We start from the raw sequence: 57671 nt of genomic DNA, 5'->3' as shown, positions 1-57671 counted from the left end.
GTCCGGCTTTTTAGTGTCTTCAGCCGAAACCTGAGCCACCATATCTTTGACTTTGCTCTGCAGTTCATCAGAAAATTCAGCCGTCATTAATTCGCTGATAAATACTTTTGGCAATTCAGGGTCTTCATGCTCAAAATGTTTTGCACGCAGTTTTTTCGCTTCAAAGTGGTAGTTACCACCCTCTTTGTAACCTAAGTCCAGAAAATGTTGTGCCAGTACTTCCAGACCAACAGGACTGATATCAAAAGTCCGAAAAGCAACATGATCATTAACGATCGGATGCCCTTCGCCTAAAATTTGATGCACCTTTTTTGCTGAAGGTGTACGCGATAAATAATCTTGCCACAAGTTTTCAAATAACACTTCTACCTGTTGCGACATATAAAAAATTACCTCTTAAATATTCGGTTAAAGGGGATGATCAACCCGCGCCGTTGCGAGCTGCTTTTAATGATTCTGCGACTAAAAACGCTAATTCTAGCACTTGATCGGCATTCAGTCGTGGATCGCATTGAGTCCGGTAACGACTGGACAAATCTGCTTCACTTATACGGTAGGCACCGCCGGTACATTCTGTAACATCTTCACCGGTCATTTCCAGATGGATGCCCCCTGGGTAAGTGCCTTCAGCTTGATGAATCGCAAAGAAATGTCTTAATTCTTTATGTATGGCGTCAAAATTCCGGGTTTTCAAGCCATTATCAGCCTTAATCGTATTGCCATGCATGGGGTCACTTGACCAGACCACGTTACGACCTTCCTGTTTTACACGGCGCACTAACTCGGGCAATTTATTAGCCAGATTATCGGCGCCCATACGAGTAATTAATGTTAAACGTCCGGGTTCGTTGTCAGGGTTCAATGCGTCAATTAACTGAATGAGCTCATCCCCTGGCATGGTTGGGCCCACTTTTACTCCAACTGGGTTATGAATGCCGCGCATAAACTCGACATGAGCTTGATCTAACTTACGAGTACGTTCACCAATCCAGACCATATGCGCTGAGCAGTCATACGGCAAACCGGTTAATGTGTCAGTGCGGGTTAAAGCTTGTTCATAAGGCAATAACAATGCCTCATGCGAGGTGAATAGCGAAGTCTCGTGAATGGCCGCGTTATTCTCTGAGTTAATGCCCAATACTTCCATAAAGCGCAGCGCCGACTGAATTTCTTCAGCTATTTTCTGGTAACGCTCTTTTAACGGATTAGAGGCAATAAAACTTAAGTTCCATTTATGCACCTTGTGCAAGTTGGCCAGACCGCCCTGCGCAAATGCTCGCAACAAGTTCATGGTCGCTGCGGAGTGATGATAAGCTTTAATCATGCGTTCAGGGTCAGGTTGACGAGCCATTTCCTCAAACTCTGAGCCATTAATGATGTCACCACGGTAACTGGGCAGACTGAGGTCGCCAATGGTTTCAAAGTCACTAGAGCGCGGCTTCGCATACTGCCCCGCCATGCGTGCAACTTTTGTCACCGGACAGGAGCCTGCAAACGCCATGACAATGGCCATCTGCAGAATGACCTTAAAAGTGTCACGAATTTTCGGTGCGTTGAAGTCACTAAACGACTCTGCACAATCGCCGCCCTGCAGCAGGAAACCTTCTCCTACGCAGACATTCTTTAACTGGTTTCTTAACGCTCGTATCTCTTCTGCGAACACCAGTGGCGGGAACTGACTCAGTTGCTGTTCTACTGCCTGCAACTGCGACGGATCGGAATACTTCGGCTGTTGTTCTATTGGCTTATCGCGCCAACTGCGCGCACTCCATTGGGCCATAACAAAAATTTATCCGCTTTATCGGTGAGTAAGAGTTAAGAATGTACCTCTGTATCCCTTGAAAAGCAACGACTAACGCCGTTGCTCAAGAGCATGAATTCGTTCTTCTAAAGGCGGGTGACTCATAAACAATTTCGACATAGTTGAGCGTTTTCCTTTAATACCAAACGCCAGCATAGTGCCATCGAGTTCCGACTCTTTGCCTTGCTGTAAGCGACGTAAAGCAGCAATCATTTTTTGTTTACCAACTAAATCTGCGGACCCGGCATCTGCTCTGAACTCACGCTGACGAGAGAACCACATAACAATAGTGCTGGCTAAGACGCCAAATACGATTTCCAGCAACATCACGACACCATAATAGGCGAACCCACCACCCCGCTGGTTATCACCGCCCCGCATTATCGCGCTGGCAATGATCCGCGCAAAAAACATGACAAACGTATTTATCACGCCCTGGATTAAGGTCAGCGTCACCATATCGCCATTAGCAATATGACTCATTTCATGTGCAAGAACCGCCTCAACTTCGTCAGCATTCATGCTTTGTAATAGTCCGGTACTGACCGCAACCAATGAAGCATTTTTACTGCGCCCGGTAGCAAAAGCGTTAGGCTCCGGCGATTGATAAACCGCGACCTGAGGCATAGGAACCCCTGCTTTTTGCGCCTGTTGCTGAACGGTACGGAACAACCATTCTTCAGACTGGTTCTGTGGTTTTTCTATGACTCTGGCTCCGGTTGAACGAATTGCCATCCAGCGTGATATCCAGAGCGATACAAACGCACCACCAAAACCAAACAGTGCACAGAACACCAGTAAACCCACTGACCCTTGTGCATCAATGCCGGTTACCGCCATCACAATATTAAAGACCACGCTAACAACCAGCAGAATGGCCATGTTAGTCGCTAAAAACAGCAAAATTCTCTTCATTGCTCGTACTCCGGGGAACTTAGTCTGCTAAGTTATGTGGGGGTATTTAGTCGTATTTCAATCTTACTTATGGAAATAAATGCTCAAATCTTCCTCTGTCCAGCCTGGCAAATAAGGAATACTAGCGAGCTCTTTTTCGTCCAGCAACTCACGTAAAGACGCCAGGTTCTCGGCCTGTCGCGGCATCGGCTCCGGCTCGGTTTGCACGGCAATCCAACCTGCAACATCGCAACCTTCCTGCTTTATTGATTGCAGGCTAAGCAACGCATGGTTCAGGCAACCCAGTTTTAACCCGACCACCAGCACAACTTTCGCATTAACCTCCTTTACCACTTGCGGCATACGCAGTCCGGAAGCCAGAGGTAACTGCCAGCCACCGGCACCTTCAATCACTAAACTGTCTATTGGCCGCTCATGAAACCAGTCTACCGCTTTCAACAGGCGTTCTTTGTCTATGACCACGCCACTGTCTGCTGCCGCAATATGAGGCGCAATTGCGGCTTCAAAGGTATAAGGATTAACTCTATCGTAATCAAAGGAAGTATTAGACTGACGCATTAAATTCAGTGCATCTTCATTCACCAACTGCCCGTTTTGCCAATGACAACCGGATGCAACTGGCTTCATTACCGCAACTTGTTGCGACTGCTTTACTAAGTATTGAACAAAAGCACATGCTGCAACGGTTTTTCCTGCGTCAGTGTCTGTTCCGGTAATAAAATAAGCGTTCATATCAACTTAAACTCAATGCTACTTAACTAATTTAATATTAAGAATTGACCATTCAAGTGGCAATCCCTGCAAATTTCTATGATTTTCGAAGGCATTTTCCAACTGCTGTAAGCGGTTGCGCGTCATCAGTCCGGCGTTATCAGTTCGCCTCACATAGTTGGCACCAACTCCCTTAATACTACCTATAAGTTCACGGACACTGGCAAAATACTGGGTGTGTTCTTCTGTCACGAATTCTGAATGACGCCAGTTAACTGAGTCGACTTCATTCTGCACCCTCTCTGCAGATTTAAAGCGGTGCGTATGTTGCAAATCGTCCACTTCATTCCAGCTTTTTGTGAAAGAGTTGAAAGTGCCCTCAATAACGGTATTAACGGTTACAACCCCACCCGGCTTTAAAACTCGATAAGCGTCACTCATCGCATTTTGCAAATTATCGACCCATTGCATAGACAAATTAGCGAAAAGCCAGTCGACTGAATTGTCAGCTACTGGCAAAGCTTCCCACTCGCCATTAAGCCAACTCAGTTCCGGATAATCAGCGGCAGCTTTAGACAACATAGCCGGAGCAATATCAACACCAAGATAATGATTTGCCCGGAGTAAGAGGTCTGCTGTCGTTGACGCGGGACCACAGCCAACGTCAAGCGCCTGATTCACATTAGCCGGCCCGAGGCTTAATAGCCGGTTGGCTGTTAAGCGCTGAATACTTGCGTGCTGGTGATAGTCTTTTGCCGCCTTATTGAACTGCCGCGCAACAGCCTGTTGAAAATTCATTATTTTCATAACGGAGGTTTCATAACTTAGATTTCATAACGGAGACTTCATAACTGGCTAAGAATCCTATCTACCCGACTCCAAAATTGAGCAAGTTCGGGCGTCGACATTTCTGACGTTAAGCTAAAGCGAATACGGGAGCTTCCCGCAGGAACCGTTGGCGGACGAATAACGCTGCATAAATACCCCTGAGCCTGTAGTTTTGCTGCCATGTTTAGCGCGTCATCATCGGAGTTAAATAACCATGTTTGTATGGTGGAGTTTGATTCTATCGTTTTTAAACCGCGCCGTTTCAGCTGTTGCCGAAAATACTGAATGCGCTCAGCAAGTCTTCCGCGGCGGTCATCGCCTTCTGCGCTGCGTACAATTTCTACAGAGGCTTTTATTGCAGCGGCCTGAGCCGGCGGCATCGCAGTGGAATAAATATAATCACGACAAAACTGAATTAAACTTTCAATTTCATCATCCCCACCACAAACAAAGGCTCCACCGACGCCCAACGCTTTACCAAAGGTGCCGGTTATGACATCGGCAACAGCGGAGTCCGCATATAATGACCCTTTCCCCTGTACACCATAAGCACCTACTCCATGGGCGTCATCAAGTATAATCTTGAGGCCATACTTGCGCTTTAAATAAGCCAACAGGTTTAAATCACAGGCGTCTCCGTCCATGCTAAAAACACCTTCGGTCACCAGCCAGTCGCACGGATTGGCTTTGCTAACAACTGGTTCAGGTTGGTTATGCGGAAACCGCTTAAAACGCCCTTCACCGTGCTGCATACCGTCAATTATTGACGCATGAACCAGTTTGTCGGCGAACAGCTTTTGTTGTTTATCGATCAGGGTTGTCAGCACGCCGTGGTTTGCTGCGAAACCTGAATTAAACAGCAAAGCCCTGGGTTTATTCATCCACTCGGCCAGCAACTCTTCCAGTTCCTGATGAACTTTACTGTAACCGCTGAGTAACGGTGAGCCAGTACTGCCAACACCCCAGGTATCAATAGCTTGCTTAAACACACGCTTTATATCCGGATGCTGGCTTAAGCCGAGGTAATCATTGGTACTGAAATCCAATTGCCAATGAGCGTCGGAGCTACGTACCTTTCGCGAGCGAAACAGCGAAGAATCTTTACGCTCATTAAGCCGCTGCTCATACCCCGACACGATTTTCTCCACTCTCTATTCTCTGCCTATTCTCTACTAAGACGCGTCGTAGTATCGAACAGGGTTTTGCTGTTCTTTAATCGCATCTTCAATAACCGCGGTGTGAACTTCATCATCATAGCCGTCGCGCTGTTCAGGCTTAATGCCCAGACGCTCGAATAAACGTAAATCGGCATCTGCTTCAGGGTTCGCTGTGGTCAGCAGTTTTTCACCATAGAAGATTGAGTTAGCACCGGCGAGAAAGCACAACGCCTGCATTTCATCGTTCATGTCTTCACGGCCGGCGGACAAACGTACATGCGAAGCTGGCATTAAAATACGGGCTACGGCAACGGTACGCACAAATTCAAAGTTATCTAAGTCTTCCAATTTGGCAAAAGGCGTGCCTTCTACTTTAACCAGCATATTAATCGGTACGCTTTCCGGGTGCTTAGGCAAATTCGCCAACTGCACTAATAAAGAGGCTCGGTCGGTGACGCTCTCGCCCATACCAACAATGCCTCCGGCACAAACTTTCATACCTGCGTCTCGCACATTATTCAGCGTATTAAGGCGATCCTGATAAGTTCGGGTGGTAATGATATCACCGTAGAATTCCGGAGAGGTATCGAGGTTGTGGTTGTAATAATCAAGGCCGGCCTGCTGCAGCATTTTTGCCTGTTCATTACTTAACATGCCAAGTGTCATACAGCTTTCCAAACCCAATGCTTTCACGCCTTTGATCATTTCAATGACGTAAGGCATATCGCGGTCTTTCGGATTACGCCAGGCGGCGCCCATGCAAAAACGGCTCGCGCCCTTCTCTTTCGCTGCCTGTGCTTCAGCCAGCACACTTTCAACTGCCATCAGGCGCTCGCGATCCAACCCGGTGTGATAATGGGCGCTCTGCGGGCAATACTTACAGTCTTCGGGGCAGGCACCGGTTTTAATCGACAACAAGGTACTGACCTGAACTTCGTTCGGGTTAAAGTGCTGACGATGCACTGTTTGTGCTTCGAAAACTAAATCGTTCAACGGCATCTGCAAAAGATTCTGAACTTCTTCAATGGTCCAGTCGTTACGAATTTGTGGCATGGTAAATCTCGTGTGCTTGGCAAATTATGGTCGACTAGAATAATCCAGCCCGATACACTGTCAATATACTTTCAGTTTAATACTTTACAATAGTTTAATTTATGAGCAAAAGCGATATTGAGTTTGATCGACAGCACATTTGGCACCCATATACCTCTATGCTGAACCCCTTACCTGCTTATAAAGTTGAGTCAGCAAAAGGTTGCAGATTAACTCTGGATACCGGCCATGAGGTGGTTGATGGCATGTCTTCCTGGTGGGCTGTTACTCACGGATACCGCAATCCACGCTTAGATGCCGTTGCTCACCGTCAGATAGATAAAATGAGCCACGTTATGTTTGGCGGTATCACGCATCAACCCGCGATTGATCTTGCTCGACGTCTTATTGAACTGACTCCTGAGCCTCTACAACGAGTATTTATTGCCGATTCAGGCTCTGTCAGCGTTGAAGTTGCCATAAAAATGGCCTTGCAGTTCTGGCTGGCGCAAGAACGTCCGGAGAAGCACCGACTACTAACCATAAAAGGCGGCTACCACGGCGACACGTTTAAAGCGATGTCGGTTTGCGACCCGGTCAACGGCATGCACCATCTTTTTAACAGAGCTATTAACTCCCAGCTTTTTGCTGAAGCCCCCAGACTAACCCCGGACGATGACTGGGCAGAGACTGCTGGTGACGAACTCAGACACTGGTTCGAGCAACACCACCATGAGTTGGCGGCGGTTATTCTTGAACCTGTTGTTCAGGGAGCCGGTGGCATGCGTTTTTATCACCCTGAATACCTAAGGCTAATACGCCAGCTTTGCGACGATTTTGACGTATTACTGATAGCGGATGAAATTGCAACAGGGTTTGGTCGTACCGGCAAGTTATTCGCCTGTGAACACGCTGGAATTACGCCTGATGTTCTCTGCGTTGGTAAAGCTCTGACCGGTGGTTACATGACGCTGGCAGCCACGCTAACCACGAAACAGGTAGCAGAAACCATTGGTCACGGCCCCGGCGGAGGCGCATTAATGCACGGCCCTACTTTTATGGGGAATCCTTTAGCCTGCGCGGTTGCAGCTGAGTCACTGGCGATTATTGCTGAGGGTAAGTGGCAGCAACAGGTTGCTGAAATCGAAGCTCAGTTAAAGCAGCAACTTCTTCCCCTGGCTGAATGTGATGCAGTAAAAGACGCACGAGTTTTTGGGGCTATTGGCGTATTAGAAATGCACCACCCCATTGATGTTGCCATTGCGCAGAAGCGTTTTGTTGAATTAGGGGTATGGATACGCCCGTTCGGACGCTTACTTTATATTATGCCGCCTTATGTTATTTCTACGAACGAGCTCAGCCGTTTAACCGTTGCCATGAAAGACTACGTTGAAACTCAGAGCTCTATTAAGGCTTAATAACCAAAGAAATAAACCGACAAGCCACCCAAACAACTCATGATCAGTATCAGGATATTGATCCACAAATGCTGTTTGTCCTTGCGGAAAAGAACATAATTAAGAACAAAGCTGAGCAGACTCACACAAAGGCCAATAACTAAAAGAATAACGAATAAGTCACCTAATGTGATGAGCCAGTCTTCGCGAACAGGAATACCAAAAATTTCAGTCAAAATGGTATCGCGCTCAGGTTTTGCATAATTGAAAACGATAGCGGCAACGACAAAGATAAACCAGCCGAAAATAGACAGCCATCCCAGAACACGGGACCAAAATGGTACCTGCTTTAAATCCGCTAAGGATCCCCTTTTCATAATTTTTCTCTCGGTTATCAGGGGTTATACTTGAGTCTGCGCCAAAGCGCGGTAACATAGCAACCTTTCTATAGCAAAATAGTGTAAATTTCGGAGAAAACCAACTCATGTCGTATGCTTCTGTAGTGGATGTTCTGACGGGAAAAGTCGCTGTCGATGAGACCGTCACAGTCCGGGGCTGGGTACGCACCCGCCGTGACTCGAAAGCCGGTATTTCATTTATTAACTTGCACGATGGCTCATGCTTTGATGCCATTCAGGCCGTGGTTCCGGCAGAACTTCCCAATTACAGTAATGAAGTGCAGAAACTGACGACCGGTTGTTCTGTAGCTATTACCGGTGTTGTTGTCCCTTCTCAGGGCAAAGGTCAGTCATTTGAACTGCAGGCAACCAAAGTTCATGTATATGGCTGGGTGGAAGATCCCGATACCTACCCTATGGCTCCTAAACGTCATAGCATGGAATACTTACGTGAATACGCGCATTTGCGTCCGCGTACCAACATTACCGGTGCGGTCATGCGTGTTCGTAATGCGTTATCTCAGGCTATTCATCGCTTCTTCCATGAGGAAGGTTATTTGTGGGTGAGTACACCAATCATCACGACTTCCGATTGTGAAGGTGCCGGTGAGATGTTCCGTGTTTCAACACTGGACATGCTGAATATCCCGAAAACAGATAAAGGCGAAGTCGACTACTCTGAAGACTTTTTCGGTAAAGAAGCGTTTTTAACGGTGTCGGGTCAGCTGAACGTAGAGTCTTACGCTTGCTCTTTATCTAAAGTTTATACATTCGGCCCAACCTTCCGTGCTGAAAACTCGAACACCAGCCGTCACTTGTCTGAATTCTGGATGGTAGAACCCGAGCTGGCGTTTGCAACTTTAGATGATGTTGCCGGCTTAGCCGAAGCCATGCTTAAGTATGTGTTTAAAGCCGTTCTGGAAGAGCGCCCGGACGACATGGCGTTCTTTGCCGAACGCATTAACTCTGACGCTATCAGCCGTTTAGAAGCCATTGTAAATAATGACTTTGTGCACATGGATTACACCGACGCCATTGAGATACTGAAGAACTGCGATAGAAAATTCGAATACGCGGTTGAATGGGGTGTGGATTTACAATCAGAGCACGAGCGTTATTTAGCTGAAGAACATGTCGGCGCACCAATTATTCTGAAAAACTATCCGCGCGATATTAAAGCCTTTTACATGCGCCAGAACGAAGATGGCAAAACCGTTGCCGCTATGGACGTTTTAGCGCCGGGTATTGGGGAAATTATCGGTGGTTCCGCCCGTGAAGAACGTTTAGACATTCTTGACCAGCGAATTGACGAAATGAACCTGCCAAAAGAAGAATACGGCTTCTACCGCGATTTGCGTCGTTACGGTACCGTTCCTCACGCCGGTTTTGGCCTGGGTTTTGAGCGCTTAGTGGCTTATGTCACCGGCGTACAAAATATTCGTGACGTTATACCTTTCCCACGGGCTCCGAAAAGTGCCGAATTTTAATCCAGCACTAAGTCATTACCGTTCATAAAAAACGGTGATGAATCTTTCTGAGGCTTTATTGGCGTAGGGACTGCAGGTGTCCCTACGTACAGAAAGCCGACAATGGCGTCGTCCACAGACAATCCCAACTGCTCCTTGATAAAGTCGTCCTCGGCCATCCATCCGGTACGCCAAATAGCACCTATACCTTGTGCAAAGGCCGCTTGCTGCATGCCGTGAGTGGCACAGGCAACCGTACACAGTTGCTCATCACGGGGGACTTTCGGGTGCTCCTGAAAACGCAGACAAGAAACAATTATCGTTGGGGCCCGAAATGGCAGCTGCCCAGCCTGCTCTATGACCGTTTCTGAAAAGTCGCTAAGACGCGCAGCCTGCTGGTAGATATCCGCCAGAACCTGCCTCTCTTTTCCCTGAAACTGAATAAACTGATATGGCGTTAGTCCCATATGATCAGGCGCACGAACAGCTGCGGCCTTAATTAACTCCAGTTGCTCTATAGTAGGACCGGGTTCACTCAAACGCGGCATGGAGGAACGGCTGGTTAATAACTCTTCGGCATTCATACTTCACCTTATTCAATGTGTAATGGTTAGTTACATTCTCTGACTGGTCTGTTACTCGCACATTCGATATGCTAAGGCCTGTTTTTATTAGCTAATGAGAATTTAAATATGCGCTCAATCTTCAGTTATTTGTGGAAAATAATCAACGGTACGCGCAAGGTCATTTTGAACCTTGTATTCTTTTTAATCCTCGCGGTTTTTCTCGTTAGTCTATTTAGCGGAGAGGATCCTATCGAAGTACCGGAGAATGGCATTCTGGTTCTTAACCCTAATGGCATGCTGGTTGAAGAGAAGACTTGGGTTGATCCTTTTAGTCAATTCCTGAATGAAGCTATGGGAAGCAGTGATGATATCCCCGAAGTTCTGTTATCTGATGTGGTCGACTCAATTGAGAAAGCCAAAACAGACGAACGTATAGGCGCACTGTATTTAAACTTACAAAACTTGTACCCAAGCGGACTCAATAAGTTACAGGCAGTTGCCGAGGCTCTTGACGATTTCCGTACCTCTGGTAAACCCATTATCAGTAATGCTGATTACTATGATCAGCATCAGTATTATCTTGCAGCGCATGCAGATCAGCTTTACCTAAACCCAATGGGCGGAGTTGTATTTGAAGGGCTTGATTACACTCAACTTTACTTTAAGGACTTACTCGACAAGCTTAAAGTTCAGCCTCAAGTCTTTAAGGTCGGTAAATTTAAAGCGGCTGTTGAACCTTTTATTCGTAACGACATGTCTGATGAAGCACGTGAAGCCAATGAGTTTCTTTATTCAGCTTTGTGGGATAGCTTCCGCACCGATGTGACAGCGGCCCGTAACATTAATCCGTTGGTTACCAGTGGTAAAGTTGATGATTACATGTCGGCCTTTAACAGTGCCAATGGCGATATGGCCAAAATGGCGCTAGAAACAAACATGGTTGATGCGCTGCGTACACGTACCGAAGTTCGTAACGAGCTCATCAATTTAGCCGGATACGACAAAGAAGAAGATACCTTCCGTCATATTACCTACGACAACTATCTGGCGACTGAAATGGAAGTCCCGGAAAGCCTGCAACCGACAGATCGTAGCCAGATCGCGGTTGTTGTTGCTCGTGGGCAAATCGTTAACGGTTCGCAAAAAGCCGGTATGATTGGTGGTGACAGCACCGCAAAACTGATTCGTGAAGCACGCAATAACAAGCAGACGAAAGCGATTGTGCTGCGCATAGACAGCCCCGGCGGAAGTGCCTTTGCCTCTGAAATTATCCGTCAGGAAATCCTCCAGGCAAAAGAAGCCGGTATTCCGGTTGTGGCATCAATGAGCACCGTGGCAGCATCTGGTGGTTATTGGATAGCAGCAGATGCCGATAAAATTGTGGCCGCACCAACTACCATTACCGGTTCAATTGGTGTCTTTGGCCTGTTAATGACTTTAGAAGACAGTCTGGCTGCTATTGGCGTTCATAGCGATACTGTCAGTACGACTGAGATACAAGGTTTAAATCCACTGGAAGAAATGACTGAGTACCAAAAGAAATTGGTGCAAAGCTCGGTTGAAGCCACCTATGAAGACTTTTTGACTATTGTCAGCAAAGCTCGCAACATGTCCCGCGACGATGTGCATGAAGTTGCTCAGGGCCGCATCTGGACGGGTAAACAAGCAATGGAGCGTGGATTAGTTGACCAACTTGGAGACTTTGACGACTCAGTAGCGGCGGCCGCTGAGCTGGCAGCCATTGATGATTACGATGTAAAAATTGTTCAACAAGAGTTGTCATCGAAAGAGCAATTTTTTGCCAACATGTTTAACAGCTCTTCAGAGTATCTCCCTGTTCCATCTGTTGGTGGTGAGGCTCAACACTGGTTAATGGGTACACTTAATAAAGTGAAATCTGAAACTGCGGTTTTACAAAACTTTAATGATCCTAAAAATGTTTACTCTTACTGTGCACTCTGCCTTCAACCGCGATAGAATTATCGCGGTTATTTCGCAGAGCACAGGAGTGAACTTTGCCTCGTAAAAAGATTTATGTCGCATACACTGGCGGCACCATAGGTATGAAAAAATCAGCTCAGGGTTATGTTCCGGTTGCGGGACACCTGAGCCGGTGCGTTGAAAACATGCCGGAGTTTTTCCGGGAAGAAATGCCCGAATTTACCATTAATGAATATTCACCATTAATGGACTCATCAAATATGGCGCCGTCTGACTGGGTGACCATTGCTCGTGATATAGAAAGGAACTACGACGATTACGATGGTTTCGTCATTTTGCACGGTACCGATACCATGGCTTATACGGCGTCGGCTTTGTCCTTTATGCTACAAAATTTGAGTAAACCCGTTATTGTAACTGGTTCACAGATACCTTTAGCCGCCCTGCGATCTGATGGACAGACCAACTTGCTCAATTCGCTTTATGTGGCTGCGAACTACCCTATTCCTGAAGTTGGTTTGTTCTTTAATAATACGCTTTACCGGGGGAATCGCTCGACCAAAGCAGATGCTAACGGATTTAATGCTTTTGCCTCCCCTAACTACCCTTCCTTACTTGAAGCAGGAATCCAGATTCAGTTAAACGCAGGAGAGCTCTCAGAGCCCTCAAGCCAGCCATTAAAAGTCATTGAAATGACCCCTCAGCCAATCGGTGTGGTCGTGCTTTATCCGGGAATATCCGCTGAAATTATAAAAAACCAGCTGCAACAACCGGTAAAAGCCATGATTCTACAAAGCTACGGTGTCGGCAATGCGCCACAAGACGATGCACTGCTGACTAGCCTGAAAGAAGGAATTAACCAGGGGATTACCATTCTAAACTGTACTCAATGCTTTCGCGGCCGGGTCAATATGGACGGCTATGCGACCGGCAATGCTCTGGCTGAAATAGGTATCGTGTCCGGGGCAGATATGACCATTGAGGCGGCACTGACTAAATTGCATTATCTGCTGTCACAAGATTTGAGCCTAAGTAAAATGCAGAAATTGTTACAGAAGAATTTACGTGGCGAATTAACTCCGCCATAATTTGACGCAGCTTAAATAATAATAAGAAAAATTATGGCAAATTCATCACCTGCGTTCGCAACACGATTAGGGTTTATATTAGCTGCCGCTGGCTCAGCGGTTGGTGTTGGTAATATTTGGGGCTTCCCTACCCAGGCCGCCAGTAATGGCGGCGGTGCTTTTCTATTGGTCTACCTGATTATGATTGTTTTACTGGCATATCCTATGCTGGTAGCCGAAATAACCATTGGCCGTATACGACGTCAGAACCCAATAGAAGCATTACGTAACTTATCCAGTAAACCCTTTTTAAGAGGCTCAGGTGCTATCGCCGGGGTCATCGGCCTTATTGTCTTAAGCTTAATATTGAGTTTTTACGCCATTGTATCGGGGTGGCTTGTTTCTTATATGCTGGCACCACTGATGGTTTTAATCGGTCAGCCTGAAACTGCTCTATGGTTTACAGAGTTTTCGGTTTCCCGAAATATAACTACCATGATATTTTTTATGCTGTTAACCGTTTACGTTGTACGTTCTGGTGTAAACAACGGCATAGAACGCTGGTCCAGACGATTAATGCCATTATTGTTCATATTGTTGATTGGCATGTCCGCTTACATTTTAACGCAGGACGGTGCGATACAGGGTCTGAAAATGTATCTGCTTCCCGACTTCTCAACAATTACCGATCCGAACCTGATTATTCGGGCTATGGGGCAGGCATTCTTCTCTTTGTCGCTCGGTGTTTGTGTCATGATGACGTACGGTGCGTACCTTTCAAACTCCGAGAACATACCCAAAACAGCAGCCTGGGTAGCAGGCATTGATACCAGCGTTGCGTTTTTAGCTGGCCTGCTCATTCTACCAGCGATGTTCGTAGCACAATCTAATGGCGTCACCATTTATGCAGACGATGGTACTCTGCTTTCGGCGGATACTTTAGTTTTCACCGTATTACCTGCGATGTTTGATGCACTAGGTTACGCTGGACTATTTATGTCTTTTGGCTTTTTCCTGCTAATGGTTATTGCCGCTATTACCTCATCTATTTCTATGCTGGAAGCACCGGTCAATGCATTACGCGAAGAAGCAAACTGCGACCGTAGTAGTGGCGTCTGGATCATTGCGCTTATCGTAACCGCTATTTCCACGACGATAATCTATAATTTTGAGTTACTTTTTGGCGCCGTTATTACCTTTAGCACGGTTTATATGCAGCCAATAATGGCTTTAGTGTTCGGTGTTATGCTGACCTGGGTATTACGTCAAAATTATTTATTAAAAGCGTTAAAACAAGGCTCACCAGACATTGATAAAAGCTTATTCTGGAAGATATGGCCGTGGTACGTAAAGTTCATTTGTCCGATACTGATTCTGCTAGTTATCTGGCGCGGTTAATAACCGTTGGAAAGGCTCTTCAATAAGTTGAAGAGCCTTTTTTCTATAAGCCAATTAGATAACAAACATATCCATAAATTCGTTAACCGCAATATTTTCAAAAGATTGCTGCTGACTGCATTGGTCAAAAATCGATTTAACCCGGGGCTCAGGGAAACGAGTAGCTAAATTCGCTTTAAACTTGCTTTCTAGCACAGGAAAGCCCTCTTCCCGGCGCCGTCTGTGGCCTATCGGATATTCCACCACAACTTTTTCAGTATGAGTTCCATCTTTGAAGAATACCTGTAACGCATTGGCTATAGAACGCTTTTCCGGGTCATGATAATCCTGGCTAAATTGCTTATCTTCAAGCACTTCAATTTTTTCACGTATGCTATCAATAACCGGGTTATTTTCGTGAAAACTATTCTCGTAGTGATCAGCTGTTAACTCGCCGAAAATTAGCGGTACCGCAGTCATGTATTGCAAACAATGATCTCTGTCCGCCGGATTAGCCAGCTTCCCCTGTTTTGAAATGATTCTAATAGCCGACTCATGAGTCGTTATCTCAACTTTCTCAATATCATCAATTCTGCCTTTAACTTCTGAGTGCAATGTCACCGCAGCTTCACAGGCAGTCTGAGCATGAAACTCCGCCGGGAAAGACAATTTAAATAAAATATTTTCCATTACGTAACTGCCGTAGTCACGTTGAAACTTAAATTTCCAATCCTCTTTCGGTTTCAACTGCTGGTCTTTATTGGTCTTATTAAACAGCACATCGTAAAAGCCCCACTGCGGAGCCGTTAATGCCCCGGGAATTCCCATTTCACCGCGCATGGTTATGTCGGCCAAACGTACAGCTCTTGATGTGGCATCGCCGGCAGCCCAGGATTTACGCGAACCGGCATTAGGTGCGTGCCGATAGGTTCTCAACGACTGACCATCAACCCAGGCTTGCGAGACAGCAGCCATAATCTGCTCTCTGGAGCCACCCATTAACCAGGTAACCACAGCTGTCGAGGCCACCTTCACCAACACAACATGGTCCAGACCAACCCGGTTAAAACTGTTTTCTATGGCTAAATTACCCTGAATTTCATGAGCTTTAATCATCGCTTCTAAAACGGTTTTCATGGTTAAAGGCTTCTCACCTTTAGACACTCGCTTTTGCGAAATATAGTCAGCGGTTGCCAGTATGCCGCCTAAATTATCAGAAGGATGCCCCCACTCGGCTGCCAGCCAGGTGTCATTAAAGTCCAGCCAACGAATAATACAACCTATATCCCAGGCTGCTTTAGCAGGGTCCATACGAAATTGAGTTCCCGGTACCCGGGCGCCGTTTGGAACCATAGTTCCTTCAACCAGGGGGCCTAAATGTTTACTGCATTCAGGAAAACGCAGCGCTAGTAAGCCACACCCCAGGGTATCCATCAGGCAGTTACGAGCCGTATTCCACGCTTCCTCACTGTCTACTTTGTAATCGATAACATAGTCTGCAATGGTTTGAATGACTTCGTCGTAGTCGGGACGTTCATTACTTTCAACGGTTGTACTCATCACTGACTCCTTAGTTAACTTTATTATCAGAACGTGCTACTCGTTTGTCTATATGTACCCTGAAAAGTGCCTTTTTGATCGCCATGAACTGTTAAGAAACAGGAAGAAAAGGATAAAAAAAACCCGGAACCAATCCAGATTGTTCCGGGTATAGGGGAATGGCTCAAAGGTTGAGCCGTGCGCTAACTCATGACAAAAACACTGCATTAGGTCGCATAAAATTCATTCGGTAAACTTCAGTTTAGACAATATCAAAGGGATGTCTAATTTTTTTAAGAAATTTTTTATCTTACTGTTTTTGAATAATTTTAACCAAAAAGAACACAGGTTATACACAGCTAATTAAGAGTTAGCGAACAGTTTATAATAGTTAGCTGTCGTGGTCTTAGCCACCTCTTCTAACGTAATGCCTTTTACGTCAGCCACGCATTTTGCAACGTCGACAACATAGGCTGGCTGGTTCTCTTTACCACGATGAGGAACCGGCGCTAACCAGGGACTGTCGGTCTCAATTAAAAGTTTTTCCAGTGGCAATGCTTTGATTGTGTCACGCAGTTCCTGAGCGTTCCGGAACGAAGCAATACCGGAAATAGAAATAAAGAAATCGAGATCATCAATGGCTTTTTTTGCCATCTCAAGAGACTCGGTAAAACAATGCAAGACACCACCAGGCTTTTCAGCATGGCCATTTCTTAATAATGACAAGGTGTCCTGCTGAGCATCGCGCGTATGAATAATCAGTGGTTTGTTGACGTCGTTGGCTATTTCAATATGTTGCTCGAAATTCTCCTGCTGTAGTACTTTTGATTCAGGGTGATAAAAGTAATCGAGCCCGGTCTCTCCTACCGCAACAACGCTATTCAGTGCTGTTAGCTCACGCAATTTAGCACCTAACTCAGCTATTGGAGTCTTACTGTCTTTCACATACAGAGGATGCACACCACAAGAAATTGAAACATCATCGAATTCGGCCACAGCAGCCTGCATGGCTGGAAAGTCTTCGAGGGTAACGCATACACACAGCATGTATTCAACCTTATTCGCACGTGCCGCTGCAACAATTTCTTTTAAATCGGCACCCGCTTTTTCAGGGTTGATTTTATCCAAATGACAGTGTGAGTCGACGAACATAGATAGCTCCACTTAGCGTTGATTTGAGTGACAAAAGTCGTTAACCAGTTGGTGGAAGAGTTTACCATATTCGTTTGTATGATGGCGGCAAAGGTAACGAAGATGATGAATCAAGGCTTGCTGTGAAGGCAGAACAGCGACAGCCAACCAGTTCTTTAGTTCTCCAGCCTCAAAACGAAAAACCACGCTCACCTCTAAACATAGAGGTTTACCTTCTATGTCCGGCCATTGGAACTCTAATCTGGCTCTGTCATCTACCGCAATATCGGTTGTTTCGCTGTTGATCAGCAAAGTAAGGGACTGAAATTCGGGAACAACATGAGCAGCAAGCTCTGTTGCGGATTGTGGGCTTAATTTTAGCGTCAGCATGACAACTCCGTTTTACGGAGTCGCTACGCTGAAAGAGTATTTGACCAGCGACTCCAGGCAAAACTTAATAATAACGGCAAATTGATACCGGTTGAGCCCTGATATCGCTGACGTAGCTGTCGGCATTCGGATACCCATTCACTCAGTTGCGCGACATTGACCCACTCATAGTTGCTGATGTGTTGTAATTCGTCCGCCAATTGTTGATAACGCAAACGCGTAGCCGCAGCTCGTTGGCTAATCAACAACCAATCCATTAATAAGTTCTCGGAAACATCCAGCCAGCTTAATGCGCCATCTTTATCTTTTAACAGGGGGAATTCCTGCTGTCCCCGTAGTCCGGCCAGCAGCTGCCCGGCAAAAGTCAGCTGCTCGTCGCTTTGTACCGTTGTCGGGTAGGCAATGCTCAGCCACTGCATGCGGCTTCTTAAGGTGGGCAATAAGCGCTCTGCGTCTTTAGTTGAAACCAGCCAGTGTGTATCGGCCGGAGGTTCTTCCAGCACTTTCAGCAGTGCGTTGCCTGCCTGTTCTGTCATTTTTTCTGCTTCGAGTATGACCGCGACTTTTAATCCGTTCTGGTTCGCTGTCTGCGTTACGTTTTGTTGCAGTTCACGTACCGTATCAACACCTATTCGATTAACCTGGGCTCCGTCAATAGTCCAGGTGTCCGGATGATTACCAGATAGGTAAAGTAAACAAGATTTGCATTTCCCGCAGGCACTTTTTCCTGGTTGCTTACACAACAGAAATTGATTCAGGCGCTGAATAAACTTGGTCGAACCGCCGTCAATATTATGCTGTAAGTAATAAGCATGAGCCAGCCGCCCGGCTTCAGCACTTGTTACTAGTCTCAACCAGGGTTCTCGCAGCCACGGAAAAGCCATTAAAACAGATACTCCTCAATTGCTCTCAATATTGACTGATGTACATCCAGCATCGACTGGTTTGCATCAATAACAATAATGTTCGGATCTTTAGCTGCAATATTCAAATAGCGTTGCCGGGTTCGTTGAAAAAAGGCTAAATCTTCTTCTTCAATACGATCCAGCTCCCCTCGCTCACGCGCTCGCTCAAGACCTTTCTTTTCTTCAACATCAAGTAGTAGTGTTAAATCTGGGGTGAAATTCCCTAAAGTGATTTTCCGGATCTTTTGCAACAATTCATCACCGAGTTCGCGCCCTCCTCCCTGGTAGGCTCTGGAAGATAAATCATGGCGATCACCAATAACCCAACGGTTTTTGGATAACGCGGGTTTTATAATATTATCCACCAGCTGAACCCGGCTGGCATACATAAGTAAAAGCTCTGTCGTGGGGCTGACTTTTTCTTCCCACTTCTTTTTTACCAGATCCCGCAGCGATTCCGCTAACGGTGTACCGCCTGGTTCACGAACTGTTTCAACCTGAATTCCTTTCGCCTGAAGATGCGTGACAACACTTGCGATAGCCGAACTTTTACCGGCTCCTTCGAGTCCTTCAATAACAATAAACTTTCCTGACATAATCACTCTTGATTCAGTTGATATCGGCGTACAGCCTGTTGATGTTCTTCCAGTGTTTCCGAGAAAACATGGCCACCTGATTTATCCGCAACAAAATAATAGTACGGAGAACGTGCCGGATTTGCTGCTGCTTTAATTGAGGCTTTGCCGGGCATCGCAATTGGTGTTGGCGGTAATCCGTTAATTCGATAAGTATTGTATTCTGTTTTCTCGCGCAAATGAGTACGAGTCAGATTGCCGTCAAAATTTTCAATACCATAGATTGTCGTCGGATCAGACTGCAACCGCATGCCGACAGCTAAACGATTGGCAAATACGCTTGCAACCAGCGGACGTTCATCGGCCAAACCGGTTTCTTTCTCAATAATAGAAGCCAGTATCAGCAATTCGTAAGGTGAGTTTACAGGGCATCTATCTGAACGCTCTTGCCAGGCATTTTCCAGCACCTGCTGCATAGATTGGTACGCTTGCTTCAGAATAGCAATATCCGTTGTGTAAGCTCTGTAACTGTAGGTTTCAGGTAATAAAACACCTTCAATAGAGGTTTCTGTAACGCCCAGCTTTTGCCTGAGTTCCGCCGGATCCAATTCAGAAGACTCATCTTTTAGGTAAGGTAGCTGTTTTAGTTGAGCTCTCCACTGCTCGAGAGTCAATCCTTCAACCAGAGTCACAGTAAAGGTTTTTTCCCGCCCTTGAGTCAACATACTCCAGACATCAAACCAGCTTTGTTGTCCGTTAATTTCATAAAGGCCAGCTTGCAAATGGTCGACATCGTCAAAAACCTGACTCAGGCGATAAATTAATGCAGAGTTCCCCTTCTCAAAGTGCTCTGTTACTTGAATGGTTACGCTACGGGCAGTTGCTCCTCCTCTAAAATCTAACAATAGAGGCGTACTAGCGTCACTTTGTATTGGCTGAGATAAATACCAGCGCCCGGATACAAAGACAGCCACGACCGAAACCACAAAAGCTGCAACAAGCAGCGCTAAAATAAGACGTTTTTTCATAATATAAGCTGCTCTAATACCGCCGGCAATTTACTCTTATCCAATACTTTACCATTAAACTGAGTGACCGTAACAGCGCCTCTGACACTGTTGCTGAGGATAATCTGCTCAACGTCAGCTAACTCATTCAATGAAAAATGACCGATACGCAAAGGCGCAAGCATGTCTTCATCAATAATCAACTGGCGAATAATTCCTTGTACACCGGAAAAACTCAGATCGGGGGTGTACCATTGCCCTTGTTTGTACCAAAAAACATTTCCCTGTATGGCTTCGACAACATTACCTTCCGAGTCGCAGACCAGTAAATCGTCATATTCAGAAACGCTGCGCTCCTGAGTCAACAGAACCTGCTCCAGCCTATTTAATGTTTTTAAACCGGCCAGCTTAGGTTGTCTGGCTAAGTTCAATTCAGCAACACCAAGACTAACCGATTTAAGGTTACCCGGAGCATCACTTACCTGAATATATTCATTCGCCACTGCGCCGTCTGAAAAGCCATACCCTCGGCCACCATAACCTCTAGTGACAATAACCTTACACACACCGTTTTCAATGCCATCACAAGCGTTAAGGATACGCTGATGCAAAAAGTTAAAGTTTGGATGGTTTATAAATAAACGGGTATTAGCTTCAGACAGTCGGTTCAAATGTCGCTTTATATGCAAAGGCACACCTTGAACAACTCGTATGGTTGTAAAGTGCCCGTCACCGAACTGCAGCCCTCTGTCTATTTCAGAACAATGGAAAGGCGTATTATTAAGTAGTATTTTTCTTATTGTCATAACAAAAAAGGCGGAACCAATGGCTCCGCCTTTTATATCACGTTCTACGACAAATTAGTCGTTAGAATGATTATTTACGTAATCGATAGCTGATTGAACTGTTTTAATTTTTTCAGCTTCTTCGTCTGGAATTTCAGTTTCAAATTCTTCTTCCAAAGCCATTACCAGTTCAACTGTGTCTAAAGAATCAGCACCCAGGTCATTTTCAAATGACGCTTCAGGCTTAACTTCTTCTTCTTTAACACCTAATTGTTCAACAATGATTTTTTTAACGCGTTCTTCAATAGTACTCATGATTATAAAATCCCTCAATAGTCATCGCGAGAGTGAAAATTGGCTGTAGTGTAGTGAAACCAGCCTCATTAATAAAGTAAAAAATAGCATAAAGTTAAGAGGTCGTACCGCTAACCCCTTAAACCATCGCCATACCACCATTAACGTGAATGGTTTCACCAGTGATATAAGCTGCACCTTCTGATGCTAAAAATGCTACCGCAGCAGCAATTTCCTTTGGCTCGCCTAAACGTGCTGCCGGAATATTATCAAAAATAGCCTGTTTTTGCTCATCATTCAGAGCTTTTGTCATATCTGTATCAATAAAGCCAGGCGCAACACAGTTCACGGTAATGCCGCGCGCTGCAACTTCTTTAGCCATTGCCTTACTGAAACCAACCAGTCCGGCTTTCGCCGCACAATAGTTAACCTGCCCCGGGTTTCCTGTTGTGCCAACAACTGAACTGATATTAATAATACGGCCATTACGCCGCTTCATCATGCCGCGTACAACCGCCTTACAAACTTTAAATACGGCTGACAAGTTCGTGTTTAAGACAGCATCCCATTCGTCGTCTTTCATTCGCATCATCAGGTTATCGCGGGTAATGCCGGCGTTATTCACCAGAATATCAATAGAACCGTACTCTGATTCAATCTCTTTAATAACCTGCTGCAGACTATCAGAATCGGTTACATCCAACGCCAGGCCCTTGCCTTTTGAACCAAGATATTCGGAGATTGCAGCTGCACCTTTATCAGAGGTCGCTGTACCAATGACTTTCGCTCCCTGACTAGCAAGCAGTTCAGCTATTGCTTTTCCTATTCCCCGGCTTGCGCCTGTAACTAATGCGACTTTATTTTCAAAGTTTTGCACGTAAATAACCTTTTTATTAAAGTGAGTTCAAAGAGTCTAGCGTATTCAACGCACTACAACCAAAAGCCTTAGTAATACGCTTGTTTAATCCAGTCAGTACTTTTCCCGGACCAACTTCATAGGCTGTTTCGACATCCAATTTCGCAATCTGTTCAATCGTTTCAGTCCAGCGGACAGGGCGATAGAGCTGACGCACCAAGGCATCTTTAATGGCATCTTCGCTATCGGCTATTGCAACGTCCACATTATTAATGACCGGGGTGTGTGGCTGTTTCAACTTTATCGACTTTAACGCGTCGGCCAATTGACTGGCTGCTGGCTGCATCAAAGCACAGTGTGACGGCACGCTAACAGGTAATGGCAAAACCCGTTTAGCCCCGGCTTCCTTTAAAGCTTCTGCAGCGCGAGCTACGGCGTCTGCATGTCCTGCTATAACCACCTGCCCCGGCGAATTATAATTAACCGGAGTTACTATTTGTTCTCCTGCCTGCTCTAAACAAATTTTTTCAATTTCGGCATCTTCCAGGCCAATAACCGCGGCCATAGCGCCTTCACCTTCGGCTACGGCTTGCTGCATAAACTCGCCGCGCAGGGCTACAAGTTTAACCGCGTCAGTAAATTCTAATGCTCCGGCACATACTAGCGCTGAATACTCACCCAGACTATGCCCGGCCATAACGGTAACGTCGGCCAACCCTTTCTCTTTAGCTACACGGTATAGTGCAACGCTGGCAGTTAATAACGCAGGCTGTGTCCGTTGCGTTTCATTCAACTGCTGCTCAGGTCCCTGTTGTACCAACTGCCAAAGGTCATAACCCAAAACACTGCTGGCCTCTGCGAATGTTTCTTTCACTAATGCGAAATCATTCGACAAGTCACTTAACATACCAACGCTTTGAGAGCCTTGCCCCGGAAATAACAATGCCGTTTTAGTCATAATCATCCTCTTAGTATTGAACGAGCGCTGAACCCCACGCAAAGCCGCCGCCAAAAGCCTCTAACAAGAGCTTCTGACCACGCTTAATGCGTCCGTCCTTAACCGCCCAATCAAGTGCAATTGGTACCGATGCCGCAGAAGTATTCCCTGTTGAGTCCAGAGTAATTACCACGCGCTCCATCGGCATTTGTAACTTTTTCGCTGTTGCATTAATAATGCGTAAGTTTGCCTGATGCGGAATCAGCCAATCCAGATCATGCGCCTGTAATTGATTTTCCGCTAAAGTTTCGGTTACCAGGCTACTGAGTTTTGAAACCGCAACTTTAAAGACTTCGTTACCCTTCATGTACATCCAGGCGTTTTCTGTGCCGCGGTCGGCCCCTCTGGAGGCTTGTTTGGCTCCTAACAAGTGGCTGTATTCGCCTGCACTAAATAGATGAGTGGAGATAATTCCGGGAGTATCACTTTGCTCCAGGACAACCGCTCCTCCACCATCACCAAAAAGCACCACGGTGTTACGATCATCAGGGTCACATAAGCGCGCCAGTACATCAGTGCCGATGACCAGGATACGTCGGTGCTGCCCACTTTTAATAAACTGATCAGCGACAGAAAGCGCATAAATAAAACCAGAGCATGCCGCTCCGACGTCGAAAGCTGGAATAGATGTGACGCCCAGCATTCGTTGAATTTCACAGGCCGCACTAGGAAAAGCGTGCTCGGCCGATGTGGTCGCCACCACAATCATATCGATATCGCGGGGGCTTAAACCGGCGGCAGCCAGTGCTTCTTTTGCCGCTTCATAACCTACAGTCGCTGCGGTTTCATTAGGTGCCGCAATGCGCCGTTCTTTAATACCGGTTCTTTCTGTTATCCATTCGTCAGACGTGTCAACCCGCTGGGAGAGTTCTTCATTAGTAAGCCGTTGCTCGGGCAGATAGTGCCCGGTACCAACAATTTTTGCATAAGTCATAGCGCTACTTAACTGATTACAGCTGTTCTGATAAGACTGCTTCGACACGATGTTTAATTCGCTCAGGAAGCTGTTCATGCGCTTCTGCGACGGCTTGTTGAATTGCACTATAAAAAGCGCCGGCGCTAGCGCTACCGTGACTTTTTATCACGACATGGCGCAATCCTATCAGACTCGCACCATTGTAGTGGTCGGGCTTCAGCCTATCCCAGGACTTGTGCGTCCGTTTTTGTAAAAAACGAAAGAAAAAACGATAAAGCCAGTGCGAGTTTAGTGTGTCCCGCATTTGATCGATAATGAATGTTGCCAGACCTTCGCAGCTTTTAAGTGCAACATTACCGACAAAACCATCACAAACCACAACATCAGCTCTGCCACTAAATAAATGATTACCTTCAATAAAACCAATGTAGTTTAGCTGCTCACATTGAGCGAGTCTGGCCGCTGCATTGCGCACAACATCATTACCTTTGATGTCTTCTTCACCCATATTTAACAGGCTAATTTTAGGAGCTGGTACACCCGATAAATATTCAGCGGCCACAGCACCCATAACACCAAACTGAAACAAGGTTTCTGAATCACAGCTGGCATTAGCACCTAAATCAAGCAAATAAGATTTTCCGCCGGTTTGATTCGGCAAAGCCGTCATCAACGCCGGGCGCAACACGCCAGGAAGCGTTTTAAGTGTAAAGTAAGCATTAGTCATCAACGCGCCAGTATTGCCACCGCTTACCATTGCCTGACAATTACCGTCGGTTAGGGTTTGCAGCGCAACGCGCATGGAGGACTCAGGTTTACTACGCAGAGACTGGCCCGGTTTATCATCCATTTCGATAACTTGTTCTGCATGAACAAGATTTATGGAAGGATGCGAGCTTAAATTGAATTTATCGAGTAACGGGGTGAGTTGTTGCTCATGCCCGACAACGGTGAATTTAACATCGGGATACCGATGAACCGCTTTTTCCAGGGCTTCTATAACAATAGAGGGGCCATTATCGCCCCCCATTGCATCAATCGCTATGTTCAGTTCAGGCATGGCCTGTCTTACTTGTTAACGACCTTACGACCCTTATAATAACCGTCGGCTGTTACGTGGTGACGACGATGCGTCTCACCCGTAGTTGAGTCAACCGACAGTGTTGGGCCGTCTATTGCATCGTGTGAACGACGCATGTCGCGTCTTGAACGACTTTTCTTACTTTTTTGAACAGCCATTTACGCTATCTCCTGATTATTTACGCTTCAATTCTTGCAATACGGCAAACGGGTTCTCAGACTCTTCAGCAGCTGATTCGTCAATTTCGCCCCACGTCATCGCATCACGATCCACCTGACATGCCTTAGCGTCGTGCTTAGGAACTATTGGCATAGCCAGAATTAATTCGTCTTCAACAAGCCCATGCAGGTTAACTTCTCCAAAGTCGTTTACCTCAATAGCTTCGTAGCTATCGGGAAAGTCATCTGCCACCTGTCGCTTAGTGACAGGAGCATACGCAAATTGCGCGAGAATATCAACATCCAGGGGCGTATTACAGCGTTCACAAAGTACCTTTACAGCAACTTTTGCTTTCCCTGTAAAATAACTAATGCCCTGCTCATCAATTCCAAACTCAACACTGGCCTCAGGATCGGGGCAAGGTTCTACCAAACTTTCCTGAAGTCTTGTTAATGTTTTTCCAGGCACAACCCCATCATATGCCACTTTCTTGTTGGCACTTTTGACTGGGTCTACTGTTACGGGAATACGAACTTTTTGCATAGCGCGCGAATGTTAACGAAGTTCCGCTTTACTGACAAGGGAAATCTGTCGTTAATCCTTATTTAGAGGGTTAATTCCGTGAGTTCTCAACATATCCAGTAAAGCGATAGCTGGTAACCCGATGAGTGTATTGGGGTCGTTGCCTTTTAAACCACTGAACAAACTGATTCCCAGCCCTTCGCTTTTGAAGCTGCCGGCACAATCAAAGGGGTTTTCAAGTTCAACGTAACGTTCTATTTCTTCGGCAGTCAATTGACGAAACTCAACTTCAAACGGCTCTACTCTTACTTCGCATTGTTGAGCCTCTGTATTAAAAACAGCCAGCCCAGTATAAAAGGTTACTGTTTTACCAATAAAGCTGGACAATTGTCGCACCGCATTTTCATGGTTGCCGGGTTTACCTAAAATATTGCCATCACAAACAGCAACCTGGTCGGAACCAATAATAATAGCGTTATCGTAAGTCATTCTCTTCTCAACTGCCCGGGCTTTTGCTTCTGCTAAACGCCCCACTAACTGTTGTGGGCTTTCTGAGCTAATCGCACTCTCATCTATGTCCGGCTTCACAACATCGTAGTTCAAATGCAGTCTATCTAAAATTTCGCGACGGTACTTAGAACCTGATCCCAGAATTAATGGCAACGTCATAATGTCTCCCTGACAAGTTTATTGCTGAGCTCTGAAAGCGAATCGACCACTATTGTAGCACCGGCTTCGCGCAAACGTTCAGCGTCATGCACGCCAAAGCTTACACCAATTGCCTGTACACCAGCGGCAACCGCCATTTTCATATCGTGAACAGAGTCTCCAACCATTAGGGTGTGTTCAGGCTGAGTTTTAAGTTCATTCATAATTTCATAAAGCATCTGGGGGTCAGGCTTACCTTTAGTTTCACTGGCGCACCGCGAAGTATCAAAGTAATGTTCGGTTTCACTTTCCGCCCAGACTCGTTGCAATCCACGCCGAGCCTTGCCCGTCGCAACGGCCAAACGATAACCGGCACTGGATAACTGAGAAAGCATCGCTTTTGCATCGTGAAATAATGGCGACGGCGTTGTATTCAAGTCGACATATTCATCACGATACTGAGTCAAAAAATTATTCAGTTGTGCCGCGTTAAGCACGCCGAACAGTTTCTCTATTGCAGGTTCAAGGCTTAAACCAATAATATCTCTGACTGAAACCTCGGTCGGAACGGGTAACCCCGTATGCTGCGCTGTATTTTGCATAGATGACACAATTCGGCCAATGGAGTCCATTAAAGTGCCGTCCCAGTCAAACACCACAAGTCGCTTATCGTACATCATTATAAGCTGTCCTTATTATTGTGCCGTCAGCTGCTTTAACGTTTGCTGTAAGTTGTCATCCAGAGGGGCTTCAAAAGCCACTTCTTTTCCTGTAACAGGATGCAGAAAACGCAGCTGCCAGGCGTGCAAAAACAGTCGGTTTAACCCAAGCCTAGACATAGTGTTATCGAAATCTGTATCACCGTACTTAGGATCTTTCGCTATAGGATGACCGGCGTGTAACGCGTGAACACGAATTTGATGGGTGCGGCCGGTAACTGGCGACGCTTCAACTAATGTCCCTTCCTTATACCTTTGCTGAATTCTGAAACGCGTCAAAGAGGCTTTGCCTTCTGCATCAACGCGTACAATTCTCTCGCCAGATTTTAAGGTGTTCTTTTTTAACGGCGCCTCAACACTGCGAACCCGTTTTTGCCATTGACCGCGAACCAACGCCAGATATTGCTTATTCATTTCTTTGTTACGCAACTGTTCATGCAAACTTCTCAGCACTGAACGTTTTTTAGCAACCAGCAACAAGCCACTGGTGTCGCGGTCTATTCGGTGAACCAGCTCTAAGCTTTTCTCTTTTGGCCGCAGCGCTCTTAAGCCTTCAATAAGACCGAACTGCAACCCGGAGCCGCCATGTACGGCGACTCCTGATGGTTTATTAATTAACATCAAAGCGTCATCTTCATAGAGGATCGCGTGCTCCAGAGCTGCAACCTGCTCTAAATTAGCAGACGGAAGGTCAGGCCTTTCACTCACTTTTACCGGAGGAATGCGAATGAGGTCTCCTTCCTTTAACTTATAGTCCGGTTTTATCCGCTTTTTATTCGCTCGCACTTCACCTTTACGAACAATTCGGTACACCAAAGACTTAGGTACACCGCGTAATTGCGCAATGAGAAAGTTATCTATTCGCTGCCCTGACTCTTCTGCAGAGACAGTATGCCAGCGTACTTCTTGTTGAATTGTTTTCATGCCGCTATTTTACCATCATCTACAAGATTCAACAGCGAAATTGTTGCTTGTATTTTCAGTGGTTTTCATGGAATAATTAAGTGTCAAAGCCCATCGAAGATGGCAGACGAAGAATATATTTCGCGCAATCGAAATAACAGAGCGACGCATTATCCACATCAGCGTACGGTTTTAAAGTCTAATGAAGTGACTAGCCGAGATGTTGATGGCACGGAGAAGAACACAGCACATTGAATACGCTTTGTTTCATAATCGATTGCAGACGTAAAATTTAGCGACAATATGACACCGAACAGTTGGTGTTATCGGCACAGTCAAACTCATTTTAGTTACACGTTGTAGATGACGGGTAACGCAGGTCCCAAAGGGCTTGCAGCGACAGACGAATTCGATAATTGCACGATCGCCATTGGGGCGTGTCATATTGTGGCCCAAAGAATTGAGTCACAGTAATGAAAAGAATGCTAATTAATGCCACGCAATTAGAAGAGTTGCGTGTTGCGCTGGTTGACGGTCAGCGCCTTTACGATTTAGATATTGAAAGCCCTGGTCACGAACAGAAAAAAGCAAACATATATAAAGGCAAAATCACACGCATAGAGCCAAGTCTCGAAGCTGCCTTTGTCGATTATGGCGCAGAACGCCACGGCTTCCTTCCTCTTAAAGAAATAGCTAAAACCTATTTTCCACAAGGTTATACCTTCCAGGGTCGCCCCAACATCAAAGATGTGGTTAAAGAAGGCCAGGAAGTTATTGTTCAAATAGACAAAGAAGAGCGAGGCCAAAAAGGCGCCGCCTTAACTACCTTTGTTTCCCTGGCTGGCAGCTATTTGGTGCTCATGCCGAACAACCCCCGAGCCGGTGGTATATCTCGCCGTATTGAGGGCGATGAACGTTCAGCACTAAAAGAAGCGCTATCTGACCTCAATGTTCCTAAAGAAATGGGACTGATCGTCCGTACCGCCGGTGTAGGCAAGTCAAAAGAAGAGCTTGAGTGGGACTTGAATGTTCTGCTTAATCATTGGGAAGCCATTAGCAAAGCTGCTGACGAGCGCCCTGCTCCTTTCCTTATTCATCAGGAAAGCAACGTTATTTTCCGCGCCTTACGCGATTACCTGCGCCGAGACATCGGTGAAGTTCTCATCGATAGCCCGAAAGTTTACGAGCAAGTCCGTAGTCATATACAGCTTATTCGTCCGGATTTTTTACAACGCGTAAAACAATACGAAGGCGATGTTCCGCTTTTCAGTCACTACCAGATTGAAAGCCAAATTGAATCTGCATTCCAGCGCGAAGTCCGCCTTCCGTCAGGTGGTTCAATTGTTATCGACCCAACCGAAGCACTGACATCCATCGATATTAACTCGTCACGTGCAACTAAAGGTGGCGATATCGAAGAAACGGCATTGCAGACCAACCTTGAAGCAGCCGAAGAAATAGCACGTCAGTTGCGTTTACGCGACGTTGGCGGCTTAGTGGTTATCGACTTTATTGATATGACCCCTGCCCGCCATCAACGTGATGTTGAAAATCGTTTACGCGATAGCTTATCTCAGGACAGAGCGCGTATTCAGGTAGCCCGCATTTCGCGCTTTGGCTTGATGGAAATGTCTCGTCAGCGTTTACGTCCTTCGCTGGGCGAATCAGCAAACAATGTTTGCCCTCGTTGTAATGGTCAGGGAACTATACGTTCGAGCGATTCTTTAGCTCTGTCGATCTTGCGCTTGATTGAAGAAGAAGCCATAAAAGACAACACCATTCAGGTGCATGCTCAGGTTCCGGTCGATGTCGCAACTTATTTGCTCAATGAAAAGCGTCAATCCGTAAATCATATTGAAAAGCGTCATAACGTGAAAATCGTTATTATCCCGAATCACCATATGGAAACACCTCACTTTGAAGTGTTACGTATTCGTGATGACGAAGTTCCGGAATCGGCCAGTTTTGAGTTGGTGCAAAAACCGGAGCAAACTGAATCTACGGTTTCTATTACTTTGACTCAGGATAAAGCTAAATTTGAAGAGCCTGCATTAAAAGGCCTTCAGGCACCGAGTGCAGCTCCTACGCCAGCACCGGCTCCTAAAGTTGAAGAGAAAAAAGCAGCTCAACCATCCTTGTTGAGTCGTTTAGCGACCTGGTTCTCTGGCTTATTTGGTTCAGATGAAGCACAGAAACAGGCTGAAGCTGAGAAAGAAAAAGAACGCAATGCTCAGAACCAGCGGAATCAGCAACGTCGTGGCCGTAATCGCCGCTCAGGAAACCGCCAGCAGCGAGGCCGCAACCAGTCAGCGGGTAAGGACAAGGAAGCCAGTAAAGAAAACACCTCTGCAGCTACAGAAGATAAATCAACGGAATCTCGCGATGACGCAGGTAACCGTAATAGTCGCAACCGTAACGATCGCAGACGTCGTGGCCGCAGCAATAAAAATCAGCAACAGCCAAAACCAGAAGCGGCTAAGAACGAGCAAGTTGATAGCCCGGCTGAAGCAGAAAAGCCAAAAGAGGCTAAAGCTGTTCAGGATAAACCTCGTCGTCAACGTAAGCCGATTGAAAAATCCGTTCGCGTTTCATCGACTGGCGATTCAGTAGAAACTAAAGAACCAACGCAGCCAGCTCAAAAGTCTGCTGATGCGTCGACTGATGGTGCAGATACTCAAAAGCCAGCCCAGGCTAAAGAGAAACCTGCAAAGCAATCTGGTTCTGACAAGAGCGAGAATAAAGCAATTTCTGATAAGGTGCTGGATCCGCGTATGCAAGCAGCTGCTGAGTTGGTACAAAATCAGACTCAATCTGCGACTCCGGCAGAACAGAGCGAAGAGAAGAGCGTAGAGAAGAGTGTTGATGAGAGTACCGAAGAGAAAGCGCCTCAAGCGGACACTCAAGCAACTCAACAAACTGAAACCAGTACAGACGAAACATTACAAAAGCCGGACACAGCGGAACCTGAAGCTGAGCCTGAAGTGGCATCTGATGACAAAGTAGAAGCATCAGTTGAGCAAGCCAGTGAAGCCGTGCCAGAACCAGCTAAAGAAGAGCAAAGTAATAGCTCTGAAACCGCTGAAGAGCCTGCAAAGCCAACTGAGACAGAAGACACTGTTGAAGAAAAGCCAGAGCCTAAGGCTGAAGAGAAGAAAAGCAGAGATCGCTCTCGCCGCTCTCCTCGTCATCAACGGGCTGCGGGGCAAAAACGCAAGCAAATGAAAACTGAAGCGGTTATACCTAACCGTTCATTAAGTGGTTCATCATTTTCTGCAATGACAAAGGCAACAGCTGAAGAACGCAAAGAAGCCTTTAAGGCTCTGCCTGTAGCTTCATCAGATAATCGCCCTCAGTTTGTTAAAGACAGTCGTATCGCCAGTATTTCTCAGGCGCGTTCGACTTCTTATGCCGAAATGGCAAAGTGTGACTAAATTGAGCTAAACGAAAGTTTAGTAAGGAAATAGGAAGGCCTGTAGCAACAAACTACCGGCCTTTTTTTATCTCTGGAGTTTACTTGCCGTCACGGCTTAATAGTAATAAAGGCTCGGTTTTTCTCTAAGGTTTTAGCACCAATACCTTTTACATCAAGTAACTGCTCTACTTCGGTAAAACCACCCAGTTGCTCTCTTAACTCGATGATCTGCTCAGCCCGTTTCTCACCGACACCAACCAGAACAGCCGATATCTCTTGTGCTGAACCCGTATTGATATTGACGGTTTTAACCTCTTCAGCCTGTGCTACTGGAGATAAGTTTGGTAAGGCGGATAATGGAGTGGCTTGCGCCCCTGCTGCTAAAAACAGCGATGAGGCAACAAGTATGGAAATTAATTTTAGCTTCATAGTGTCATTCCCTATTGAAAAATCACTGCGTCACTGCAGTAAAGACACTATAGCCGAAGTTTTTAGCCCTATTAGAAGATTACGACATTGCGAAGGCGTAAGTGAGTTATTCTCCTATAGAGGTTAATATCTCCGCAACGCTGGCGGTTGGGTCAGTTGCCTGCGTAATGGGTCGCCCAATAACCATGTAATCGACTCCAGCCTCTATTGCGGCTTCTGGTGTCATAACCCGCTTTTGGTCACCAGTGGCACTGTTGGCAGGTCGGATACCCGGCGTTACAAGCTTAAATGACGTACCCAAATCACGTTTCAGCATACGAGCTTCCTGAGCAGAACAAACCACGCCGTTCAAGCCAGCCTGCTGCGCTAGTTTTGCCAGTTTAAGTACTTGCTGTTCCGCAGTTGCCTGAATTCCTATTTCGTTTAGGTCAGAATCACTCATGCTGGTGAGTACAGTCACGGCTATTAATAAAGGTGGTTTATCAAATTGCTTTAATGCATCCCTTGCCGCGCTCATCATTTCGGTACCGCCGCTGGCGTGCACGTTCACTATATCAACACCCATTTTAGCTGCTGAGGTTACCGCCTTAGCCACTGTATTTGGAATATCATGAAACTTTAAGTCTAAAAATACTGAAAAACCTTGCTCAACCTGCTTTTTCACCCAGTCGGGTCCAATAGCAGTAAACAATTCCTTACCCACTTTAAGACCAACTTTTCCAGCTGGTAATTGACTCACTAAATTGTCAGCGGCTTCCTGTGTCTGGCAATCTAATGCAACATAAATTTTCGGTAACGCCATGTTGTTATTCACCATCTAATCCAAAAATAGGTTTTGTTGTTGCCCAGCTCTTACACGATGGACAACGCCAATATAAAGTATGTCCGGAGAAACCACAGTGACGGCACTTATAATTGGGGCGCTGCACTATATGCTCGTGAACCATCTTACGCAGCCTCCGAAGGCTGTCACGTGCATTGCCCACATCAGCGGCTCGAATGTGTAACCCCATTAAATGATGGAATCCGCGCATAGTCGGGTGCTGCTCTAAAACATGGGTCATAAAGTGTTCTGCGTCTTCAATACTTTGTGATTCACAGATTTTTTCTGACAATGTAATAGCGGCTGTTATCCCCGCATTGTGCTCAACGCAACTGTGTAGAAATTCGATAAAAGTATGAGTATCCGATGTTTTCTCGTAAGCTTCCTCTAGCAAAGGAATGGTTTCGCAAACGAATGATTTGTCCTGCTCGAACACCCGGGTTAAGTAATTAATAGACTCCCCATACTCCCCTTCTTTCATATGGATTTTTCCCAGGGAGAGAACCGCTCTAACGCAATTACTATCGTGTTTAAGCGCTTTGCTGTAATGCTTTATTTTACTGGGAACATTGTCGTCTAATTCGGCAAGTTCGCAATATAGCTGAGCGAGAACGACTCGCGCGTGGCTGCTTTGCTTCGCCAGACGCAAAGCTATTTTAACGGCTTTATCCCATTCGTGCGTGGACTCATAAAGCTCAAGAAGGTGCTTTTGGCTTTTTTCCCGGAATAACTTGTAACTCTGTAAGCCGGCAAACATTTGTTCAGCGCGGTCATAGATTCCGGCAGAAAGGTAGTCTTTACCCAACTCGTACATAGCCGTTAAGCGGTCGTGCTCAGACAGGTTGGGAAGTGACGTCAGGTTTCTATGAATTTTTATTGCGCGGTCAACTTCGCCTCTGCGACGAAATAACTTGCCTAAGGTCCAGTGAGTTTCAATGGTTTCGCTGTCGACATCCAACAGCTCAACAAATAGATCAACTGCCTTGTCGGGTTGATCTGAAAGCAACAGATTTATACCAGTCGCATACTGTTTGGAGAAACGCTTCTGCTCTTTTCGCTCTTCGGTGCGAACACTATTACGCCCCATGAACCAGCCATAGGCAGCAGCAATTGGTAGAAGCAGGAAGAGAAGCTCCAACATGAGCCGTTAACTCTCCTTGTCCAGTTTATTTAAACGCTTAACTAAACGATTATACCGATAGCGCCAGGATAAACTCGATAAGCAAAGTAATAAAATACCAACCAGAAAACCGCTACCAAAAAAGATAGCAAGCAGCGACGCAACAGCCATCTCTGTTTGCAGCACCAGTAGATTAACAACCACGGTTTGCGGGTTCTGCGCACCAAAAGCCATTGCTAAAAGAAATATGATTAATACAGGAATGAGAATAAGCAGCTTTTTAAGCATAATTGCTTACCTGTTAGTTATAAAAAAACGGCATGCCAGTATAGCATGCCGTTTTTATCAATCGAGCGTAAAAACTAACTTAATGTATCGACCCTCTCGCGAAGCTCTTTGCCCGCTTTAAAATGCGGTACATATTTTCCATCCAATTCAACAGGATCACCTGTTTTAGGATTACGGCCAACACGAGGAGCCCGATAATGCAAAGAGAAGCTTCCAAAGCCCCGAATTTCAACGCGCTTACCTTGCGATAAGGATTGCACCATCTGTTCGAGTATCTCTTTTACCGAAGCTTCAACCTGCTTAGGAGGTAACTCGTGCTTCAAAGTTAACCTTTCAATCAGCTCTGATTTAGTCATCATTACCTCCTTCAAATTAACTGCAACAGTGCAGTAAATTATTCGTCGTCAGTTTTTGCAGCTTTAAAGGCTTCTGCCATTGCGCTGTTAAGACCAGAACCACTGTCCTGTTGCTTATTAACGCTTTCAACCGCTTCTTTCTCTTCAACTTCGTCTTTCGCACGGATAGACAAGCTCAGAGTACGGTTTTTACGGTCAACGCCCATGAAGCGAGCTTCAATAGAATCACCAACGCTCAGTTCAGTGCTTGCATCTTCAACGCGCTCGCGTGAAATGTCAGCGGCACGAACATAACCTTCAACGCTTTCAGCTAATTCAACTTTAGCGCCTTTAGCGTCTACTTCAGTAACTGTACCTGTAACAATAGCACCTTTTTTATTGGCCGCCAGGTAGTTATTGAATGGGTCTTCTTCAAGCTGCTTGATACCCAGTGAAATACGCTCACGTTCAGCATCAACTTGCATGACTACAGCGGTAACTTCTTCACCTTTTTTGTAATCACGAACGGCTTCTTCGCCAGTAGCGTTCCAGCTAATATCTGACAAGTGAACCAAACCATCAATACCGCCGTCAAGACCGATGAAGATACCAAAGTCAGTGATTGACTTGATCTTACCAGTAACTTGCTCGCCTTTATTGTGGTTTTTCGCAAACTCTTCCCATGGGTTAGGTTTACACTGTTTAAGGCCTAGTGAAATGCGACGACGTTCTTCGTCAATTTCCAGAACCATAACTTCAACAGTGTCGTCCAGGTTAACCACTTTAGAAGGATGAACGTTTTTGTTAGTCCAGTCCATTTCTGATACGTGAACAAGACCTTCAACACCCTCTTCGATTTCGACGAAGCAACCGTAATCAGTCAAGTTCGTAACACGACCAGTTAAACGATGCCCTTCTGGGTAGCGGTTTGCGATATCAGCCCATGGATCTTCGCCTAACTGCTTAAGGCCAAGAGATACACGAGTGCGTTCACGGTCAAACTTCAATACTTTAACAGTGATTTCATCGCCAACGTTTACGATTTCACTTGGGTGCTTAACGCGTTTCCAAGCCATATCGGTAATGTGCAATAAGCCATCTACGCCGCCTAAGTCAACGAACGCGCCGTAGTCAGTCAGGTTCTTAACGATACCCTGAACTTCCTGGCCTTCTTGCAAGTTTTCAAGCAGCTCTTCACGCTCTGCACTGTTTTCTTTCTCGATAACAGCACGGCGAGAAACAACAACGTTGTTACGTTTTTGATCAAGCTTGATAACTTTGAATTCTAAATCTTTGTTTTCCAGGTGCGTTGTTTCACGTACTGGACGTACATCAACCAGTGAACCAGGCAAGAACGCGCGAACGCCGCCTAAGTCTACTGTAAAGCCACCCTTAACCTTACCAGAGATAATACCGATAACGGTTGCATTGTCTTCGTGTGCTTTTTCCAGTTGCAGCCATGCTTCATAACGCTTCGCTTTTTCGCGAGACAGAATGGTTTCGCCAAAGCCGTCTTCAACTGCATCAAGGGCTACGTCAACTACGTCGCCGACGCTGACTTCTAATTCACCTTCTGCATTACGGAATTGTTCTGCTGGAATCGCGCTTTCTGATTTAAGGCCGGCATCAACCAGGATCAAATCTTTTTCGATAGCAACGATAGTACCTTTAACAATGGAGCCCGGGCGTGTTTCAACTTCCTTTAGGCTTTCTTCAAATAATTCTGCAAAATTTTCTGACATAGTAATTAACTTCGCTTATAAATAAGACGTCCACTGAACTTCCGTATACAGCGGGGTTATTAAAATAGTCTGTTCGCTTCCTTACAACAGACGCCTAATTAAGGTCACCTGACCCTAGCTAGTCTTTGAGAGTTTGCTGTGCGCAAACGTCAATACTTGTTCCAACACGTCCTCTATGGACGTATCAGTGGAATCCAGATACAACGCATCCTCAGCTGGCTTAAGAGGTGCCACCGAGCGATTCGTATCACGATCATCTCTTTCTTTAATTTCGTTCACTAATTGATCAATATTAGCATCAAAACCTTTTTCCTTCAATTGCCCAAAGCGTCGTCTTGCGCGCTCTTCGGCAGAAGCCGTTAAAAAGATTTTGGCATCGGCATCAGTGAAAACAACAGTTCCCATATCACGGCCGTCGGCCACCAGACCCGGAAGCTCTTTAAACCCACGCTGGCGGCGCAGTAGAGCTTCTCTGACTCGTGGTAAAGCCGCTATTTTTGACGCCATATTACCCACTTGCTCGGTACGGATGGTCATGGTCACATCCTCGCCTTCAAGAATAATATGTGTCAATGAGCGTTCCTCTTCTGCTTCAAACTTCACATCCAGGTGCGCCGCCAAAGCCACCAGGCTTTCTTCATCTTCCGGCGTAAAATCATGGTGCAAAGCCGCTAATGCCAGTACGCGATAAATTGCGCCACTGTCCAGCAAGTGCCATCCTAGCTTTTCAGCCAATAATCGACTGATAGTTCCTTTTCCTGCCCCACTCGGCCCGTCAATCGTAATGACTGGAATATGAGTTGTCATAAAATCCTCTAATTGCTCTGCATTACGCAGCATTTAGCCGCGCAATTATACGCATTTGTAAAAAAATTGCATTAATCAAAGTCAGCGAGTCTAAGAGTTAACTGTGACAGAGCCGTGAAAACTCGGAAAAATAGTCGGGATAGGTCTTTGCACAACAACCGGGATCATTGATTGTCACTCCAGCGGAGGAAAATGCTACTAACGAAAAGCACATTGCCATGCGGTGATCGTCATAAGTATCAATTGCAATATGTCGCCAGTGTTTCAGCGGTTCAATGCGGAGAAAGTCCTCGCCCTCATCGACTGTGGCACCGAGCTTTCGCAGCTCAGTTGCCATAGCATGAAGGCGGTCGGTTTCTTTAACCCGCCAGTTTGCGACATTACGAATTGTCGTCGGCTTATTTGCGAATAAAGCCAGTAGCGCGACTGTCATTGCCGCATCGGGAATATCATTAAAGTCCTGGTCAATGCCCTGTACACTTCCTGTGCCGGATACGGTCATGCTGTTTTTATGGTAGCTCACTGACGCGCCCATGGCTTCAATGACTTCGGCGAAGCGTTTGTCGCCCTGAATCGAGTTTTTACCAACACCGATAATCTCAACCGGACCTTTACCTAACAGCGCGGCAGCCATCCAATAAGACGCAGCACTGGCATCGCCTTCGACCCAGTATTCTCCGGGCGACTGGTAGCATTGCCCGCCAGGAATAGCGTAGCACTGAGGAGAGTCTTCTTTTATCGAAATGCCAAAGTCGGACAGCATTTGCAGTGTCAGTTCAATGTAAGGTCGTGAAACCACATTCCCTTTTAATGTCAGGGTTGAATCACCGGGCAGTAACGGCAGTGCCATCAGTAAGGCCGAGATAAACTGGCTGGATACCGAACCATCAATTTCAAAGTCACCCGGCTTTAAACCAGAAGTCATTTCTAACGGAGGGAACCCAGTCTCCCCCAGATAATTAACTCCTGCCCCACGAGGCTGTATAGCATCAATTAAGTGCTTTACAGGTCGCTCATGCATTCGGGCATCACCTTTTAACACTACCGCTTGGTGTTCGTTTTTTAATGTTGCCGCTAACACAGCTATGAGCGGCCGCATTGCCGTGCCGGCGTTTCCCAGATAGAGCTCAGAAGCCGGTTTATTCCACCCCCCTCCTAAACCATTTACCCGGGTAATGAGTTTGTCATCTTCAAAGCTCACTCCCAGTGCATTAAGAGCTTCACGCATGCGGCTGGTGTCGTCGCTAACCAGTAAATTATGTAAGATGACGGGAGTCTGGCATAAAGCAGCCATAAGCAATGCCCGGTTAGCAATGCTTTTTGAACCGGGTAAGGTGACAGTACCGCGACAATGCTGTCGCGGCTCTAAATGAATAGAATTAACCACGCAGCTTTTTCATTGCCTTAATAAAGGCCTGGTTTTCTTCAGGCAGGCCAATGCTGACACGTAAATGATTAGGCAACTCATAGCCGCCAACAGGACGTACAATAACGCCCTCATGCAGAAGTTCGTCATAAAGCTTCTCAGCACCGGGCCCAACTTCTATGGTTAAAAAGTTACCGTAAGATGGAATGTAGTTAAGTCCGGACTCTTCACAAAACTCAGTTAATAGCTGCATACCCTGAGCGTTTAGTTCAACGGCTTTTTGCAAATAAGCGTGATCATCTAATACGACTTCAGCAGCTTTCAGCGATAACGAATTCATGTTGAATGGCTGGCGAATGCGGTTAAGCACATCGGCAACGCTCTCATGGCTTACCGCATAACCTGCGCGCAAACCCGCTAAGCCATAAGCTTTAGAAAACGTCCGGCTAACCACAAGATTAGGATATTCTTTTATCCACTCTACCGATGGCGCACGCTGGTCTTCCGGCACATACTCGTAATAGGCTTCATCCAGAACCACAATAATATGCTGCGGTATTTTGTCCAGAAAGCTTTTCAGTGCTGAGGTTGATAAAAATGTGCCCGTTGGATTATTGGGGTTAGCAATAAAAATCATCTTGGTTTTATCGGTAACGGCTTTAGCCATACCATCAAGATCATGGCCATAATCTACCGCAGGAACGGCAACGGGTTTTGCGCCAATAGCCTGAGTAACCAGCGGATACACCACAAACGCATGCTGAGAGAAAATAACTTCGTCTTTATCTGACACAAAGGTACGAGCTAAAATCTCTAAAACATCGTTAGAGCCGTTACCCAGAGTAATTTGTTGCGTACCAACCTCGTTGAGTTCTGCCAGACGACTTTTAAGGTAGTAACCGTTAGCATCGGGGTAACGCACTAAATCCGTTAACTCAGCTTCCAGCGCGGTTTTCACTTTTTCACTCAAACCCAGAGGGTTCTCATTTGAAGCCAGCTTAACCACGTGCTGCAGACCTAACTCACGCTGTAATTCAGACGTAGGCTTACCTGCCTGATACGGACGTAATTGCTTTACTCCGGGATTAACCAGTTCTAATGCATTAAATTCTGCCATAGCGATTCACTACCTTTTTTATTCTATTTATTTAGCCAAGCTTGCGCTCGAAATCAGCCATATAACTTAACAATGCTTCTACGCCTTCCACTGGCATTGCGTTATAAATACTAGCTCTCATGCCACCAACAAAGCGATGCCCTTTTAGCCCCAATAAACCTTGGTTTTTAGCGCCTTGCAAAAATTCTGCATCAAGCTTGTCGTCGGCCAATTGGAAAGGAATGTTCATAATTGAACGGTAAGCCGGATTAATATCATTTCTGTAAAAATCGGACTTATCGACAAAATCATATAAAAGCTGTGCTTTATGCCGGTTGCGTTCGCCCATAGCGGTTAATCCGCCCTGAGCTTTTAGCCACTTGAATACCAACCCGGCCAGGTACCAGGCAAAAGTGTTGGGCGTGTTGTACATAGACCCGTCTTTAGCCTGAAGCTGGTAATCCATAATAGATGACACCTGCTTCTGCGGATGACCTAATAGAGACTTTTTAACAATCGCAATGGCAAAACCGGAAGGGCCAATATTCTTTTGAGCTCCAGCGTATATGACGCCAAACTTTGAGACATCCAGTGGTTCAGAAAGAATATTCGATGACATATCAGCAACAATTGGCGCTTTTACGTCAGGAATCTCATGCAGCGCAATACCATCGACTGTTTCATTAGGGCAATAATGAAAATAGGCGGCATTCTCAGACAACTTCCAGTTTTCTGGAGACTGAATTTCTTTGCCTTTAGCGCCTTCCTGAACTTGCCCGGCAACATTCACTTTAGAAACAAACTTTTCGGCTTCCCTGATAGCAAAACCAGACCAAATTCCTGTATCCAGATAATCTACAGTGGCATCCGGTGACGCTATATTTTGCGGAACCGCAGAAAACTGGCCGCGGCCACCGCCTTGCAAAAAGAGTACTTCATAGTCATCAGGTACGTTTAACAGGTCGCGCAGGTCTTGCTCGGCTTCACGTGCCATGTGGACATAAACAGGGTCGCGGTGAGAAATTTCCATCACCGATACGCCCTGCCCATTCCAGTTCAGTAACTCTTCCTGAGCTTGTTTCAAAACGTCGACCGGCAACATTGCCGGTCCAGCAGAAAAGTTAAACAACTGACTCATGACTCGTCGGAACCTTCTTGATTTTCAATATTGTCTTCAGCTGCGGTTTCACCTTCTTCAGCAACAACCTCGCCGTCAATTAACACTTCATCTTCATCAATTTCGTCAATACGCTGTAAGCCAACCACTTTTTCATCATCAGCGGTGCGAATTAAGCGCACGCCCTGAGTGTTACGACCAACAGTAGAAACCTCGTTGACGCGAGTTCTTACCAGAGTGCCTTTATTACTGATAAGCATGATTTCATTGCCATCAATAACCTCCATGGCGCCTACAACTGAACCATTACGCTCACTGACCTTAATAGAGACCACACCTTTGGTAGCGCGGCTCTTAGCTGGGTATTCACTTAGCGGCGTACGTTTGCCGTAACCGTTTTCAGTCACGGTTAATACATTCGCTTCTTCCTCTTCGTATTCGCGAGGAACAATCAGTGATACAACACGTTGCCCTTCTTCTAAGCGAATACCACGAACACCTGTTGCGGTACGACCCATTGAGCGCACTTGCTCTTCAGCGAAGCGCACCACTTTACCGGCGTCAGAGAACAGCATAATTTCGCCGTTCCCGTCAGTGATATCAACACCAATCAGCTCGTCGTCATCAACTAGGTTCAGTGCAATGATGCCGCCGTTACGAGGACGTGAGTACTCTGGTAATGGCGTTTTCTTGATGGTTCCTTTGCGTGTTGCCATAACAACGAACTTATCTTCCGGATAGTCCCGTGTTGGCAAAATAGCGGTAATACGCTCATCAGCTTCAAGCGGCAACAAGTTCACTATTGGTTTACCACGAGACGCACGGCTAGCCAGCGGCAACTGGTAAACTTTCATCCAGTAAATACGGCCACGGGTTGAGAAGCACAAAATGGTGTCATGCGTGTTCGCTACCCACAGTCTTTCTATAAAGTCTTCGTCTTTCATCTTAGTGGCGGCTTTACCTTTACCACCACGACGTTGCGCTTCGTACTCAGTCAGTGGCTGATACTTCACATAGCCTTCGTGAGAAAGAGTCAGAACCACGTCTTCTTCGTTGATTAAATCTTCCATGCTGATGTCGTGTGCAGCAGCAGTAATGTCCGTTTTACGCTCATCGCCGAAGTTGTTACGTATTTCTACCAGTTCTTCACGAATCACTTCCATCAGGCGCTCTGAACTGTTCAGAATATGCAGCAGTTCAGCAATCTGTTCTAGCAGACCTTTATATTCATCCAGAATTTTTTCGTGTTCTAAACCGGTCAATTTGTGCAGGCGTAAATCAAGAATAGCCTGAGCTTGTTCTTCGGTCAGGTGATAGTTGCCATCGCGAATGCCGTATTCTTCTGGCAGATGATCAGGACGTGCAGCATCAACGCCGGCAGTTTCCAGCATTGAAGCAACATCACCCAGCTGCCATGCGCGGGCAATTAGACCAGCTTTAGCTTCAGCAGGCGTTGGTGAACGACGGATAAGCTCAATAATTTCGTCAATATTAGCCAGCGATATCGCCAGACCTTCCAAAATATGAGCACGTTCACGCGCTTTACGTAACTCGTAGACTGATCGGCGCGTAACCACTTCACGACGATGACGGACAAAACAATCCAGCATATCGCGCAGGTTAAACAAACGCGGCTGGCCTTTATCCAGGGCAACCATGTTGATACCAAACACAACCTGTAACTGGGTATTAGCGTACAAATGGTTAAGAACAACTTCGCCAACATCGCCACGACGGATCTCAATAACGATACGCATACCGTCTTTATCAGACTCATCGCGCAAGGCACTTATACCTTCAACGCGTTTTTCTTTAACCAACTCAGCAATTTTTTCAATTAAGCGAGCTTTATTCACCTGATACGGAATTTCCGTAACAATGATGGTTTCTTTACCCGTTTTCTCGTCAACTTCAATTTCCGCCTGAGCGCGCAAATGAATACGGCCACGACCGGTTTTATACGCTTCGACAATACCGCTACGGCCAGAAATTGTTGCCGCTGTCGGGAAGTCCGGCCCCGGGATGTATTCCATTAGCCCTTCAACATCAATGTCCGGGTTATCAATCATGGCGAGTGCACCATCGACAACTTCGGTCAGATTATGAGGCGGGATGTTTGTCGCCATACCAACGGCAATACCAGAAGAACCATTAACTAACAGGTTAGGTACACGGGTAGGCAGAACGTCAGGAATACGCTCGGTACCATCATAGTTGTCTACAAAATCAACCGTTTCTTTATCTAAATCGGCAAGTAACTGATGCGCAATTTTCGCCATGCGAATTTCGGTATAACGCATCGCTGCGGCAGAGTCGCCGTCAACCGAACCAAAGTTACCCTGGCCATCGACCAGCATATAACGCAAGGAGAAATTCTGTGCCATACGTACAATAGTGTCGTAAACAGCACTATCACCATGTGGGTGATATTTACCAATGACGTCACCAACGACACGAGCTGACTTTTTATAAGGTTTATTAAAGTCGTTGCGCAATTCACTCATTGCGAACAAGACTCGTCTGTGTACTGGCTTCAGGCCATCACGAACATCTGGTAAAGCACGCCCAACAATGACGCTCATGGCATAATCGAGGTACGAGCTTTTTAGTTCGTCTTCGATATTTACCGGTGACACTTCTCTGGCTAGATCGCTCATAGTTTATTCCCTAAATATAGATCCGCATATTCATTGTTATTTTGATCCAATCATTGTACCCATCCCAAACGCGTCTCGCACCCTCTTTTTCTTATTCTTTGCCTGAGGTAGACTAGCCGCGTTATCCATCTCTTAAAGACGCATAATCTATGACCACCAGTCGCTCTAAAAGTGAACAAAAAAACGTCGATCCGGAAGAGATCGCAAAATTTTCAGCCCTGGCCTCGCGCTGGTGGGACCCCGATGGAGAATTCAAACCCTTACATAAAATAAACCCCGTTCGACTAGGGTTCATTGAAAACCATACTGACGGCCTATTCGGTAAAAAGGTACTGGATGTCGGCTGCGGCGGTGGGTTACTCAGCGAAGCTATGGCTGAACGTGGTGCTCAGGTTACGGGGGTTGATTTAGCCGAACAGTCATTAAAAGTGGCACGTTTGCACGCATTAGAAAGCGGCCGTCAAATCGACTACCAATGCATTGCTATTGAAACTCTGGCGGATCAGCAGCCAGCAAGCTTTGATGTGGTGACTTGTCTGGAGATGCTGGAGCATGTACCTGACCCTAAAGCTATTGTAAAAGCCTGTGCTAAAGCACTAAAACCTGGCGGGAAGATCTTTTTTTCCACGCTAAACCGGAATGTAAAGTCTTGGCTATTAGGTATTGTTGCCGCTGAGCATGTTTTAGGCTGGGTTCCCAAAGGAACTCATCAGCATCAACGTTTTATCAAACCATCAGAGCTACTGCGTATGACAGATGCCGCCGCGTTAGAAGATATCGCCATTAATGGTCTTATCTTTAATCCACTGAAAGGATTTGTTCTTTCAGAAAAAGATGTTGATGTGAATTACATTATCGCTTTAAAGAAGCCGGAGTCATAAATGGCCTCATCAGACAGGAATTCTCCGGTAAAGGCGGTATTGTTCGATTTAGACGGCACGCTGCTTGATACAGCCCCAGATCTGGGTGCTGCACTGAACGCTGTATGCGAACAATACGAACGCCCTGCTATTACGGCTGAGGTGTTTACGCCAGTCGCGTCGCATGGCTCCAGAGGTATGCTGCAGCTAGCTTTTGCCAATGAGTACAGCGACATGGAAGCCGAACTCAGGCACGCTTTTCTCAGTGCTTATAAACAAAATATAGCCACTCATACGCAACCCTACCCTGGGGTTTTGGAGCTACTTGCCGTGCTGCAGCGTGAATCTATTCAAGTTGCTATAGTCACCAATAAGCCAGAGCGCCTAACCCAACAATTATTGCCTCACTTCCCGGAGTTTGAAGCTATTCGTGTGGTCGTAAGCGGTGATACCTTAAGCGTAGCAAAGCCTTCGCCGGAACCTTTATTCTATGCGGCTGAAAAGCTGGGAATAGAACCTGCCGACTGTCTTTATGTCGGAGATGCGGAACGGGATATCGAAGCTGGTCGCAATGCCGGCATGGTTACTGTGCTTGCTGAATATGGTTATATTAGCAATGAGGATCAGCCGCAACGCTGGCAAGCCGACTATCATATCGCCTCACCACTGGAGTTACTGAAGTTACTAGCTATTGATAATTCTTGATCTATAAACATCTTTTAAAAGATCAAAAAAATATATAGCAAGATTACCAGCGCAAACTCACGCCAAACAAAGGCTGACAAAAAATCAAGATTTCTAAATCAAAATTATTCCTGTTTTTGCCCGTAAATTTACTTGATCGAAGTGGCAGTTAGACCTAGCATACTCTTCATTCCCAAGACACTAGATATTGTGTAAATATCGCCCTGTACAACTAATAAGCACAATATCTTGTGGCTACAAACATATAACAAAAAGCTAAGAGTCGGCGCAAAATGAACGAGCAACTTTATGTCACTAAACGCAGCGGCGAACGCGAACCGCTAAACCTCGATAAAATTCACCGGGTTATCATGTGGGCCGCTGAAGGTCTTAACAATGTTTCAGCTTCTCAGGTCGAAATTAAGTCTCACATTCAGTTTTACGACGGTATTAAAACCGAAGATATCCACGAGACCATCATCAAAGCTGCAGCTGATTTAATTTCAGAAGAAGCGCCCGACTATCAATATATGGCTGCGCGTCTGGCTATTTTCCACTTGCGCAAAAGGGCCTACGGTAAGTTTGAGCCACCGCGTCTTTACGACCAGGTCAAAAAGATGGTTGCAGAGCATCGCTACGATGAGCACCTGCTGGAAGACTATACTGAAGCAGAATTTGACCAGATGGACGAAATTCTGGATCACTGGCGTGACATGAACTTCTCGTACGCGGCCGTTAAACAGCTAGAGAACAAATATCTGGTTCAAAACCGGGTTACCGGCGACATCTATGAAAGCGCTCAGTTCTTATACATTCTGGTAGCGGCTTGTTTGTTTGCCAACTACCCGAAAAGCACTCGTATGGACTACGTTAAACGTTTCTACGACGCCGCTTCTGAATTCAAAATCTCGCTACCAACACCTATTATGTCGGGTGTGCGCACGCCTACGCGTCAGTTCAGCTCCTGCGTTCTGATTGAAGCTGGCGATAGTCTCGATTCTATTAATGCCACTTCAAGCGCCATCGTAAAATACGTATCGCAGCGTGCCGGTATTGGCATTAACGCAGGGCGTATTCGCGCTCTGGGCAGCCCGATCCGTAACGGTGAAGCCTTCCACACAGGTTGTATTCCGTTCTATAAATATTTCCAGACAGCGGTAAAAAGCTGTTCGCAAGGTGGTGTTCGTGGTGGCGCCGCTACCCTGTTCTACCCGCTTTGGCATCTGGAAGTTGAAAGCTTATTGGTACTGAAAAACAACCGCGGTGTTGAAGAAAACCGGGTTCGCCATCTGGATTACGGTGTGCAGTTTAACCGCACCATGTACCAGCGTCTGATTAAAGACGATTACATTACCTTGTTCAGCCCGTCGGATGTGCCAGGCCTTTACGACGCATTCTTTGAAGATCAGGACGAATTTGAGCGTTTGTACCTTCAGTACGAGCAGGATGAAAGCATCCGCAAAAAACGTATTAAAGCCATTGAGTTGTTTGGTTTGTTTATGCAGGAACGCGCCAGTACTGGCCGTATCTACGTACAAAACGTTGACCACTGCAACACGCACAGCCCGTTCGATTCTAAAGTTGCTCCTATTCGTCAGAGCAACCTGTGTCTTGAAATTGCGTTACCAACTAAGCCTCTAAGTCATGTGAACGACGAAGAAGGTGAAATTGCCCTTTGTACGCTGTCGGCCTTTAACTTAGGCAAAATTGAAAACCTGGGCGAGTTTGAAAACTTAGCCGACTTAGCCGTTCGCGCACTGGATAGCCTGCTGGACTATCAGGAATACCCTGTTCCGGCCGCTTATAATGCAACAATGAACCGTCGTACTCTGGGCATTGGTGTGATTAACTTTGCTTACTACTTAGCTAAGCACGGCGTTAAATATTCAGACGGCTCTGCAAATGGTCTGGTTCATCAGACCTTTGAGGCAATACAGTATTATCTGATGCAAGCGTCAATGAATCTGGCTAAAGAAAGAGGTGCGTGCCCTAAATTTAATGAGACCACCTACTCTCAGGGCATTATGCCAACCGATACCTACAAGAAAGACCTGGATAAGGTTTGCGATGAACCTCTGCATCTGGACTGGGACAAGCTTCGTGCCGACATCAAACAACACGGCATGCGTAACTCCACGTTATCAGCGTTAATGCCTTCTGAGACATCGTCGCAGATTTCTAACGCGACTAACGGTATTGAACCGCCTCGTGGTTTTGTCAGCATTAAGTCGTCAAAAGACGGTGTCACCAAACAGGTAGTTCCTGATTACGAAAACTTAAAAGACAAGTACGAGCTGTTATGGCAAATCCCGAACAACAAGGGATACCTTGAGCTGGTTGGTATTATGCAAAAGTTTGTCGACCAGACAATTTCTGCGAACACCAATTACGACCCAAGTAAATTCCAAGCCGGAAAAGTACCAATGAAGCAGCTTCTGCAGGACTTATTAACGGCCTATAAGCTTGGTGTTAAGACGCTTTACTATCATAACACCCGTGACGGTGCTGCGGATAATCAATCCGACATTGCTGCACGTAAAGGTGCTGCTGCGTCTCAAGCTCAGCCGACAGAAGTGATCATTGAAGAAGATGATGACTGTGCCGGCGGCGCCTGCAAAATATAGACTCTCACTTTTATGAAGTGTAACATTGTTGTGGATAACTTATTATATTTTTCATATATTTCAATGAGTTAATTTAAAAGGGCCTTGCGCCCTTTTCTTTTGCCAATTGACAACATATATATCTTGCATTATAAATGTAACGTTATGCTAAATTATCGTGTTAAATCAGTCCCGCATCCCCAGTATGGAAATCAGCTACTACCGCTACTGGTGAATATGCGAAACAATCAACTCCCAGAGCCATCCGCTGCATTGTGGGGATGGAACCTGTGGTTGTCGCAAAAGTTTAATACTGCAAAACATCGTTTAAATGACTTGTGCTTGTTCTACGAATATTTAGACAGACACGACCCTCTGTTTTTCGAAAATGCGGCGAAGCTCAATATCATCACACGACGTCAAATGAACGACCTCGCTTCATTTTTGCTGATTAATTTCGATTATAATATTGACGATGGAGTACAGGTTAGCCCGAGCACATTCAATCGACGTGTTGATTCGATAATGCTGTTTTTGCAATATCATTACAGTCGATACATAGAAAAAATTGAAGACCCAGACAAGGTTGATGCGTTAAGTCGAACGGTATCAAGACACAATGCCCACCTCGCCAAGAAGCGTTTTACTAAAGCTGATGTGGATAATCAGACAAAACAAACGAAACCGCTAGAAGCAGAACAAATAAATATCATCCGCGATATTGTTCGCCCTTCTGATGATAATTTCACCAACGAAATCAACCCATTCAGAAAAGCGTTGCAACGTCGCAATGCTTGCTTGGTTATGCTGCTGTGTGAGTTAGGTTGTCGTGCTTCTGAGCTAATGTTGATCCGAAATAATGATGACGATCTAAAACTCACCACTAACCCTACTGTCGTTATTCAGCAGCAAGAAACCAATAGCAATCAACACAGAGCAAGGAAAGATGGGGCATCTCATAAAACACAAGGCCGAGAGTTGCCTATTTCACAAGGGCTTGCCTCACTACTGATTGAATATATCGAAGAAGACCGTCCTTTACTGAGAAAACCATACAAAGGTTCTTTTACGCAATATTTGTTCGTAAGTGACCAAGATGGTGGTCCCATGACAACAAAAGGACTTAACTATGTACTTGATAGTCTCTTTCGAAAAACGCCTGACTTGAAACATGTCGTACATCCGCATCAATTCCGCGTGACCAGAGGTGGCGAGCTGAGAGATGGTATTGATAAGAACTATGAGAGTGCGAATTCTCCCATGGTTAAAGCAGGCGATATGCAGGATACGCTCACTACGTGGGGCGGATGGTCATCAACAAGCTCGATGCCAAAACGCTACACCAATGCCATTTTACAAAAGCGTATTCGTGCATATTTGGCCGATAAGGAGACAAGCTAAGTGGGACACGCACAAACCAAATATTTAACCTCTCAACAGCTCGACGTATATCAAGATATTTATGACGCTGTTGAGAAGTTGAACGGTGACTACGACCCCTTCCCTGTTGAGATAGAAACCTTTCATGGACAAAGTATTTCTCTAAGAGATGATAATGGTTACCTAATAAATCGTCATCGTATTATCAATGTCGGCAAGGATGAAAATCTCTATAAGATCAATGACAGTTATTCACGCTATCCTTACCTCAACTTTATCGCAGTTCATTGCTGGCTTGATACAGCTATAACGCGCTCCCCTGCGTCACTAAATCATATCAGTGTTGGTTTTGATGCGCTTGCTAACATCACACTCAGTGATAAAGCGTTCAGTTCAGAAAGTGCGTTCTCAAAAGAAATAGCATCGCAACTGTCCGCTATTATCCTTAAACACCAATCAATCCAACGCATCTGGCTATCGATTCGACAATTTGCCAACTATGCAATAGAGAATGGCTTCTGGGGCTTCAATGAAACGGTCATCTTCAAGTTAGACGAAGTGGTCATCCCTAACAGCAGCTCAAAGCAGCGAGTATCGCTACTTGACCATGAAAACGGCCCGTTTACACGCTCAGAGATCGCGCAGATATCGATTGCGCTGCAAGAAGGAAAGCTGTCACTACAGCACAAAGTCATGGTCAGGCTCGCCATGAAATTTGGACTTCGCCCCATTCAAATGGCACTGCTTAGAGAGGAAGATGTCTTCTACGATAAAACGCTCTTGTCGTGGTTCATCACTATCCCTCGCGTAAAGGGAAAAGTAGCGCAATTAAGGCGGAACCCAAACAACTTTATACTCCGAGAGCTTCCTAAGGAATTGGCTAATGACATTCAAGCACTCATTGCTAGCGAAGCCGACAGATCGCTTTGCGACGTGGACGGCGTTCGTCGTCCACGTCCTTTGTTAAAAAGAGAAAAAATTAACGAACATTATCTGAGTGATAAGAAATTGATTGAATACGCATGGCACCTTAGATCTAATTCAATAACGGATAGGTTTAGGGCTATTATAGAGCCTGCACTCAATATCAAGTCGGCCTATTTGGAAGACGAAGACAGTAACCCTCTCCCTCTTAAAATTACTGCCTATCGATTCCGCTACACCCTCGGAACGCGAATGGTGCTGGAAGGAAAAACACCAGAAGAAGTTGCCATAGCCCTCGATCATTCAAGCACCGCATCTGTGCAACATTACTTCAAGTACAATCGGGATCTGATTGACTTCATTGATGACTCGTTTGAATCATCCAAAGTCATGGATAATGCTGTGGCACGTTGGCAGGGCTACGTGATTGATGAAGATGATGACACCTTTACAGGAACGCTTGTTCGAGGCAAAGACCTAATCAATTTAGGTAAGTGCATGAAGAAAGGCCGTTGTGAATGGCATCCATCGGTTAGCTGCTATGGGTGTGGCAAGTTCCGCCCATTCAAAAACGCCAATCATGAGGCTCAACTAGAGGTTATTGAGGCGGAACGAGCATTCGTGCAACGCCATTCCTCTGGCCCAGTGCAGCATCAACTTGATGAAGCTTACGAAGGCGTTGTTCAAATTGTAGAAGCACAGCGCATCACCAAAGAAGGTAAACAATGAACACAGTAACCAGCCTTCGAAACCGTAAGCAAGAACAGCAATATACACAACTCGTTGAACGCGTTACAGAACTCAAAAAACTGGCTCAACCAGAGTTTAGGGCATTAGTAGCATCTGGCAAAGTAATTGGTAAGTGGGGTGATAGTGTATGGACTTATCGTAATAGGACAATTTATTTCACACGTCCTATTGATAACACCGGGAATCCAGTAACAGGTAAAACCCCATCAGAAAATAAAGTTGCCATTGAGGGGATCTGGGCAGATGTATACCGCCTGTTCATTCTTCACAAGATAAAAGGGCACAAAGGCGCTCCCAAGACCATAGCGTCCTTGATGGCATTCACAGCATGGCTCGGAGAATATTACCAATACAATATCCAAGCATTGCATAAGCTGAATCAGGACAAGCTAGATGCGTTGATTCCTATGCTGGAATCGAAGTTTAGTGCAAGAGGCCCTTTCGAGAGATATAAAACCATTGTGAGTTTCGTTAAAAAATTCCTCATTCCCAACAAGCTTTGCCGAAGCTTCGCACCTTCCGTAAAAATGATAAATCCCGCTCTCGACAGAGCCGACGTAACATCCAAGGAATCGGCAAAGGCAAGAGAAAATAAATTCAATGAAAATATCGACAGTTACATTGGCATTGTAAAACAGCGTTTTGACGAAGATGTGAGACGATTAGCACGGGGTGAGACCGCCAAATACCCAGAGCCTAAGCCTTACTATGATGAGCTTCGTCTTCTGTCTATGCCCTTCTTTCTCGCATTAGGTTTGCGTGTCGGTGAAGTATGCAGATTGCACAAAGACTGCCTTGGTTATGATGAAATAACAGGTAAATGGTTTCTGCGAGTGCTTACGGAAAAAGGTGAGCTTGCCAATGCGCGCCCAATCCCCAGAAAATGGCAAGACGTTATTATCCAATCACATAAACGAATTCTTGAAATTACCGAGCCATTCAGAAAGCTTGCAAAACAAGTGGAATTGCATAAAGAACAGGCTTTTATAAACGCTCTTAGCTTTGAAAATAGGAATAGTGAATTAACAACATCGCTATTGGAAAATGGTTATGACCCTGACATGTTTTTTTGCAGGTCGGAGATAGGTAAAACAGGCGATGTTCACCCCTCAGGATTGACCTATAATTCTTTGAGAGAAAATGAGTATAGAGCAGCGCCTTATGCACCTTCATTTGTAGGTTTAATAACATCTATCACTGGTAATTCCGGTGGGAGAAAACAAAAACTAAGAGTGTATTCCAAAGCCGTAGTTGCAGCTATAGCGATGGACTATTTCCGCTCACATCAACAACGTATTTATCAAGATAATGCGATAGATGAAAAAGTGAATGAAACGATTTCTTCTTCGTCCTACTCATTTGAAATGCCATTCAGTGATTTTTTATTCATCGTTAAGGAAGACATGTTTGATGCAAGCGGCAGAGGGCATGGTTTTGTACCAACGCCCATTTACAAGAAAAATATCCTTATGTGGCTATCTCATGACAGCTCAAGAGCTAAAACAGTGTTTCAACGATACGATGTCAGAAATGATGACGGTAAAATTGTCAATATTCGCTCCCATCAATTTAGACACTGGCTGACTACTGCCCTGCTTCGCTCAGGTAAAAACGAAAGTATGATTGATCGTTTTATGGGCAGAAAATTGGGTCAAACCCGACACTACGACCATAGGACGCCAAAAGAGAGAGCCGAAGGGATCAGGTCAAGATACTTGGCAGAGACACCGCCAGATGACGTATTGGGGCGTCGTGTAAAGCGCATGAGAGAAAACGGCGTACCTCACAGCGAAATTGAGAACGCATTAAACCACACCCTGTCTGTGGTTCACTATACGCCGTGGGGAACATGTAATAGAGATCTAGATGTCAGCCCCTGTGAAAAGGGCATGATGTGTCTTCGCGGTGAGGATGGACAAGGATGCCAACACTTCGGTATCGACCCTGATGATGAAGAAGCGAGACAATCAATCATCAACACCAAAGCACACTATGAAGCGCAATTGTCTGTTTTACTTCCTAACTATGAAAATTTGCTACACACGCTCAATAGACAAGAGCCACTTGATCAGCATGTCCGCTATTGCATTGATACCATTAAAGGCTGTGACAATGCTCTGAGGGCCTATGAGCGTGCAAACTCAATAAAAGACAACACTATCCCAGTGGTGCAGGTTTTCAAGCCTGAGGAGGCTGTATGAGCAAATCACCAGAATGGCTTTCAAAAGCTCTTTTGAATTTAGAGTTTTTTGCTAATAACCCTGAGTTTAAAGGTGAATTTGGACACGAATACATCGCTGAGAGGTGCGGTATTACGCGAATGACCTTGAACCGCAATAAGAAGTATATGACTCGGTACAAAGAGGTGAAAGAAATCCTCAAAGGATTCAAGCCAACCAATCCAGCCACTGGGCCAGCGCCGGTATCAGGTATTAAAGAAAAACTTGAAGATGAAAAAGCTAAAAACGGAAAGCTTGAGGAGACGTTGGAAGCTTTACAATTAAGGCTTAATGACTGCTACCAGATGTTAGAAGATCATGGAATTGACCCACAGTTTGTCTACCCAACCAAGATGAAAAAACACAAGGAGGCTTAGTGAGTAATCCAGCAGCTAAAGTTAACCTTGAACGATTCTTAGCTTTCATCGATGAGAGAAATAAACAAGGTGACTGGGAGGATTACACCCTCCCAAACCTTCTTGATTTAAATAAAAAAATGATTGCACGGGAATGCGAGTTTGATCGAAAGAGGATTACTGAAAACTCGAAGATTAAAGCGGAATATGAGGCCGTAAAACAAGACTTAATATTGAAAGGTATTCTAATCAAGGATGCCCGTACAGGTTCACAGAAGCTAGCGACCAAAACAGGTTCGATCAGTTTAAGTCGTGACAAAGCGGCAATTAAAAAAGCGCAGGAAACCAGCGCTGCGCTTGAAGAAGAGCTTTTTAGAACTAAGTTGGAGCTGGATAAGTCGCAAAAAAAGCTTGCTCGCCTCGAAGAGATAGAACGTTATATGCTTGAAACTGGAAGGTTGTAATGAGTGCATATTCTGGTTTGTTGCAAATTCGAAAAGTCCGGAATAGAGGCAAGATCGGCGGCATTATATTTTCAGCAAATACTCTAGAAAAAAAACCGACACGATATGTAGTTAAAGCCGATTGGAAAATTGCCCCTACTCCATCAATCTTCAAAGAGGGGCACATCTGGTCTGTCAGCGGTAATGTTGAAACACAAACCATTAAATGGAAAGACGGCACCAGTGCAAATGAAAATGTACTCGTGCCAAATGAACTTCGTTTTGCAAAAGCTTCTAATGAAAACCTTAAGCGATTACTGTCAGAATCAAAAGAGTTTGCTGGAGTCAGTAAAATCAAAGCAGAAAAGCTCGTTTCATTCTTTGGCGACGAGCTTTATCAAATAGCTGCCAACAACGAAATAGAACGATTGCTGCCTATGCTGGGCCGGGATGTTGCAACGAGGCTCATTAATGGACTGAAGGGATATCAGGATTTAAACACCCTCAAGTTACTTGATGAACTTGGTGTACCGCACCAAATAGGAGAATCGGTCCTCAGAATTTGGGGCGCAGAAGCCTACGAAAAAATCCAAGCAAACCCTTATCTTCTAAGTATCTTCATGGCAAACCTAAAAATGGTTGATGAATATGCAATTAACCGTCTAGGATTTTCTCTCGACTCTCCACAACGACTAATTGCATACGTTAAAGAAGTATTGTTTAGTGCTTTCAATGCTGGTAACACCTGCTTGCCAACTAGCGAAGCAAAATACCGAGTAAAACGTCTTTTAGGATCTTTGAGTAGCGAAGCCTTACAACTCGCTCAAGAATCGGGTGAAATAATCGTTGATGGTAATATCACTCAAGTCAGGAGTATGGATATTATTGAATCAGGCGTGGCGGAAATAATAGCCAATCTGGCTCAGGCAAACTTAAATAAGGGACAGGAAAAACAGATAAGCGCAAAAATCGATACCTTCGAAATAGGAGCAGGGTTTAATCTCACTCAAGAACAAAGAGAAGCGGTAACTCAATGCTGCACGAACCGATTAGCTGTACTTACAGGTGGTGCTGGTTGCGGTAAAACAACGGTAATAGAAGCTATTTGTTTCGTTTTAGGGTCATTACATCAAACCAAGCAAATATTCTTAATGGCACTCGCTGGGAAGGCTGCTCAAAGAATTACCGAAGCAACTGGCAGGGAAGCTATTACTGTTGCATCGTTTATGTACAATGTTGATGCTGAAGATATTGACGATGATGCGGTATTCATCGTAGATGAAGCATCTATGATTGATGTTTTATCACTATTTAAAATACTCAAGCGAATACCATGTCGAGGCAGACTCATACTGACTGGTGATGAAGAGCAACTCCCCCCAGTCGGAATCGGACTGAGTCTACATGCCTTGGTGAAGCAAGCCATACCTAAAGCCAACCTTACTACAGTAAAAAGACAAGCTGAATCTTCAGGAATTCCGAGTGTCGCCCTTAAAATAAGAGGGTTTCAGAAAGATGAAACAGACCTTGAATTTAAACCATTTCTTGGGATAGCTGATGGCGTTAATTTTATCGAATGTAACTCAACAGATATTGAACGAAAATGCATTGAGGTTTATGAAGCCCTAGGTGGTGATGGCTCTAATAATGACGTGCTCATTCTCTCTCCGACTAAAAACCTTAATGGTGGTGTGATTAATTTAAACTGCGGTATCTATGATAAATTTTCTCAAGGAGAGGTTGTTAATTTTGACCATGAAGATTTTGGCAATGTAAATTGCCACATTAGCGGTCGAGCATTGCGAGTTGGCGAATTGGTAATGTATACCAAAAACGACTATCAAAGAGATATTCGTAATGGATCTGTTGGTAAAGTTCTCGCCTTTAACCGTGATTCTGTGACAGTTGATTTCGAAGGGAATGCTACCGACCTGTCTATCATCGAACTGTCAAACTTGGAACATGCTTATGCTTTAACGGTACACAAAGCGCAAGGAAGCCAGTTTGAACGAGTAATCGTTGTTATTAAAGAGTCGCGTAACCTCGACCGTCACCTAATTTATACGGCACTGACAAGAGCCAAAAAGCAGGTTGTATTTGTTGGTCAACGACAAAGCATGTACAGTGCTCTGACGGCATCAAACGCTCATAAAAGACACACCAATCTACCGAAGTTTCTGAGCGTTCAGTTAAGTTAGAAGTTCAGACAAGGAAGTGTATGACAGAACTAATTGATCTCATAAGTGATAACATTATAGCGATTATTACTTTTATTTTGGGTGCGCTTTTAACGGCGTATATAAAATTACCAGCCGCAATTCTCGAAAAAAAAATTTCATGGAAACATGAAAAGAAAGTTCAAATTACTGCTGAGTTTTACGAAAACGTTGCGAAAATTAATTTTTTAATTGGGGAGTATTTTAAGGAATATTGCGACTCTGCACAGTCATTCTCCGCTATGAACCTAAAAGACACTGACGAATCGGTATTTAAAATATTCAGTGAAATCTATGGCAGCAGATATAAAGCCAAGCTTTACATGGATGAAAATGACTATTCGAGATTCGATGATCTCTCCCCCAAAAATAGGACCATGACATCGATGAGATTTCCATTAAAATGGGTCAAGTGGAGATCTCGATATGAAAAAACGTTACAGCGAAGAGCAAATCATCAAGGCCATCAAAGAGCATGAGGCCGGTGCAAAAGTTGACGAAATTTGTCGTCGCGTGGGCATTTCCAGCGGCACGTTTTATAACTGGCGTAGTAAATACGCCGGAATGGAAGTGAATGAGGCCAAGCGTTTAAAAGAGCTTGAGTCTGAGAATAGCAAGCTTAAAAAGCTACTGGCGGAGAAAATGCTTGAGACAGAAGCCTTAAAGGACGTAGTCTCAAAAAAGTGGTGAAGCCCGCCAACAAGAAGCGTGTCGTAGAGCACTTAATCTCTGCGTATAAGCTAAGCGAACGCCTTGCGTGCAAGTTGGTTGGGCTGAGCCGAACAGCGTACCGATATAAGCCAAAGCAACGAGATGACGAGCGGGTAACGACTCGCCTAAAGGAGCTTGCCGTGGAATATCCACGGTATGGCTATTTACTGCTGCACGGGTTGCTTAAGCGCGAGGGGCTTGTAAAGAATAAGAAGCGAACCTATCGCCTTTATACCGAACAAGGGCTTCAGGTTCGGACCAAGAAACGTAAAAAGCTGACACGACCGCGTGTCGTTATGGACGCACCGCAGCGTGTTAATGAGCGATGGTCGATGGACTTTGTGTCTGACCAGTTGGCAAGTGGCCGACGTTTCAGAGTATTGAACGTTGTCGATGATTTTAGCCGGGAAATGGTTGGGCAACTTGTCTCAGTATCGATTTCAGGACAGCAAGTATCGCGCTTTTTGTCTCAGCTTATCGACGAGCGCAGCAAGCCAGAGCATATTGTCTGCGATAATGGCACCGAATTTACCAGTAAAGCTATGTTTTTCTGGAGCAAAAGCAACGATGTAAGGTTGAGTTTTATTCAGCCAGGAAAACCAACACAGAACGCTTTTGTTGAGAGTTTGAATGGTAAGTTTAGGAATGAATGTCTTGATCAGAACTGGTTTAGAACGCTCGACGAAGCGAGGTATGAAATAGAGCAGTGGCAGCGTCATTACAATTACGAACGCCCGCATAGCTTGTTAAATTATTTACCGCCTGTGGAGTTTGCAAAACAGGTAGCTTAAAACTGAAATTTCATCGATAAAATGGTGTTAGTTCAGGGGAAAGGTCAAAAGTAAAAGAATAACCTGCCGATAACTAGTAATAAATAACGAACAAGGAAAATGATATGAAAGTTAATTCAAATGATACTAATCTAGCATCGCAGTTTATATCGAACGGTTCAGAAGTGAAAGTTAATAAACCTGTAAATGGTAAAGAACAAATAAATAGTGAAATGGAGCGACTAGCTAAGGACATATATCATAAAGATCAGCCTAAAGAGCCTGAAGCGACCTATGATAAGCCAATGAATATATCAACAAATAATGTTGTATCAACAAGGGAAGCAGAAGAAAAAGCGTTAAATAATATTCGAATCGCTACTGTCAATCTTTATATGCCGGGTGGTGAAGTTTCCAACTCTGTTGAAAAAATGTTTACTCAGTATGACAATATTATGGCTGAAATAGCGGCCGAACAAC

The 57671-nt window shown here is 45.4% G+C and carries 55 protein-coding genes (1 of these 55 running past the window's edge); 18 read left to right on the top strand and 37 right to left on the bottom strand.

From position 1 onward, the window contains the following. From RJ32_RS14295 to bioB, 7 genes are all read right to left on the bottom strand, one after another. On the bottom strand, nucleotides 1-381 hold the start of the coding sequence (locus RJ32_RS14295; RefSeq protein WP_034823148.1) for a DUF1338 domain-containing protein. It extends 417 nt beyond the left edge of the window; the window shows 381 of its 798 coding nt (coding positions 1-381); its start codon is at nucleotides 379-381; the stop codon falls past the left edge of the window. Nucleotides 382-421: 40 nt separating this feature from the next. Next, entirely contained in the window at nucleotides 422-1780 is a 1359-nt protein-coding gene (locus tag RJ32_RS14290; RefSeq protein WP_034823146.1) for a class II 3-deoxy-7-phosphoheptulonate synthase, read from the bottom strand. 72 nt (nucleotides 1781-1852) lie between these two features. Beyond that, a complete protein-coding gene (htpX, locus tag RJ32_RS14285) occupies nucleotides 1853-2716 on the bottom strand; it encodes a protease HtpX (RefSeq protein WP_034823144.1) in 864 nt (287 codons plus the stop codon). A gap of 63 nt (nucleotides 2717-2779) precedes the next feature. Further along, entirely contained in the window at nucleotides 2780-3448 is a 669-nt protein-coding gene (bioD, locus tag RJ32_RS14280) for a dethiobiotin synthase (protein ID WP_034823142.1), read from the bottom strand. Between the two features lie 18 nt (nucleotides 3449-3466). Then, complete coding sequence (locus tag RJ32_RS14275) at nucleotides 3467-4234, bottom strand: methyltransferase domain-containing protein (protein WP_034823140.1); 768 nt, start codon at nucleotides 4232-4234, stop codon at nucleotides 3467-3469. 38 nt (nucleotides 4235-4272) lie between these two features. Continuing rightward, complete coding sequence (locus tag RJ32_RS14270; protein ID WP_235598965.1) at nucleotides 4273-5403, bottom strand: 8-amino-7-oxononanoate synthase; 1131 nt, start codon at nucleotides 5401-5403, stop codon at nucleotides 4273-4275. A gap of 24 nt (nucleotides 5404-5427) precedes the next feature. Beyond that, nucleotides 5428-6465 carry a biotin synthase BioB gene (gene bioB / locus RJ32_RS14265; protein WP_011234570.1) on the bottom strand — a complete coding sequence of 346 codons (1038 nt, stop codon included), beginning with the start codon at nucleotides 6463-6465 and terminating at the stop codon, nucleotides 5428-5430. Between the two features lie 101 nt (nucleotides 6466-6566). On the opposite strand from bioB, the gene bioA reads away from it, so the two are divergent. After that, on the top strand, nucleotides 6567-7862 hold the full coding sequence (gene bioA / locus RJ32_RS14260; protein ID WP_034823136.1) for an adenosylmethionine--8-amino-7-oxononanoate transaminase: 1296 nt from the start codon (nucleotides 6567-6569) through the stop codon (nucleotides 7860-7862). Here the strand turns inward: bioA and RJ32_RS14255 are convergent. After that, nucleotides 7859-8218, bottom strand: a complete 360-nt coding sequence (locus tag RJ32_RS14255) for a hypothetical protein (protein WP_011234572.1) — start codon at nucleotides 8216-8218, stop codon at nucleotides 7859-7861. The genes bioA and RJ32_RS14255 overlap by 4 nt on opposite strands. Nucleotides 8219-8325: 107 nt before the next feature. Between RJ32_RS14255 and asnS the strand changes: the two genes are divergently transcribed. Continuing rightward, complete coding sequence (asnS, locus tag RJ32_RS14250) at nucleotides 8326-9726, top strand: asparagine--tRNA ligase (RefSeq protein WP_011234573.1); 1401 nt, start codon at nucleotides 8326-8328, stop codon at nucleotides 9724-9726. Here the strand turns inward: asnS and RJ32_RS14245 are convergent. Continuing rightward, a complete protein-coding gene (locus tag RJ32_RS14245; RefSeq protein WP_011234574.1) occupies nucleotides 9723-10289 on the bottom strand; it encodes a nitroreductase family protein in 567 nt (188 codons plus the stop codon). The genes asnS and RJ32_RS14245 overlap by 4 nt on opposite strands. A gap of 108 nt (nucleotides 10290-10397) precedes the next feature. On the opposite strand from RJ32_RS14245, the gene sppA reads away from it, so the two are divergent. The 3 genes from sppA to RJ32_RS14230 are packed head-to-tail and all read left to right on the top strand — an operon-like array spanning nucleotide 10398 to nucleotide 14677. After that, nucleotides 10398-12248 (top strand): signal peptide peptidase SppA, encoded by a 1851-nt coding sequence (gene sppA / locus RJ32_RS14240; protein ID WP_011234575.1) that lies wholly within the window; start codon nucleotides 10398-10400, stop codon nucleotides 12246-12248. A gap of 38 nt (nucleotides 12249-12286) precedes the next feature. Continuing rightward, a complete protein-coding gene (gene ansA / locus RJ32_RS14235; RefSeq protein WP_034823134.1) occupies nucleotides 12287-13300 on the top strand; it encodes an asparaginase in 1014 nt (337 codons plus the stop codon). A 33-nt stretch (nucleotides 13301-13333) separates the two neighbouring features. Next, the gene (locus RJ32_RS14230) at nucleotides 13334-14677 is read left to right on the top strand and encodes a sodium-dependent transporter (protein WP_034823132.1); all 1344 of its coding nucleotides are present in this window, start codon (nucleotides 13334-13336) and stop codon (nucleotides 14675-14677) included. Nucleotides 14678-14731: 54 nt separating this feature from the next. Here RJ32_RS14230 and RJ32_RS14225 read toward each other — a convergent pair whose 3' ends face one another. From RJ32_RS14225 to rluC, 17 genes are all read right to left on the bottom strand, one after another. Next, a complete protein-coding gene (locus tag RJ32_RS14225; RefSeq protein WP_034823130.1) occupies nucleotides 14732-16216 on the bottom strand; it encodes a bifunctional 2-methylcitrate dehydratase/aconitate hydratase in 1485 nt (494 codons plus the stop codon). A 342-nt stretch (nucleotides 16217-16558) separates the two neighbouring features. After that, nucleotides 16559-17347: a TatD family hydrolase gene (locus tag RJ32_RS14220; RefSeq protein WP_034823129.1), complete on the bottom strand. Its 789-nt coding sequence runs from the start codon at nucleotides 17345-17347 to the stop codon at nucleotides 16559-16561. Nucleotides 17348-17359: 12 nt separating this feature from the next. Beyond that, nucleotides 17360-17716: a hypothetical protein gene (locus RJ32_RS14215; RefSeq protein WP_034823128.1), complete on the bottom strand. Its 357-nt coding sequence runs from the start codon at nucleotides 17714-17716 to the stop codon at nucleotides 17360-17362. 23 nt (nucleotides 17717-17739) lie between these two features. After that, nucleotides 17740-18600 (bottom strand): DNA polymerase III subunit delta', encoded by an 861-nt coding sequence (locus RJ32_RS14210; RefSeq protein ID WP_034823126.1) that lies wholly within the window; start codon nucleotides 18598-18600, stop codon nucleotides 17740-17742. Next, nucleotides 18600-19217: a dTMP kinase gene (tmk, locus tag RJ32_RS14205; protein WP_034823124.1), complete on the bottom strand. Its 618-nt coding sequence runs from the start codon at nucleotides 19215-19217 to the stop codon at nucleotides 18600-18602. The genes RJ32_RS14210 and tmk overlap by 1 nt, the downstream gene beginning before the upstream one ends. A 2-nt stretch (nucleotides 19218-19219) precedes the next feature. Next, on the bottom strand, nucleotides 19220-20224 hold the full coding sequence (gene mltG / locus RJ32_RS14200; RefSeq protein WP_034823123.1) for an endolytic transglycosylase MltG: 1005 nt from the start codon (nucleotides 20222-20224) through the stop codon (nucleotides 19220-19222). Continuing rightward, nucleotides 20221-21009 carry an aminodeoxychorismate lyase gene (gene pabC, locus RJ32_RS14195; RefSeq protein WP_082815474.1) on the bottom strand — a complete coding sequence of 263 codons (789 nt, stop codon included), beginning with the start codon at nucleotides 21007-21009 and terminating at the stop codon, nucleotides 20221-20223. Before pabC ends, mltG begins: the two co-directional genes overlap by 4 nt. A gap of 54 nt (nucleotides 21010-21063) precedes the next feature. Continuing rightward, nucleotides 21064-21303 (bottom strand): acyl carrier protein, encoded by a 240-nt coding sequence (acpP, locus tag RJ32_RS14190; RefSeq protein WP_011234585.1) that lies wholly within the window; start codon nucleotides 21301-21303, stop codon nucleotides 21064-21066. Nucleotides 21304-21421: 118 nt separating this feature from the next. Continuing rightward, nucleotides 21422-22159 (bottom strand): 3-oxoacyl-ACP reductase FabG, encoded by a 738-nt coding sequence (gene fabG / locus RJ32_RS14185; RefSeq protein ID WP_011234586.1) that lies wholly within the window; start codon nucleotides 22157-22159, stop codon nucleotides 21422-21424. 16 nt (nucleotides 22160-22175) lie between these two features. Next, the gene (fabD, locus tag RJ32_RS14180; protein WP_034823121.1) at nucleotides 22176-23096 is read right to left on the bottom strand and encodes an ACP S-malonyltransferase; all 921 of its coding nucleotides are present in this window, start codon (nucleotides 23094-23096) and stop codon (nucleotides 22176-22178) included. A gap of 10 nt (nucleotides 23097-23106) precedes the next feature. Continuing rightward, nucleotides 23107-24069, bottom strand: coding sequence for a beta-ketoacyl-ACP synthase III (locus RJ32_RS14175; RefSeq protein ID WP_034823120.1), 963 nt, complete (start codon nucleotides 24067-24069; stop codon nucleotides 23107-23109). Nucleotides 24070-24085: 16 nt separating this feature from the next. Continuing rightward, nucleotides 24086-25111 carry a phosphate acyltransferase PlsX gene (gene plsX, locus RJ32_RS14170; protein ID WP_034823119.1) on the bottom strand — a complete coding sequence of 342 codons (1026 nt, stop codon included), beginning with the start codon at nucleotides 25109-25111 and terminating at the stop codon, nucleotides 24086-24088. Between the two features lie 8 nt (nucleotides 25112-25119). Further along, the gene (gene rpmF / locus RJ32_RS14165; protein WP_011234590.1) at nucleotides 25120-25290 is read right to left on the bottom strand and encodes a 50S ribosomal protein L32; all 171 of its coding nucleotides are present in this window, start codon (nucleotides 25288-25290) and stop codon (nucleotides 25120-25122) included. 16 nt (nucleotides 25291-25306) lie between these two features. Then, nucleotides 25307-25834 carry a 23S rRNA accumulation protein YceD gene (gene yceD, locus RJ32_RS14160; RefSeq protein WP_011234591.1) on the bottom strand — a complete coding sequence of 176 codons (528 nt, stop codon included), beginning with the start codon at nucleotides 25832-25834 and terminating at the stop codon, nucleotides 25307-25309. A gap of 51 nt (nucleotides 25835-25885) precedes the next feature. Next, on the bottom strand, nucleotides 25886-26482 hold the full coding sequence (locus RJ32_RS14155) for a nucleoside triphosphate pyrophosphatase (protein WP_034823118.1): 597 nt from the start codon (nucleotides 26480-26482) through the stop codon (nucleotides 25886-25888). Then, on the bottom strand, nucleotides 26479-27141 hold the full coding sequence (locus RJ32_RS14150; protein WP_034823116.1) for an HAD-IA family hydrolase: 663 nt from the start codon (nucleotides 27139-27141) through the stop codon (nucleotides 26479-26481). Before RJ32_RS14150 ends, RJ32_RS14155 begins: the two co-directional genes overlap by 4 nt. Before the next feature lie 15 nt (nucleotides 27142-27156). Further along, entirely contained in the window at nucleotides 27157-28104 is a 948-nt protein-coding gene (gene rluC, locus RJ32_RS14145; RefSeq protein ID WP_034823114.1) for a 23S rRNA pseudouridine(955/2504/2580) synthase RluC, read from the bottom strand. A gap of 452 nt (nucleotides 28105-28556) precedes the next feature. On the opposite strand from rluC, the gene rne reads away from it, so the two are divergent. Then, nucleotides 28557-31514 (top strand): ribonuclease E, encoded by a 2958-nt coding sequence (rne, locus tag RJ32_RS14140; protein ID WP_034823112.1) that lies wholly within the window; start codon nucleotides 28557-28559, stop codon nucleotides 31512-31514. An 89-nt stretch (nucleotides 31515-31603) separates the two neighbouring features. Here rne and RJ32_RS14135 read toward each other — a convergent pair whose 3' ends face one another. The 11 genes from RJ32_RS14135 to gyrA form a co-directional block, all read right to left on the bottom strand. Further along, nucleotides 31604-31924, bottom strand: coding sequence for a ComEA family DNA-binding protein (locus RJ32_RS14135; RefSeq protein ID WP_034823110.1), 321 nt, complete (start codon nucleotides 31922-31924; stop codon nucleotides 31604-31606). A gap of 106 nt (nucleotides 31925-32030) precedes the next feature. After that, nucleotides 32031-32726 carry an orotidine-5'-phosphate decarboxylase gene (pyrF, locus tag RJ32_RS14130; protein ID WP_034823158.1) on the bottom strand — a complete coding sequence of 232 codons (696 nt, stop codon included), beginning with the start codon at nucleotides 32724-32726 and terminating at the stop codon, nucleotides 32031-32033. A 4-nt stretch (nucleotides 32727-32730) separates the two neighbouring features. Then, complete coding sequence (gene lapB, locus RJ32_RS14125; RefSeq protein WP_034823108.1) at nucleotides 32731-33888, bottom strand: lipopolysaccharide assembly protein LapB; 1158 nt, start codon at nucleotides 33886-33888, stop codon at nucleotides 32731-32733. A gap of 6 nt (nucleotides 33889-33894) precedes the next feature. Next, nucleotides 33895-34155 (bottom strand): lipopolysaccharide assembly protein LapA domain-containing protein, encoded by a 261-nt coding sequence (locus tag RJ32_RS14120; RefSeq protein WP_011234599.1) that lies wholly within the window; start codon nucleotides 34153-34155, stop codon nucleotides 33895-33897. Between the two features lie 74 nt (nucleotides 34156-34229). After that, a complete protein-coding gene (gene ihfB / locus RJ32_RS14115) occupies nucleotides 34230-34511 on the bottom strand; it encodes an integration host factor subunit beta (protein WP_011234600.1) in 282 nt (93 codons plus the stop codon). A 38-nt stretch (nucleotides 34512-34549) separates the two neighbouring features. Next, nucleotides 34550-36232, bottom strand: a complete 1683-nt coding sequence (rpsA, locus tag RJ32_RS14110) for a 30S ribosomal protein S1 (RefSeq protein ID WP_034823106.1) — start codon at nucleotides 36230-36232, stop codon at nucleotides 34550-34552. A 114-nt stretch (nucleotides 36233-36346) separates the two neighbouring features. Then, the gene (gene cmk, locus RJ32_RS14105) at nucleotides 36347-37039 is read right to left on the bottom strand and encodes a (d)CMP kinase (RefSeq protein ID WP_016341331.1); all 693 of its coding nucleotides are present in this window, start codon (nucleotides 37037-37039) and stop codon (nucleotides 36347-36349) included. A gap of 97 nt (nucleotides 37040-37136) precedes the next feature. Next, nucleotides 37137-38426 carry a 3-phosphoshikimate 1-carboxyvinyltransferase gene (gene aroA, locus RJ32_RS14100; protein ID WP_034823104.1) on the bottom strand — a complete coding sequence of 430 codons (1290 nt, stop codon included), beginning with the start codon at nucleotides 38424-38426 and terminating at the stop codon, nucleotides 37137-37139. Then, complete coding sequence (gene hisC / locus RJ32_RS14095; RefSeq protein ID WP_011234604.1) at nucleotides 38419-39522, bottom strand: histidinol-phosphate transaminase; 1104 nt, start codon at nucleotides 39520-39522, stop codon at nucleotides 38419-38421. Before hisC ends, aroA begins: the two co-directional genes overlap by 8 nt. Before the next feature lie 31 nt (nucleotides 39523-39553). After that, on the bottom strand, nucleotides 39554-40639 hold the full coding sequence (serC, locus tag RJ32_RS14090; protein WP_034823102.1) for a 3-phosphoserine/phosphohydroxythreonine transaminase: 1086 nt from the start codon (nucleotides 40637-40639) through the stop codon (nucleotides 39554-39556). Further along, nucleotides 40636-43275 carry a DNA gyrase subunit A gene (gyrA, locus tag RJ32_RS14085; protein WP_034823099.1) on the bottom strand — a complete coding sequence of 880 codons (2640 nt, stop codon included), beginning with the start codon at nucleotides 43273-43275 and terminating at the stop codon, nucleotides 40636-40638. Before gyrA ends, serC begins: the two co-directional genes overlap by 4 nt. A 149-nt stretch (nucleotides 43276-43424) precedes the next feature. Here gyrA and ubiG point away from each other — a divergent pair, with 149 nt between their 5' ends. The 12 genes from ubiG to RJ32_RS14020 all read left to right on the top strand — a co-directional run. Beyond that, nucleotides 43425-44156, top strand: a complete 732-nt coding sequence (ubiG, locus tag RJ32_RS14080; RefSeq protein WP_011234607.1) for a bifunctional 2-polyprenyl-6-hydroxyphenol methylase/3-demethylubiquinol 3-O-methyltransferase UbiG — start codon at nucleotides 43425-43427, stop codon at nucleotides 44154-44156. After that, nucleotides 44157-44840 carry an HAD family hydrolase gene (locus RJ32_RS14075; RefSeq protein WP_011234608.1) on the top strand — a complete coding sequence of 228 codons (684 nt, stop codon included), beginning with the start codon at nucleotides 44157-44159 and terminating at the stop codon, nucleotides 44838-44840. 272 nt (nucleotides 44841-45112) lie between these two features. After that, nucleotides 45113-47443 (top strand): class 1a ribonucleoside-diphosphate reductase subunit alpha, encoded by a 2331-nt coding sequence (gene nrdA, locus RJ32_RS14070; protein WP_011234609.1) that lies wholly within the window; start codon nucleotides 45113-45115, stop codon nucleotides 47441-47443. A gap of 144 nt (nucleotides 47444-47587) precedes the next feature. Then, complete coding sequence (locus tag RJ32_RS14065) at nucleotides 47588-48823, top strand: site-specific integrase (RefSeq protein WP_082815473.1); 1236 nt, start codon at nucleotides 47588-47590, stop codon at nucleotides 48821-48823. Then, nucleotides 48824-50455, top strand: coding sequence for a site-specific integrase (locus tag RJ32_RS14060; protein WP_034823095.1), 1632 nt, complete (start codon nucleotides 48824-48826; stop codon nucleotides 50453-50455). Then, nucleotides 50452-52677, top strand: coding sequence for a hypothetical protein (locus tag RJ32_RS14055; protein ID WP_034823093.1), 2226 nt, complete (start codon nucleotides 50452-50454; stop codon nucleotides 52675-52677). Before RJ32_RS14060 ends, RJ32_RS14055 begins: the two co-directional genes overlap by 4 nt. Continuing rightward, complete coding sequence (locus RJ32_RS14050; RefSeq protein WP_034823091.1) at nucleotides 52674-53072, top strand: hypothetical protein; 399 nt, start codon at nucleotides 52674-52676, stop codon at nucleotides 53070-53072. The genes RJ32_RS14055 and RJ32_RS14050 overlap by 4 nt, the downstream gene beginning before the upstream one ends. Beyond that, entirely contained in the window at nucleotides 53072-53515 is a 444-nt protein-coding gene (locus tag RJ32_RS14045; RefSeq protein WP_034823089.1) for a hypothetical protein, read from the top strand. The genes RJ32_RS14050 and RJ32_RS14045 overlap by 1 nt, the downstream gene beginning before the upstream one ends. Further along, nucleotides 53515-55692 carry an AAA family ATPase gene (locus RJ32_RS14040; RefSeq protein ID WP_051018814.1) on the top strand — a complete coding sequence of 726 codons (2178 nt, stop codon included), beginning with the start codon at nucleotides 53515-53517 and terminating at the stop codon, nucleotides 55690-55692. Before RJ32_RS14045 ends, RJ32_RS14040 begins: the two co-directional genes overlap by 1 nt. 20 nt (nucleotides 55693-55712) lie before the next feature. Further along, nucleotides 55713-56189 carry a hypothetical protein gene (locus RJ32_RS14035; RefSeq protein WP_034823087.1) on the top strand — a complete coding sequence of 159 codons (477 nt, stop codon included), beginning with the start codon at nucleotides 55713-55715 and terminating at the stop codon, nucleotides 56187-56189. Further along, nucleotides 56137-57212, top strand: a protein-coding gene (locus RJ32_RS14025; protein ID WP_162839783.1) for an IS3 family transposase whose coding sequence is annotated in 2 segments (ribosomal slippage) — nucleotides 56137-56386 and nucleotides 56386-57212 — 1077 coding nt in all. Because the reading frame shifts where the segments join, the coding sequence is not laid out codon by codon here. Before RJ32_RS14035 ends, RJ32_RS14025 begins: the two co-directional genes overlap by 53 nt. Before the next feature lie 104 nt (nucleotides 57213-57316). Next, a partial coding sequence (locus RJ32_RS14020; RefSeq protein WP_034823081.1) for a hypothetical protein occupies nucleotides 57317-57671 on the top strand: 355 nt, incomplete at its 3' end.

It is taken from the genome of Idiomarina sp. 28-8 (assembly GCF_000320945.2).
Lineage (GTDB): Bacteria > Pseudomonadota > Gammaproteobacteria > Enterobacterales > Alteromonadaceae > Idiomarina > Idiomarina loihiensis.
This window is presented reverse-complemented; position numbering and strand designations above follow the sequence as displayed.

Bases quoted from the DNA above. Each gene is read 5' to 3' on its own strand.
- RJ32_RS14075 (WP_011234608.1), top strand. From the start codon at position 44,157: ATGGCCTCATCAGACAGGAATTCTCCGGTAAAGGCGGTATTGTTCGAT.
- RJ32_RS14155 (WP_034823118.1), bottom strand. From the start codon at position 26,482: ATGACGTTGCCATTAATTCTGGGATCAGGTTCTAAGTACCGTCGCGAA.
- yceD (WP_011234591.1), bottom strand. From the start codon at position 25,834: ATGCAAAAAGTTCGTATTCCCGTAACAGTAGACCCAGTCAAAAGTGCC.
- rpmF (WP_011234590.1), bottom strand. From the start codon at position 25,290: ATGGCTGTTCAAAAAAGTAAGAAAAGTCGTTCAAGACGCGACATGCGT.
- bioA (WP_034823136.1), top strand. From the start codon at position 6,567: ATGAGCAAAAGCGATATTGAGTTTGATCGACAGCACATTTGGCACCCA.
- pabC (WP_082815474.1), bottom strand. From the start codon at position 21,009: ATGACAATAAGAAAAATACTACTTAATAATACGCCTTTCCATTGTTCT.
- RJ32_RS14050 (WP_034823091.1), top strand. From the start codon at position 52,674: ATGAGCAAATCACCAGAATGGCTTTCAAAAGCTCTTTTGAATTTAGAG.
- RJ32_RS14055 (WP_034823093.1), top strand. From the start codon at position 50,452: ATGAACACAGTAACCAGCCTTCGAAACCGTAAGCAAGAACAGCAATAT.
- bioD (WP_034823142.1), bottom strand. From the start codon at position 3,448: ATGAACGCTTATTTTATTACCGGAACAGACACTGACGCAGGAAAAACC.
- ubiG (WP_011234607.1), top strand. From the start codon at position 43,425: ATGACCACCAGTCGCTCTAAAAGTGAACAAAAAAACGTCGATCCGGAA.
- htpX (WP_034823144.1), bottom strand. From the start codon at position 2,716: ATGAAGAGAATTTTGCTGTTTTTAGCGACTAACATGGCCATTCTGCTG.
- cmk (WP_016341331.1), bottom strand. From the start codon at position 37,039: ATGACAACTCATATTCCAGTCATTACGATTGACGGGCCGAGTGGGGCA.
- RJ32_RS14275 (WP_034823140.1), bottom strand. From the start codon at position 4,234: ATGAAAATAATGAATTTTCAACAGGCTGTTGCGCGGCAGTTCAATAAG.
- acpP (WP_011234585.1), bottom strand. From the start codon at position 21,303: ATGAGTACTATTGAAGAACGCGTTAAAAAAATCATTGTTGAACAATTA.
- RJ32_RS14035 (WP_034823087.1), top strand. From the start codon at position 55,713: ATGACAGAACTAATTGATCTCATAAGTGATAACATTATAGCGATTATT.
- asnS (WP_011234573.1), top strand. From the start codon at position 8,326: ATGTCGTATGCTTCTGTAGTGGATGTTCTGACGGGAAAAGTCGCTGTC.
- gyrA (WP_034823099.1), bottom strand. From the start codon at position 43,275: ATGAGCGATCTAGCCAGAGAAGTGTCACCGGTAAATATCGAAGACGAA.
- RJ32_RS14225 (WP_034823130.1), bottom strand. From the start codon at position 16,216: ATGAGTACAACCGTTGAAAGTAATGAACGTCCCGACTACGACGAAGTC.
- mltG (WP_034823123.1), bottom strand. From the start codon at position 20,224: ATGAAAAAACGTCTTATTTTAGCGCTGCTTGTTGCAGCTTTTGTGGTT.
- pyrF (WP_034823158.1), bottom strand. From the start codon at position 32,726: ATGGCGTTACCGAAAATTTATGTTGCATTAGATTGCCAGACACAGGAA.
- nrdA (WP_011234609.1), top strand. From the start codon at position 45,113: ATGAACGAGCAACTTTATGTCACTAAACGCAGCGGCGAACGCGAACCG.
- tmk (WP_034823124.1), bottom strand. From the start codon at position 19,217: ATGTCAGGAAAGTTTATTGTTATTGAAGGACTCGAAGGAGCCGGTAAA.
- fabD (WP_034823121.1), bottom strand. From the start codon at position 23,096: ATGACTAAAACGGCATTGTTATTTCCGGGGCAAGGCTCTCAAAGCGTT.
- RJ32_RS14150 (WP_034823116.1), bottom strand. From the start codon at position 27,141: ATGATGTACGATAAGCGACTTGTGGTGTTTGACTGGGACGGCACTTTA.
- RJ32_RS14215 (WP_034823128.1), bottom strand. From the start codon at position 17,716: ATGCTGACGCTAAAATTAAGCCCACAATCCGCAACAGAGCTTGCTGCT.
- RJ32_RS14120 (WP_011234599.1), bottom strand. From the start codon at position 34,155: ATGCTTAAAAAGCTGCTTATTCTCATTCCTGTATTAATCATATTTCTT.
- RJ32_RS14135 (WP_034823110.1), bottom strand. From the start codon at position 31,924: ATGAAGCTAAAATTAATTTCCATACTTGTTGCCTCATCGCTGTTTTTA.
- RJ32_RS14230 (WP_034823132.1), top strand. From the start codon at position 13,334: ATGGCAAATTCATCACCTGCGTTCGCAACACGATTAGGGTTTATATTA.
- ihfB (WP_011234600.1), bottom strand. From the start codon at position 34,511: ATGACTAAATCAGAGCTGATTGAAAGGTTAACTTTGAAGCACGAGTTA.
- RJ32_RS14175 (WP_034823120.1), bottom strand. From the start codon at position 24,069: ATGACTTATGCAAAAATTGTTGGTACCGGGCACTATCTGCCCGAGCAA.
- plsX (WP_034823119.1), bottom strand. From the start codon at position 25,111: ATGCCTGAACTGAACATAGCGATTGATGCAATGGGGGGCGATAATGGC.
- rpsA (WP_034823106.1), bottom strand. From the start codon at position 36,232: ATGTCAGAAAATTTTGCAGAATTATTTGAAGAAAGCCTAAAGGAAGTT.
- hisC (WP_011234604.1), bottom strand. From the start codon at position 39,522: ATGGCAGAATTTAATGCATTAGAACTGGTTAATCCCGGAGTAAAGCAA.
- serC (WP_034823102.1), bottom strand. From the start codon at position 40,639: ATGAGTCAGTTGTTTAACTTTTCTGCTGGACCGGCAATGTTGCCGGTC.
- rluC (WP_034823114.1), bottom strand. From the start codon at position 28,104: ATGAAAACAATTCAACAAGAAGTACGCTGGCATACTGTCTCTGCAGAA.
- RJ32_RS14245 (WP_011234574.1), bottom strand. From the start codon at position 10,289: ATGAATGCCGAAGAGTTATTAACCAGCCGTTCCTCCATGCCGCGTTTG.
- sppA (WP_011234575.1), top strand. From the start codon at position 10,398: ATGCGCTCAATCTTCAGTTATTTGTGGAAAATAATCAACGGTACGCGC.
- RJ32_RS14290 (WP_034823146.1), bottom strand. From the start codon at position 1,780: ATGGCCCAATGGAGTGCGCGCAGTTGGCGCGATAAGCCAATAGAACAA.
- RJ32_RS14220 (WP_034823129.1), bottom strand. From the start codon at position 17,347: ATGTTCGTCGACTCACACTGTCATTTGGATAAAATCAACCCTGAAAAA.
- bioB (WP_011234570.1), bottom strand. From the start codon at position 6,465: ATGCCACAAATTCGTAACGACTGGACCATTGAAGAAGTTCAGAATCTT.
- RJ32_RS14255 (WP_011234572.1), bottom strand. From the start codon at position 8,218: ATGAAAAGGGGATCCTTAGCGGATTTAAAGCAGGTACCATTTTGGTCC.
- rne (WP_034823112.1), top strand. From the start codon at position 28,557: ATGAAAAGAATGCTAATTAATGCCACGCAATTAGAAGAGTTGCGTGTT.
- RJ32_RS14065 (WP_082815473.1), top strand. From the start codon at position 47,588: ATGCTAAATTATCGTGTTAAATCAGTCCCGCATCCCCAGTATGGAAAT.
- RJ32_RS14040 (WP_051018814.1), top strand. From the start codon at position 53,515: ATGAGTGCATATTCTGGTTTGTTGCAAATTCGAAAAGTCCGGAATAGA.
- lapB (WP_034823108.1), bottom strand. From the start codon at position 33,888: ATGTTGGAGCTTCTCTTCCTGCTTCTACCAATTGCTGCTGCCTATGGC.
- RJ32_RS14210 (WP_034823126.1), bottom strand. From the start codon at position 18,600: ATGGCTTTTCCGTGGCTGCGAGAACCCTGGTTGAGACTAGTAACAAGT.